The 57,671-nt window shown below is 42.8% G+C and carries 27 protein-coding genes (2 of these 27 running past the window's edge); 23 read left to right on the forward strand and 4 right to left on the reverse strand.

The features are described 5' to 3' along the window. The 3 genes in view from DW036_RS09780 to DW036_RS09790 are tightly spaced (at most 33 nt apart) and all read left to right on the forward strand, a layout consistent with a single transcriptional unit that may run on beyond the window. Nucleotides 1-2,794 carry the 3' portion of a TonB-dependent receptor gene (locus DW036_RS09780; protein ID WP_118463693.1) on the forward strand. 470 nt of this gene lie to the left of the window's left edge, so only the last 2,794 of its 3,264 coding nucleotides appear in the window; its start codon lies off the left edge, out of view; the stop codon is at nt 2,792-2,794. A gap of 14 nt (nt 2,795-2,808) precedes the next feature. Continuing rightward, nucleotides 2,809-4,587 carry a RagB/SusD family nutrient uptake outer membrane protein gene (locus DW036_RS09785; protein ID WP_118464282.1) on the forward strand — a complete coding sequence of 593 codons (1,779 nt, stop codon included), beginning with the start codon at nt 2,809-2,811 and terminating at the stop codon, nt 4,585-4,587. 33 nt (nt 4,588-4,620) lie between these two features. Further along, nucleotides 4,621-5,712, forward strand: a complete 1,092-nt coding sequence (locus tag DW036_RS09790) for an Sb-PDE family phosphodiesterase (protein ID WP_118463696.1) — start codon at nt 4,621-4,623, stop codon at nt 5,710-5,712. Between the two features lie 67 nt (nt 5,713-5,779). Here the strand turns inward: DW036_RS09790 and hemW are convergent, their stop codons facing one another. Further along, the gene (gene hemW, locus DW036_RS09795) at nt 5,780-6,910 is read right to left on the reverse strand and encodes a radical SAM family heme chaperone HemW (protein ID WP_118463699.1); all 1,131 of its coding nucleotides are present in this window, start codon (nt 6,908-6,910) and stop codon (nt 5,780-5,782) included. A gap of 78 nt (nt 6,911-6,988) precedes the next feature. After that, nucleotides 6,989-9,007, reverse strand: a complete 2,019-nt coding sequence (locus DW036_RS09800) for a DUF2264 domain-containing protein (RefSeq protein ID WP_118463702.1) — start codon at nt 9,005-9,007, stop codon at nt 6,989-6,991. 353 nt (nt 9,008-9,360) lie between these two features. Here DW036_RS09800 and DW036_RS09805 point away from each other — a divergent pair, with 353 nt between their 5' ends. From DW036_RS09805 to DW036_RS09895, 19 genes are all read left to right on the forward strand, one after another. Continuing rightward, nucleotides 9,361-13,560 carry a two-component regulator propeller domain-containing protein gene (locus DW036_RS09805; RefSeq protein WP_118463705.1) on the forward strand — a complete coding sequence of 1,400 codons (4,200 nt, stop codon included), beginning with the start codon at nt 9,361-9,363 and terminating at the stop codon, nt 13,558-13,560. Between the two features lie 223 nt (nt 13,561-13,783). Continuing rightward, on the forward strand, nt 13,784-17,101 hold the full coding sequence (locus DW036_RS09810; protein WP_118463708.1) for a TonB-dependent receptor: 3,318 nt from the start codon (nt 13,784-13,786) through the stop codon (nt 17,099-17,101). Between the two features lie 15 nt (nt 17,102-17,116). Next, on the forward strand, nt 17,117-19,135 hold the full coding sequence (locus tag DW036_RS09815; protein WP_118463711.1) for a RagB/SusD family nutrient uptake outer membrane protein: 2,019 nt from the start codon (nt 17,117-17,119) through the stop codon (nt 19,133-19,135). 69 nt (nt 19,136-19,204) lie between these two features. Next, on the forward strand, nt 19,205-20,797 hold the full coding sequence (locus DW036_RS09820; protein ID WP_147401465.1) for a hypothetical protein: 1,593 nt from the start codon (nt 19,205-19,207) through the stop codon (nt 20,795-20,797). A gap of 182 nt (nt 20,798-20,979) precedes the next feature. Then, complete coding sequence (locus tag DW036_RS09825; RefSeq protein WP_118463717.1) at nt 20,980-22,104, forward strand: glycoside hydrolase family 43 protein; 1,125 nt, start codon at nt 20,980-20,982, stop codon at nt 22,102-22,104. Nucleotides 22,105-22,166: 62 nt separating this feature from the next. Continuing rightward, nucleotides 22,167-23,018, forward strand: coding sequence for a family 16 glycosylhydrolase (locus tag DW036_RS09830; protein ID WP_118463720.1), 852 nt, complete (start codon nt 22,167-22,169; stop codon nt 23,016-23,018). Nucleotides 23,019-23,169: 151 nt separating this feature from the next. Next, entirely contained in the window at nt 23,170-24,420 is a 1,251-nt protein-coding gene (locus tag DW036_RS09835) for a DUF2264 domain-containing protein (protein WP_022394113.1), read from the forward strand. A 5-nt stretch (nt 24,421-24,425) separates the two neighbouring features. Then, a complete protein-coding gene (locus DW036_RS09840; RefSeq protein WP_118463723.1) occupies nt 24,426-25,715 on the forward strand; it encodes a BNR repeat-containing protein in 1,290 nt (429 codons plus the stop codon). Nucleotides 25,716-25,964: 249 nt separating this feature from the next. After that, on the forward strand, nt 25,965-27,089 hold the full coding sequence (locus DW036_RS09845; RefSeq protein ID WP_118463726.1) for a glycoside hydrolase family 88 protein: 1,125 nt from the start codon (nt 25,965-25,967) through the stop codon (nt 27,087-27,089). Nucleotides 27,090-27,321: 232 nt separating this feature from the next. Continuing rightward, nucleotides 27,322-29,214, forward strand: a complete 1,893-nt coding sequence (locus tag DW036_RS09850) for a family 43 glycosylhydrolase (protein ID WP_233560387.1) — start codon at nt 27,322-27,324, stop codon at nt 29,212-29,214. A gap of 40 nt (nt 29,215-29,254) precedes the next feature. Beyond that, a complete protein-coding gene (locus DW036_RS09855; RefSeq protein ID WP_118463732.1) occupies nt 29,255-32,182 on the forward strand; it encodes a glycoside hydrolase family 97 protein in 2,928 nt (975 codons plus the stop codon). A gap of 16 nt (nt 32,183-32,198) precedes the next feature. Further along, nucleotides 32,199-34,724 carry an alpha-L-arabinofuranosidase C-terminal domain-containing protein gene (locus tag DW036_RS09860; RefSeq protein ID WP_118463735.1) on the forward strand — a complete coding sequence of 842 codons (2,526 nt, stop codon included), beginning with the start codon at nt 32,199-32,201 and terminating at the stop codon, nt 34,722-34,724. A gap of 9 nt (nt 34,725-34,733) precedes the next feature. After that, a complete protein-coding gene (locus DW036_RS09865; RefSeq protein ID WP_118463737.1) occupies nt 34,734-36,665 on the forward strand; it encodes an alpha-L-arabinofuranosidase C-terminal domain-containing protein in 1,932 nt (643 codons plus the stop codon). Between the two features lie 134 nt (nt 36,666-36,799). Beyond that, nucleotides 36,800-39,895 carry a glycoside hydrolase family 2 TIM barrel-domain containing protein gene (locus DW036_RS09870; RefSeq protein WP_118463740.1) on the forward strand — a complete coding sequence of 1,032 codons (3,096 nt, stop codon included), beginning with the start codon at nt 36,800-36,802 and terminating at the stop codon, nt 39,893-39,895. Between the two features lie 120 nt (nt 39,896-40,015). Further along, nucleotides 40,016-41,014, forward strand: coding sequence for a glycoside hydrolase family 43 protein (locus DW036_RS09875; protein WP_118463743.1), 999 nt, complete (start codon nt 40,016-40,018; stop codon nt 41,012-41,014). Between the two features lie 140 nt (nt 41,015-41,154). Beyond that, the gene (locus tag DW036_RS09880) at nt 41,155-43,899 is read left to right on the forward strand and encodes a helix-turn-helix domain-containing protein (protein ID WP_118463746.1); all 2,745 of its coding nucleotides are present in this window, start codon (nt 41,155-41,157) and stop codon (nt 43,897-43,899) included. Between the two features lie 253 nt (nt 43,900-44,152). Beyond that, nucleotides 44,153-47,119, forward strand: a complete 2,967-nt coding sequence (locus DW036_RS09885) for a TonB-dependent receptor (protein ID WP_233560373.1) — start codon at nt 44,153-44,155, stop codon at nt 47,117-47,119. A gap of 12 nt (nt 47,120-47,131) precedes the next feature. Then, nucleotides 47,132-48,889, forward strand: a complete 1,758-nt coding sequence (locus DW036_RS09890; RefSeq protein WP_229114823.1) for a RagB/SusD family nutrient uptake outer membrane protein — start codon at nt 47,132-47,134, stop codon at nt 48,887-48,889. Nucleotides 48,890-48,908: 19 nt separating this feature from the next. Continuing rightward, the gene (locus DW036_RS09895) at nt 48,909-50,525 is read left to right on the forward strand and encodes a TIM-barrel domain-containing protein (RefSeq protein WP_158585956.1); all 1,617 of its coding nucleotides are present in this window, start codon (nt 48,909-48,911) and stop codon (nt 50,523-50,525) included. Between the two features lie 313 nt (nt 50,526-50,838). Here the strand turns inward: DW036_RS09895 and DW036_RS09900 are convergent, their stop codons facing one another. Then, a complete protein-coding gene (locus DW036_RS09900) occupies nt 50,839-54,888 on the reverse strand; it encodes a two-component regulator propeller domain-containing protein (RefSeq protein WP_118463755.1) in 4,050 nt (1,349 codons plus the stop codon). A gap of 111 nt (nt 54,889-54,999) precedes the next feature. Next, nucleotides 55,000-55,623 carry an HU family DNA-binding protein gene (locus DW036_RS09905; RefSeq protein WP_118463758.1) on the reverse strand — a complete coding sequence of 208 codons (624 nt, stop codon included), beginning with the start codon at nt 55,621-55,623 and terminating at the stop codon, nt 55,000-55,002. A gap of 525 nt (nt 55,624-56,148) precedes the next feature. Here DW036_RS09905 and DW036_RS09910 point away from each other — a divergent pair. Beyond that, nucleotides 56,149-57,671, forward strand: the 5' end (the start) of a protein-coding gene (locus tag DW036_RS09910) for a TonB-dependent receptor (RefSeq protein ID WP_118463761.1). It continues 1,810 nt past the right edge of the window; the window shows 1,523 of its 3,333 coding nt (coding positions 1-1,523); its start codon is at nt 56,149-56,151; its stop codon lies off the right edge, out of view.

A 57,671-nucleotide genomic window follows, 5' to 3' on the forward strand; every position in this document is an offset into this window, starting at 1 on the left:
GCCGGGGCTGAACATTACATTCAGTGACGGTAAACCTTCGCGTACGCCATCCATTAATCTTCGTGGAACAGGAAGTATTGGTGCGGGTGGTAGTGCCCTTGTATTGATAAACGGGGTGGAGGGTGATCTCAACTCGGTGAATCCCGCGGATGTGGAAAGTGTATCTGTACTGAAGGATGCTTCTTCGGCTGCTATCTATGGTGCGCGTGGTGCTTTCGGAGTGATATTGGTAACTACTAAGAACGCTACTGCCGGAAAGACGAAAATCAATTATAATGGAAGTTTCTCCATGCATCAGCGTACGGTGAAGACAGAAGATGGTATCGTTAGTAATGGTTTGCAGTGGACCGATGGCTGGTATACGGCTTATCTGGAAGGTCAGGAGGCGCCTCCGGGAGGTATCAATAATGTATTTAAGTATTCTACCGACTGGTATAATGAATTGGTAAGACGTGATGCCGATCCTTCTCTGGATAAAGTGCGTGTCAATGATAAGGGGGAATATGAATACTTTGGTAATACCAACTGGCTGGATATCATTTATAAAGATCAGAACTATTCCACTGAACATAATGTCAGCATTAGTGGGGGAAATGAGCGTGCCCGGTATTATGTGTCAGGACGCTACTACAATCAGGATGGCATTTACAATGCCGGAGACGAAAAGTATACGCAGTATAATATCCGTTCAAAAGGAGAAATACAAATCAATAAATCTCTTTTGTTGGAGAATAATACGGATGTCATGATTTTCCGTTCCCACCAGCCCATGGTGATGTACGACCGTCAGAATATAACCCGTCAGGCACAACATCAGGGATATCCGGTGACTATGGAGAAGAACCCTGACGGTACTTGGACCGAGGCAGCTGTATATATCGGATGGGCAGGTTTTGTAGAAGGGACTTCCTGGCAAAAGGACAATAAACTGGATGTACGCAATACGACGACCTTAACGTATACACCTATAAAACAGCAATTAGTCTTCAAAGGTGACTTTACTTATTACAGCAGCAAGTCCACCCGTCTAAGAGCCGAAAACCAGTACAATTATTATACGGGACCGGAAATAATGGGAACCCGTAACACATTCAGTTCTCTGGAAAATATGGATTATAACAAGGAATATCTCTCAAGCAATATTACCGGTAACTATATTCCTGAATTTTCTAATTCCGATCATTACCTGAATGTACTGTTGGGCTGGAATCTTGAGCACCAGGATTATAAAACGATACAAACTTACCGCCGTGGTCTGATTAGTGCCACTAAACCGAGTTTTGCTCTTATGGATGGTGATTATTATACTACGGGACAAGGCGGAAATGAGTGGGCTTATGTAGGTTTCTTATATCGTTTGAACTACAATTATAAGAGTCGTTACTTGGCAGAAGTAAGTGGACGTTATGATGCCTCTTCCAAATTTCCCGAGAATCAGCAGTGGGGTTTCTTCCCTTCCGGATCACTGGGCTGGCGTATTTCTGAAGAGCCTTTTATGAAATCTACCCGCAATTGGCTGGATAACTTGAAAGTCCGTGCTTCCGTCGGTAGCCTGGGCAACGGTAATGTAAGCCCTTACCTCTATCTTTCTACAATTCCCATTAAGAAAACATCCGTTATTCTGGGTGATGCATTGCAGACGTATGCCACTACTCCGAATATCGTTCCCAACAGTCTGACTTGGGAAAAATCGATAACTTATGATATTGGCCTGGATGTCGATATGCTATCTAACCGTTTGTCGATGGTGTTCGACTACTATCAACGTTATACAACGGATATGTATACAGTAGGCCCTACTTTACCTGCCGTACTGGGAGCCGCTACGCCTAAAGGTAACAATGCAGAGATGAAAACCAAGGGCTGGGAACTTTCGGTCATGTGGCGTGACAACTTTACACTGGCTAATAAGCCATTTAATTACAGTGTAAAAGCTATGTTGTGGGATAGCCGTACCTGGGTTACTAAATTCAATAATCCTACGAAACTACTCTCCACTTATTATGAAGGACAGGAGATCGGTACTATCTGGGGATATCATATCGAAGGATTATTTAAAGATCAGGCTGAAATAGATGCTCATGCAGACCAGTCCAAACTAAAAGTATCCGCTACGAATATTCTGAAACCGGGTGATTTGAAATTTGCCGATCTCGATAAAAGCGGTACGGTGGATAATGGTCAGAATACATTGGATGATCACGGTGACCTGAAGGTTATCGGAAATACTACGCCTCGCTATCAGTTTGGTCTCAATTTGAGTGCTAATTGGAATGGTATTGGTATCAGTGCTTTCTTTCAAGGTGTAGGCAAGCGAAACTGGTATCCGCATCGCGAGTCAGCTTTCTTCTGGGGGCAATATGACCGCCCTTACAGCTATATGCTGAAGGAACATACCGGAAATAATGTATGGACAGAAGAAAACCAGAACACTGATGCTTATTGGCCCCGTTACCGTGGCTATCTGGCAAATGGCTCTACAAAGGCGTTGGGTATCCAGGCCAATGACCGCTATTTACAGAATATAGCTTATGTCCGTCTGAAGAATCTTCAGATAGATTATACTTTTAATAAGAAGTTTTGCGATAAACTGCACTTGCAGGATTTGAAGATTTACCTTGCCGGTGAGAACCTCCTGACATGGACACCGCTGAACAAGCATACCAAGATGTATGATCCCGAAGGTATCAGTGCCGGTGATGCAGACTTCCGTTCTACTGCCAATACTGACGGAGACGGATATGGCTATCCTATTTTGAGCAGCTATACGATAGGTATTAATGTAACCTTTTAACACAGAAGATGAGTATGAAAAAATATTGGTTGATAGGTCTGTATGCTTTGGCTCTGACCTCTTGTGATAGTTTTCTGAATTGTGAGCCTGAGAACAGTTTTTCTTCCGAAGGCTTTCTGGAGTCGGAATCGGACTTACGGCTTTATACAAATGGTTTTCTGCAAAGTTTCCTGCCTGGCGAAGAAACAATAGCCTGGGGTGGCGACCAGTATGCAGACTTTTGTGCAACCCGTTCGTCCACTACTTTTCTGATCGGTGACACGTGGGATGATACCCAACAAGGCGGTTGGGGAACCGGTGACTGGGGAGATCTGCGACAAATTAATTATTTTCTCGATAATCTGCCTAATGCTAAAGGCAAAGTAACGGATGCCATTTATTTACATAATGAAGGTGTGGGACGTTTTTGGCGTGCTTATTTCTATTATGGTATGGTCAGAACGTTCGGTGATGTACCCTGGTATGAAACGACATTGGATGTGGATAATAGAGATGAATTATACAAACCACGTGATAAGCGTGAGGTTGTTATGGATAAGATATTGGAAGATCTTGATTTTGCCTGTACCAATTGTTCCACGGATAAGACCTTGACAGAAAGTAGCACATTGATAACGAAATGGGTGGCATTAGCACTCAAGTCCCGTATCTGTCTGTTCGAAGGTACCTACCGTAAATATCATGCGAAGTTAGGACTGCAAAACTCGGCTGAAAAATTCCTGCGTGCCTCTATTGCCGCATCCGAAGAACTGATGACGAAAGGCCCTTATAAATTACTGAATACGGGAGATGTGGAGACACAGTATCGTTCTCTGTTTACATCGGAAGAACTGAACAAAACGGAGGTAATCTGGGGTATTGCCTTCAAAAAAGATTTGCGTATGCACTCCATTACCTGGAAACTATTTTCAGCCTCATTTGGGGCAAACTGGTCATTGGTGCGGTCTTTTGTGAATATGTATCTGATGCGCGATGGTAACCGTTTCACCGACCGTACGGATTATGCTACCATGCAGTATATGGATGAGTTTCAGAATCGCGATTGTCGTCTGATGCAAACAGTTATTTCACCGTCTTACCAGCGGAAAATCAGTGGTACGGTGAAGCCGGATGCACCTAATTTCTCTATGACATCCACCGGTTATCAGCTTATCAAATGGGCTATAGATGATGATGTGCATGTAGGGAAGGCTACAGCCAATAATTCTATTCCTATTTTTCGTTATGCGGAAGTATTGCTGAATTATGCAGAAGCGAAAGCGGAATTAGGAGAATGTGATGAAACGGTGTGGAATGCTACGGTCAAACCATTACGCGAACGTGCCGGGGTAGAAGGGAAGATCCCTGCAACCTATGACCCGTATGTAGCCGCTTACTTTAAAAGTCAAACAACGGATAAATGGATTCTGGAAATACGTCGTGAACGTGGTGTAGAGTTGGCTTTTGAAGGAGTTCGCTATGATGACATCATGCGCTGGAAACAGGGAGACCTGATTGAAAATGTATGGCAAGGTATTTACATTCCCCGGAAAGGTGAAGCGTATGACTTGAACGGAGATGGTGTAAAAGATGTAGCTGTGGTGGATAAAGAACCGCCAGCCGGTGAGAAGATTAAGGGCGTGCAATATGTGGTAATTGGTAAAACCAATCGTTTGTCCGAAGGTGACCACGGATATATTGAATTTGGCTTTAGCCAGGGACGTAAATGGGATGATAAGAAATACTTGCGTCCGATACCGTTGACGGCTACTCAGATAAATCCGGCTTTATTGCCTCAAAACCTAGGTTGGTAATAGTAACTTTAATGATAAAAATAAATAGATAACATGAAAGTAAAGAAAGTATTAGTAAGTGCGTTCCTTTTGGCAACCTGCCTGATGAATGTACAGGCGCAACGCCGGAATGAAATTCAGGTTCCCGATTTAGATGGATACACTACTTTGAAGTGCGATTTCCATATGCACACTGTCTTCTCTGATGGTCTGGTTTGGCCTACGGTACGTGTAGATGAGGCTTACCGTGAAGGACTGGATGCAATTTCTCTGACAGAACACATCGAATATCGTCCTCATAAAAAAGATGTTGTGGCAGATCATAACCGTTCGTTCGATCTTTGTCAGAAACAGGCTGAAAAGCTTGAGATACTTTTAATCAGAGGTAGTGAGATTACTCGTCCGATGGCTCCCGGACACTTTAATGCCATTTTTCTGGCTGACTCCAATCCATTGGAACAAAAAGAGTATAAAGACGCTTTCAATGAAGCCAAAAAGCAAGGAGCCTTTATCTTCTGGAATCATCCGGGATGGGCTGCCCAACAACCGGATACTACTAAGTGGTGGCCCGAGCACACAGAACTCTATAATGAAGGTTGTATGCATGGCATTGAAGTAGCAAATGGTCCTCTGTATATGCCCGAAGCCATTCAATGGTGTTTGGATAAGAATCTGACAATGATTGGCACTTCCGATATCCATCAACCCATTCAGACTGATTATGATTTCTCTAAAGATGAGCATCGTACCATGACATTCGTCTTTGCGAAAGAACGTTCCTTGAAAGGCATCCGTGAAGCATTGGATAATCGTCGCACTGCTGCTTATTATCGAGAGTTGGTGATTGGACGTGAAGACTTGCTCCGTCCATTCTTTGAAAAATGCGTGAAAATAGAAGAAATCAGCCGTAATGAGAAAGGAGTGACGCTTTCTATAACCAATACTACGGATTTAATCCTGCAACTGAAAAAGACGACACATGATACTTCTCTGGTCTATTTTCGGGATATGACGCTGAAGCCGCATACACGTTATAGTGTCCGTATCGGATTTGATAATGGTATCAAAGGAGGAGATATGAATTTTGAAGTGACGAATTTTATAGTGGTTCCTGATAAAGGATTGGAGTATACTATTTCTCTGTAAAAAGGGTTTGTTTTGTTAAGTTGCCCGGTCTTGAAATATATCAGGACCGGGCATATTGTATATGTAATTATTCTATTTCCAAGAGGTCGCTCATGATACCGTCTGAGATGAAAATACCCTCTCTGGTTAGCTTTAACCGATCGTTATGCAACTCTAATTTCCCATTTTCCAGATAAGATCTGGCTTGTTCCAAACAATATTTCGAGAGCCGGTCGCCGAACTTCTTTTTCAGCTCTTCAGTGGATATTCCCCACATTGTGCGCAGACCTGTGATGATGTATTCATTGTAGCGGGTTCGTGTGTCCAGTTGTTCTGTTTCATGTTGGCGTTGCCCTTGTTCTACAGATGAAAGATACTGATTTAGCGAAGCTACATTCCATTCGCGCGAGCCTCCATCAAAGGAATGTGCGGATGGACCACATCCCAGATAAGGGATACCTTGCCAATAAGAAGTATTGTGTCGGGAGTACATTCCCGGTTTGCAGAAATTGGATATTTCGTAGTGTTCGTATCCTGCGGCCGAAAGGGTATCTATTAATGTGGAGAAGAAGTTCAGGCTACTGTCTTCATCCACTTGAGATACAGAGTGTTGTTGCAGCATTTTGTACAGAGGTGTATCTTCTTCGTAAATCAGATGATAAGCGGAAATATGTTCCACGTTAAGGCTGACTGCTTGCTGTAAATCCTGTGCCCAGCGTTGGTCAGTTTCTCCGGGCAAACCATAAATCAGATCGATGCTGATATTTTGAAAACCTGCTTGCCGACAGCGTTGTACTGCCTCTATTGCTTGTGCGGCGTTGTGCCGCCTGTTCAATAATCGTAGTGTTGCATCATCGAAAGTTTGTATTCCCATACTGATGCGGTTGAACGGTAGAGTGCGTAACATCCCGATATATTCTTCTGTAAGGTCGTCGGGATTTGCTTCAAGAGTTATTTCTGTTGCTTCCCTCGTTCCGTAAACCTGTTCAATCGTTTTGAAAACCTCCTTAAAGTCTTCCTCCGATAACTGTGACGGTGTACCTCCACCGAAATAAATGGTTTCAACAGCTTCCCCTTTCAGATACTCCTTGCGTTCTGTCAACTCCCGGCAAAGAGCACGGATATATTGCGATTTCAATTCCGAACGTGTGGTGGAATAGAAATCGCAATAAATGCAACGTGTCTTGCAGAAGGGGATGTGTATGTAGATGCCTGCCATAATTATATTGTTTCTGTAGAAGAGCTTTCGTAGCTTTTATTTTGGCGGCAAAGATAACTATTCCTTCCGAAACTTATATCAGGAGAGAGAAGCCGTCTTTACCGTCCCGTCAGAGAAATAAATGGTTATAGTGTCTCCGGTCTGTTTGAAGGACTTTACAGGTGTCAGTTCCTTTTTTGTAAATGGCTTGCCACTCTTTTTCCATAATTGCAGTGTGATAAAGACTTTATCACCGGAATGAGTTGTGGCGGCATTGATTACAGAACATTTATTACTTATCGGATGTAGTCCTTCAGTCTGTACAAATTCCACTTCCGACCAACCCTGGAGATTGATAAGCGCTGTTTGATAGATACCATTATCCATGCAGTAGGCAGTGTATCCTCCGGCCTTTTGTTCTTTTGTAACAATGTGACTTTCTAATTCCGGTAATGAATAGTGTCCATAACGTAATTCTGTTGTAAGTGGGAAAGAAACTTTGTCTACACGAAGTATGCCGTTAGGAAGTGGAATATCTGCCAGGCGGAATTTGATTTCCGGGTTTGTTTCAAGTTCTGCATCCCGGTAGTAAATTCCGTCTTCAAACTTTTTGAATGTATAGAGGCGCAACACTTCCCATTCTTGTTTGTCATTCAGTACAGCATAGTTCATGGACACTTTACCATCTGGACTGTCTGCCATCCAGGGAAATGCCGTGTTGTAAGACAGTTTATTATAATTCTCGGTAGAACGGAATTTTTGCCAGTCTTTGGCAACCGTTTCATGGCACCATGCACGTATTTCCGAAGTGCCGCTATTGGGATAGTTAGTCACCAAAGTATTAGAGCCTTCCATGAACTTATTGTACACCTTGCCGGGTTGAAACTCTTTTTCCCAAGCTCCGTTATTCTCGACAGCTGTCCAAAACGGATTATCAGCCGGCAATAATAATCCAAGGAACGCTTTTCCCATCCAGTAAACGCTGCCACGACAACTATAAATCTGTACGGCAGGCTCAAAAGCTCCGTAGAATCCCAGCGTGGGTACCCGGTCTTCCATTAATGCGGGATTTTCAAGGAACTGGAGCAAGGTGGAAGAGGCAATGCGGCGCATCCAGCCATAGTTGATAGACGGATCATTGAGCCACCCCATTAGCGGGAAAGGTACAGCGGCAGCTATACGGTACGTAATACTGCGTCCATACATATTCATTTTACCATCCTCAGCAAACATATAAGGATAGTTAGGAACCAAATCACGGAAGTTGCTAACAAACTGACGTCCGGCTTCAGGATTAAATTTCTCACCGTAATAATGTGCCCAAATCATACCATACATCTGGAAAGCCCACATGCTATAATAGTCATAGGCCGGGCTATCATTATACCATCCGTACCCACGATATTGTGCCAGTGATTTTTGTAGCAATTCATCTATATAACCATCTTTGACTTCATAACCCTGGTTTTTGAAGAAAGACATGACGAATATATTGAAGAAGCGCCAGTTAGAACCGATTGTAGGTCCGTTGCCATAACTAAGCATTAATGCAGCAAGATCGTCTTTCTCCTTTTGAGTCAATGGTTCCCAGATAATTTCGGGCATTACGGTAAGTGACAGGGCAAGTGCTCCGAATTCTACAAGCGTCTGGCTTGGTCCACCTTTGAGATGTTGAATATATCCGGACTTCGACGGATCACTCATATTGCACAACTGTTGCCGGTAATAATCTCCTACCTTGATTCCATTTAATACCAAATCCGGATTTTCTTTTAATAGTGGAATTGCTACAAACATAGTGCGACAAAGTCCTTCCAGATTTTCTGTCTTGTTGAACTTTCCATCCGTTGGATAGCTCTTTCCCGGTTGTTTAGGGAAACGCATCGGATCATCCAATGCATGGATGTAGCTGAATGCTCCGTCCAATAGATAGGTTGCTGCATCCATCCAATGTTGGCGAGTCATGCCCGTCAGTGGACTCAACTGATAATCCGGTTTAACTAAATGAAATATGGAATCATTTTTAGCTTGTGATAAGGATGCGTTTGCGCTTAGAGATACTAAAAAAACAAACAGTAATAATCCCTTGGTCATTTTAGAAAAGGCAATTTTCATCATAGCGTGTGTATTACATGGTAAGAATATTCTTATTTATTTCTCTTTGCAAAGAAAACACTTTCCATGCTATGTAAATGACCATTTTAAGGTCAAAAAGGGCGAATTTTAGACCAAATCCATTCTTTTCGTCCCTATTCGCTCCTTACCTGCACCGTATCCGGACCGTACTTGCTCCGTACATTCTCCACTCAGAAGTACCTCTGGACGGAGCAAGTACGGAGTTGATACGGAGCAAGTATATCTCAGGTATGGCTCATTGTGGAATGATTGAAATAAAAAATTACCAATGGATAAGATACTTTTATATATATTTACGTATATTTGCCTGCAGTTATTAATTATATTGAAATCTAATGCTAACTATGAAAGATAGAATCTGGAGTTTCATTTTTTGCTTTGGAATATTTTTCCCTTTGATGTGTCAGGCAGTGATAATGCCCCAACATAATTCTTTGGCATTTAGGTCTTCATCTATATTGAATACCTTGTCCAGTAAAGATGTGCAATCGGTCTATCAAGACCGGGACGGCTATATCTGGATATCTACCCGTAACGGACTTTTTCAGTATGATGGTTATTCTATCACTACTTATAAATCGAATCTTTATTGCCCGGATCTGTTGTCCAGTAACAACATATTTTGTGTAGCGGAGGATTCTTGCCATAGATTATGGATTGGAACTTATAGTGGGCTGAATGTATTGGATAAACGAACTGGAGAAGTTCGTAAGATAGAAAATGCAGAATTGTCAAGTACAGGTATATCACAAATATTGGTAACGAGTGATCAACGTATTCTGTTTGCCACGGAAGCGGGACTTTTTGAGTATCAGGAAAATGATGATACTTTTTTGGTTTATGATGCAAGTAATACCGGAGGGATTTTTCCAAGGAATACTGTAAAGTCTTTATTTGAGGATGATAGAGGAGATATCTGGATTGGTACCTGGAATGGTGGATTGTATCGTTATGAAAAGAAAACCGGTAAATATTGGAAATATCCGAGGATGAATTCTGGAAACTCCGCCCATGTCGTGTTTCAGGATAGTTACAAGAATATATGGGTCGGTACATGGGGATCGGGTTTGCATTTACTGCATAATGCTTATGATCCGGAGAGAACTACTTGGACTACATTTACCCATAATGAAAAGCAGCCTTATACAATTTCAGATAATCTTATCTATGCTATTTCGGAAGATGTGAATACCCATTCTTTATGGGTAGGAACGCGTAGTGGTTTGAGTATTCTTCCCTTACAGAATGGACCGATCTCTTTTTCCGGGTTTGAGAATTGTTATTCCGGTGAATCGGAAAATACAATAACCAGTAGTGAGGTTGCTTCTTTGTTGCGTGATCGACAAGGCATTATGTGGGTTGGCATGATTGGAGGTGGGGTGAATATGGTGAATACCCGTAAAGCGAAATTTAATCTGGACCGCCTAACTGAAACTAAACGGATGTTGAAAAGTAATTCGGTACGTAGTCTCTTGTTGGATGATGAAGGACAGCTTTGGATGGGGATCAGTACTTACGGTTTTGGGGTGAAGGACCGCCAGACTGGAAAATTTATTCACTATAATCAGATGCCCGATTTTATGTCATATGAGGGAATTTCAACGGTAATGTCTATTATGCAATCTCCTACTACCGGTCATATTTGGATTGGTGTGTACAATGGAGGAGCCTACGAGCTTGATAAACAGGCTTCTGTTGGTAAGCGTGTGAAGGCACATAATTCGGGGAATGCTCCGTGGATGTGTAATTCCTGTATTTATGATATTTATGAAGACTCTAAGCAAAACCTTTGGTTTGCTACGAGGGGAGGAGTGTCGATGCGTGCAGCGGATGGTACCCCGGTACGGATTGATTCTTTGAAAGTAGGAGGAGTTGCCATACAGGATATGGTTGCTATGCAACTAACCGAGGGGGGTAATGGTGAAATGTGGATGGCGTCTAATACGCATGGAGTGGTTCGTATTCAGGGTAGTGGACACTCGTTAAATGGATATACGCTTTCGGCTTATTCTGTAGTTAATGGGAAACTGAACAGTAATTATGCAGATTGCATATATAAGGATATTGAAGGGCGTATCTGGGTTGGAACCGGAGGAAGTGGTTTAAGTTTGTATGATGCCATAGAAGATCGATTCTTACCGGTACATAAGTTGTGGAATCTACCGGGAGATGCAGTAACCAGTATTCAGAGTGATAAGAAAGGGGATCTTTGGTTGGGAACAAATGCAGGATTGTTGAAGCTTACTGTGCCAAAGGATTTGCAGAATGTAACATACCGTCTTTATACCACTTCAGATGGTCTGCAGGATAATCTGTTTAATAGAGGGGCATCATGTGAAGCTCCGGATGGTGAATTATTTTTTGGCGGACATCGGGGATACAATAGCTTTTATCCGGATGAACAGGATGAACAGGTCTTTTCTTCTCCGGTCGTGATTACTAATATTAAAGTGTTTAATCAGTCGTGGACTTCCTTGTCTGATGAAGAGCGTGCGGAAATCTCTGATTTATCGCCCGGGTTTACAGATGAGATTGTTTTGGATTACAAACAAAATAACTTTAGCTTTGAGTTTTCTGCCATGGAGTATGCCAATCCGGAAAGAAACCAGTATGCCTATAAACTGGACGGATTCGATGTGGGATGGCAGTACACGGATGCTTCCAAACGTTTTGCTTATTATAATAACCTGATGCCCGGTACTTACACTTTCCATGTAAAGTCTTCAAATTCCAATGGTATCTGGGACGAGAATGTACAAACGGTGAAAGTTACCATTCTTCCTCCACCTTGGAAAACCTGGTGGGCTTATACCTTATATATATTAGTATTTATTGGTATTTCCTGTTATATTTTCCGGATTGTTCGCAACCGTATCCGTCTGCGTAATGCACTTCATTTGCGTGAGATGGAACAAGCGAAGGCTGAGGAAATTAATCATGCTAAATTGCAGTTCTTTACGAATATTACACATGAACTACTGACTCCGTTAACTATTATTTCTGCTTCTGTTGATGAATTGAAGCAAACAGCTCCGGTTTATAAGGAACAGTATACTGTGATGACGCATAATATAAATCGTTTGATACGCTTGCTGCAGCAAATTCTGGAATTCAGGAAAGCGGAGACAGGTAACCTGAAGTTGAAAGTATCTCAGGGAGATCTGGTACAGTTTGTACGCCGGAGCCTTGACAGTTTCCGACCTTTAATGAAGAAAAAAGACATTCATTTTACGATTCAGAATGATTCGGAACGGTATCTGGCTTTCTTCGATTCGGATAAACTGGATAAGATTCTGTATAATTTGTTTTCTAATGCTTCTAAATACAATAAGCCCGGTGGTAAAGTGGCGATTGAATTGAGTCATGATGGAACGAACGGGTTGGCTTGTCTGGTGGTTAAAGATAATGGGCCCGGCATTCCGGAAGAATCACAGAAAAACTTATTCAAGCGTTTTTATGAAGGAGATTACCGGAAATTCAATACGATAGGGACAGGAATAGGCTTGTCACTGGTACGCGACTTGATTGCTCTCCATCATGGTACGATTACTGTAGAAAGTGAAGAAGGTAAAGGGACAGCTTTCAAAGTAGAGTTTCCTATTCAGCGTTCGGCTTATTCTGAAGAAGAAATAGATGAAACGAGTGTTACTGTTTCAACGTTGGATGAAGTTATATCTACTCAGGAAGAGGCTATAATTTTGGAAACTGCATCAGAAGAAAATGTATCAGGCAAGGATAATATGCCGGAGAAAAAGCATACTTTATTATTAGTAGAAGATAATGAGGATCTATTGGCATTGATGGTGAAATTGCTCGGTGCTGAATATGATATCTGTACCGCAACTGATGGCAAAGAAGCTCTTGAAGTGGTAGAATCTGCTGATATTGACTTGATAGTTTCGGATGTAATGATGCCGGTAATGGACGGCATTGAGTTTTGTAAAGCAGTAAAAGCTAATTTTGATACTTCCCATATACCTTTAATTTTACTCACTGCGAAAAGTAAAGAAGAAGATCGTGTAGAAGCCTATGAATCGGGTGCGGACGCATTTATTGCAAAGCCGTTTAACCTGAGCATACTCCATGCACGTATTGGTAACTTGCTCAAATCTCGTGAGCGTGTGATGAAAGACTTCAAGAAGCAGCTGGTGTTCGAAGCAAAAGAATTGAATTATACCAGCATTGACGAAGATTTCCTGCAACGTGCCATTGACTGTGTGAATCGTCATCTGGATGATCCGAACTTTGATCAGACCCGTTTTTTGGAAGAGATGCATACCACCAAATCCACCTTCTTCCGCAAGTTGAAGTCGCTAACCGGGTTGACTTATGTTTCATTCATCCGTAATATACGTATGAAAGCAGCTTGCCGGATCATGGAAGAAAAGAAACACATCCGCATTTCAGAATTGGCGTATGCAGTGGGATATAATGACCCGCGTTACTTCAGTAGTAGTTTCAAAAAAGAAATCGGTATGCAGCCCTCCGAGTATATGGAACGTTTCACTTCGGGTGGAACTATTGAGGGAGAATAAGAAATATCCTGTTAATGTTTTTTGTATCCTACATAATATGTTGAAGAATGTTTCAACTTATGTAGGATTTTGTTTCATGCACCAAAACTAAACATGAATGGAACATTTGTAAGGGCTTTACTCTGTGAATGTCCATAGATTTGCAATGTGATTCTGGAGCTAAGCATGCAGCTCTATTATCACATAGTGTGTTAAGTTATTTTTTAATCTTAAAATTCATACGATGGAAAAACTAAAGATTTCCTCAGGGGCAAGGTTGAATAAGGTACTCTCTACCTTAATGATCTGTATGGCTCTTATGATGAACGTCTCGTATCTGAGCGCTCAAAATCCTAATGTTACGGTAACTGGTACAGTGGAGGACACAATGGGTCCTGTAATTGGCGCCAGTGTGGTTGAAAAAGGCGTACCTTCCAATGGATGTATTACCGATATTGATGGTAATTTCTCTTTGAAAGTAAAACAGAATGCTACGCTGGTAATAAGTTTTGTGGGCTACAAAACAGTAGAAATTCCTTTGAAGGGACAGAGAACAGTGAAAGTGACGTTGCAAGAGGACACTGAGATGCTGGATGAGGTAGTGGTAGTTGGTTACGGTACGATGCGTAAGAAAGACCTTACAGGATCGGTTGTACAGATTAATCCCGGTAAAATAGCCGACTCGAATCCGACATCTGTACAAGATGTATTGCGTGGAACACCGGGTTTACAGATTGGTTATGATGCTTCTGCAAAAGGTAGCGGTGCTTCTATACAGTTGCGTGGTAAGAACTCGTTGGGTACTGATGCCAGTCCGTTGATCGTATTGGATGGTATGGCTTTCTACGGTGAACTCTCAGAAATCAATCCGGATGATATCGGTCAGATTGACGTATTGAAAGATGCCTCTTCTGCTGCTATCTACGGTGCCAAGGCCGCTGCCGGTGTTATCATTATCACTACTAAAAAAGGTAAACAAGGAAAGCCTGTCATCAATGTGAGCGCTAATCTGGCTGTCAACCAGAAAGCGGCTTATCGCGACTATTACAATGCTTCCGGTTACCTGCGTTATCGTCAGGATTGGTATAAGATGGTGAATACTTATGGACAGGGAGAGAACGGGCTTTATGGTTATTACAATGCGATGGTAGACACTAAAAAAACGGACGAGAACGGCAAACCCATATATGCACTTGCCTATCCGCAAGGTTATTATGACAATCCTACAAATATGACAGCTGCAGAACAAAGTGCTTGGGGTTCTGCTACCGCTTTTAGTGGTCTCGGATTTTCTGAAGGCGAATCCGCGCTTAGCTTGTTTGCACGTCGTCTGACGTTGGATGTTTCTCCGCTGGTATATAATAATTTCTTGGCAGGCAATACCTTTGATTGGTATGATTCCACTTTCCGTACCGGTATCAATCAAGATTACAACGCCAGCATTTCAGGTGCTACTGATAAAGTTAACTACTATTTGTCTGTGGGCTACATGGATAATGAAGGTGCCGTACAAGGTAATGATTATCATGCATTCCGTTCGAACATGAAGATTAACGCCACGATTACCGACTGGCTGGAGGTGGGTGCAAATGTGAACTTCCAGGATCGCTCTGACGGTGATATTCAGGTATCATTGGGCAGTAACTATTGGGATAATAATATGTTGCGTAATTCTCCTTACGCTTCCATGTATAGTGAAAATGGTGGGTATGAGCAATACCCTATGTCGGGTACGCCTACGAATGGTGGTTACAATTACTACTTCGACCGTCAATACTACGATTTGGAGAAAGGATATACCGTATTGAATACCATTTTCAATGCCAAGCTCACGTTGCCTTTAGGATTCTCTTATCAATTCAACGCCGCTCCGCGTTTGCAATGGTTTTACGACCGCTATTTCATGTCGGCCGACCTGCCCAACTCTTCGGCAGCTGACCGTGGTGTGAATCGCGGATGGTCCAAGAACTTTGACTGGAACTTGAATAATACCATTACTTGGGATCGCACTTTTGCTGATACTCATCACTTTACAGTGACATTGGTGCAAGAAGCTGAAGAACATCGTTATTGGAGCGATAATATTCAGGCCCGTAACATTACACCGACTGATGCACTTGGTCTCCACTATACCAATGGTGCCAACAAGGAGCAGAGTTCTTTCTCTACCAACGATACGCACTACACTGCCGCTTCTTATCTGGGACGTTTGTTCTATAGCTACGGCGACCGTTATATGTTTACCGGTACGTTCCGTCGAGACGGCTATGCAGGTTTCGGAGCCAAGAATCCTTGGGGTAACTTTGGTTCTGTAGGTTTAGGTTGGACTGTTTCGAACGAGAAATTCATGGAGAGCACTCAGAATTGGTTGGATATGCTTAAGCTACGTGCGTCTTGGGGTACCAACGGTAACCGTGAATTTGGTGATGTGTACAAAACATTAGCTAACCTGAACTTGGGGGGAACCGGCATGGTTTATGTCAACAACGGCACATCAACAGTGGTTAATCCCTTGTATATGGACCGTTTGGCAGCTCCTAACCTGCAATGGGAAAAGACGAAATCCTGGAATGTTGGAGTAGATTTTTCTGTATTGGATGGCCGCTTGAGCGGTACGGTGGATTACTATTTCAAGAAGACTACCGATATGATTATGTCGCAGCGTCTGCCGAGTTTCTCCGGTTTCGGTAGTATTACTGCCAACTTGGGTGAAGTGCAGAATAAGGGCTTTGAAATAGCTTTGAATTCTACTAATATCGAGACTAGAGACTTTACATGGAATACTTCCGCCGGTTTCTCTATCAATAAAAACCGTATTAACCACATCTATTACGACTATGACGAAAACGGTGTAGAGCGTGACGATACTTCTAACGGTTGGTTCATCGGACAACCTATGGGTACCATTTGGTATTACGAAACTGATGGCGTTTGGCAGAACACACCTGAGGATATTGCTGCTGCTGCTTTGGTAGGCCAGAAACCGGGTGATCCGAGAGTGGTGAATCGCTATACGGAAGACGATAAAATTTTAGAAGATGGCACCCGGGTGCCGGTTTACAACGATAACGATAAAACTTACCTTGGAACCACAGCCCCTCCCATTTATTGGAACTTGCGCAATGAGTTCACCTTGTGGAAAGATCTGACATTCTCATTCTCGCTCTATTCCTATATGGGGCATAAGAGTACAAATGGTTACTGGCTGAATCAGGACAATGGCGGTTCACAGGTACTTAATGGCTTCAATATGCCGGAGAAAGAATATTGGACACCCGACAACCCGACCAATGCCTACTGCCGTCTGAATGCTGCAGGTCCTAATACTGGTTTGGCTTCCGGTGTGGATAAGCTTTACAACCGCAATTTTGTTCGCTTGGACGACATCACCGTTGGCTATACGCTGCCTCAGAGATGGACGAAGAAATATATGATTGACAAGATTCGCGTAACTGCAACCGTCAAGAATGTTTGCACCATCTCCGGTTGGGAATATGGTGACCCCGAAACAGGCGGCTTATCTACCCGTTCCTTTAACTTTGGTTTGAATATAACACTCTAATAACTGAAAGACAATATGAAAAAGATGAATAAATTAGCAAAGGGATGCATGGTTTTAGCTTCGGCAGCTATGCTGGCAAGTTGTTCGGACAGCTTCCTGGAACAAGACCCCTTGTCATTCTATAATCCGGGAAATACGTATACTACAGAATCGGGTTTGCGTTCTGCAATGGCGATGTGCGACCTGGGACTCAAGGAAATGTTAATGGATGGAAACGGAAACGTACTTCCGATGGCTTCGCTCTATTTCATGACTGATATAGGCTTATATGCAAAGACTGATGTAGGCTTTTTTATGGATGACTTCGCCAACAAGATTACGCCGACCGATGGTATGAAAGGGGGAGGAGATGAGAACTCTATGAGCCGTTTTTGGGACCGTGGTTGGGTTAGCATCAAGTTTGCCAATACTGTGCTTTCGTACGTAGATCAGGTACAGGGACTGGATGAAAAGTTGCGTAACGAGTATAAAGGACGTGCTTACTTCCACCGTGCTTATGGATACTATCATCAGGCACTGCTGTTCGGTGACATTCCTTTGGTGACAAAAATTATCGAGGTACCCAAGCAGAACTATAAGTCTACAAGCAAGGAAGCCATCTTCCAGATGTTGGTGCATGATTTGGAGTTTGCAGTTAATAACGTACCGGCCCAAAAGGACATGGCCTATATGGGAACAGTGAATCAGGAAGCTTGTATGCAGCTGCTTATTAAATGTTATCTTGTAACGGGTGAGTATAAGAAAGCCGAAGATATGGCTACTGATTTGATCAATAACCATGGTTTGAAGTTGATGGAAGCTCCATTCGGAACATATGTTGTAGGTAATGACAAAACTTTGCCCGTGCAACGTAATGTGGTTTGGGATCTTCATCGTGGCGAAAATGTGTCTATTCCTGAAAACAAGGAAACCATCATGCCTATTTTGAATTTCCATAGTCAGAGTTGGATAAGTTATCCGCTGATGCGTGCCATGTGTGTGCACTGGTCCAATAGTATTATTACAGATCCTCATAATCTGAGTTCACCTACACTGAATTATGCACGTACTGACGGTAAGTATAATGAAGAGTTAGATTGGGTACGAGCTTTAGGACGTGGTATTGGTTGTTTCCGTACTTCCCACCATTACAATAAGACTATCTGGCGTTATGATGGCGAAGAAGATACGCAAGATTTGCGCCACAACCGCGCTGTAGGTAACTGGGTCGAAATGGAAGATCTCAAGTATAATAATCCGGCATCGGATTTCTATGGTCAAAACCTGATGCTCTATGCGCCGGAAGATTGGGGGGTAAATGATGAAGGCAAACCCATCGTGGCAAAGGGCAAATTGCTTTGTTCCGATACTATTCGCAGTTGGTATCCTACTCCTTTGTATAAGGTTTATATTAAAGATGCCGCGGCAGAAGAAAATATGAATGCCAATCAGTTCAATGGGGCTACAAAAGGCACCTCCTGTTCCAATGGTGATCTCTATTTGTTCCGTCTTGCCGAGACTTATCTGCTTCGTGCGGAAGCTAAATTCTATCAAGGCAATACAACGGGTGCGGCTGATGATGTAAATGCTGTTCGCCGTCGTGCTAATGCTAAGAAAATGTTTACTACGGTTACCATCGGAGACATCACCGACGAACGTGCTCGTGAACTTTATCTGGAAGAATGGCGTCAGCCTGAGTTGACTCGTATCTCCTGGTGTTTGGCTCGTAGCGGTCAGCCCGATGAGTGGGGTGAGACTTACGACTTAGCTACTTGGGATAAACAAAGCGGTACCGATTTGAATGGTGGTAGCTATTGGTTTAAGCGTTGCACGCGTTACAGCATCTTTAATCATGGTCCGGTATACTCTCTTGGTAAAGCGTTTAACTATCAGGTTGATAAGCGTAATATGTTCTGGCCTGTACCTAATTCGGCTATTACAGCTAATATCGGTGCTACACTTCGTCAGAACTATGGTTATGATGGTTACGATGCTTCAGTGCCGATGTTTACTAATTGGGAGGAAGCTGTAGCTGATGAAGAGAAAACAAATTAATTAGATAAACTTATTCGACCAATTCCTTATCACTTGATAGGGAATTGGTCGAAATATACATTCTATATTATGAAAATTATTATATATATTCTTACTATAATGTTTTTGTTTTCTTGTACTCAAAAGGAACTTTCTATTGATAATAGCGAAAATGTAGAAACATTTTATATTGCTGAAGAGGATGGAGTCATTTATCCGTCAACAAAGATAAATGCTATGACCCGTGTCAGCTTTAATGATAATGATGTGAACTGGGTTAATGAATCAAAAGTCACACTGCCTAATGGAGAAAAGGTTGATCTCCCATGGGTAGATGGAGGAAGTTTACCATTCTTCATGCAACAGAAGTTAAGCCCGGATAATGGTTGGGAACTTGTGGCGCATACCATGGCGCCGGATACTCAAAGCGATAGGTCTTATCTCATATTTCACAATTATGTTACGGGAACATTGCGAGTTTTCTGTTATATGAGCACATTTGCAACGAACAATAATGGATATTGGAGAATTTCTTTTTCCGAGCCAACAAGTCTTTTAAATTTTGTGAATGAATATGCATTGCCAAAAGATAAAAAAGGTAGGAATGAAGTTATTGTCTCAAATAGCACAACACAGCATGGTGGAGGTTTTGCTTTAGGGTGGAATGGTTTCCAAATAGAATTAGCTTATGATTCTGAGGCTTCTGGTATAATGAAAATAGAACCAATGAATGTTACAACTGAGAGCATTGTAATGGATGGCAATTTTAAATCAGAAACAGAAGGAACTATTATTGGGAAATCATCATCTTCTACTACTACTTCTAAAGCTATTCAAGGCATTGGTAAACTTGCAGGAAATTCAGCTGAAAAATGGTTGCAATCAATATTACCTAATGTTCAGCAAAATAGTAGGGCGATAGGAACTGCTACATTATTCTCTTTAGCAAAGTCGGGTATTATATCTATCTTTTCTGGATTTTCTGGTTTGTTTAAAAAAGACACACAAGAAATACTGGATGTAAATTTGACTACACATGGAGATATTAGTATGAAAGGTGCAATTGCTACTCCAACTGCAGCCCCAATGGCTCCTGTTAATATACATCTTGAAATGATTGATGGAAAGCTTGGAGGATGGAATCTATTAGAATCTCCTACAATGACTTGGTGGACTACTGTTTTTAATGAAATTGAGCAAAACAATGCTATAACAAATAGAGAGTATATCTATGAGGTACCTCAACCACAGCATATATCATATAGTATTGTTAGTAATCCGAAAGCTCGTATATCTACGTCTGATTTACGCTATGTCTTTGTGCGTTCTTCTGAATTGCCGTCTTATAGAAAAGTAGGTAATGTTGAATATGGAAAAAATGTATTGCCAACAATTTATCCCAAATATCAATATAAAGGAGTTACTATCATTCAACAGCCTCGTATGCGTGTTCATATACGTCTTACTGATTTCCCAAATTCGGATGGGCTTCCTTTTGATATAGATTTGATGGATACGAATGTACAAAACAAAATAGTAGAATTCATAGAAAGAGATTCTAATATGGATCTTTATATTCAATTTGTATGTAATGCGAATATTGTGATAAATGGAGTGGAAAATGAATATGTATCAACAAGAACGGTAGAGTGTACAAATCATTTCTGGGGTGATGCATATTAATATGCTAAAGTTTACGACTCCTAGTTTTGGGGGATACTTTAGGTATTTAATAGTGATAAATGCCCATGCAAAATAACTTTATATTTTCAGGCACGGATTAAGTTCTCTACACAGTTAAATAAATCTGCGTGATTCGTGCCTGAAAATGATATATAGACTAATTATAGTGACATGTAGGATTTATGAGTAACTATTTGAAAGCAATAGGGCCTTTTTTATTTCTATGTATCTTGTTTCAGACACCTTTGTGGGGACAGGTCAATTCAATAGGTAACCAAGATATTGTTTCCGGTGAAGTTTGGAAAGATACGGATGGAAATGTAATTAATGCCCATGGTGGTGGTATTATTTTCTATAAGGGAAAATATTACTGGTATGGAGAACATCGACCTTCCTCTGGTTTTACAACTCAAGTAGGGGTAACATGTTACTCGTCTGCGGATTTACGTAACTGGAAGTATGAAGGCGTGGCTTTAGCTGTATCTGATGAGGTTGGAAGTGATATAGAAAAAGGTTGTATCATTGAGCGACCCAAAGTAATCTATAATCAAAAGACCGGGAAGTTCGTCATGTGGTTTCATCTGGAACTGAAAGGAAAGGGATATGGACCTGCACGTGCAGGAGTTGCCATAAGTAATACCCCGGTAGGGCCTTACACGTTTATCCGTTCCGGACGTATAAATCCGGGCGTTTATCCGATGAACATGACGCTGGAGGAACGGAAGCTTACATGGAACCCGAATGAGTATGAATGGTGGACTCCGGAGTGGCGTGAAGCAATAAACAAAGGAATGTTTGTGAAACGTGATTTGGAAAGTGGACAGATGTCTCGTGATATGACTTTGTTTGTTGATGAGGACGGTAAAGCTTATCATATTTATTCTTCTGAGGAGAATTTAACGCTTCAAATTGCAGAATTGTCCGATGACTATCTTAGCCATACAGGAAAATATATCCGTATATTTCCCGGTGGACACAACGAAGCACCGGCTATATTCAAGAAAGATGAGACTTATTGGATGGTAGCGTCAGGATGTACTGGCTGGAAACCTAACGAAGCCAGACTTATGACTGCTTCTTCCATTTTAGGAGAGTGGTCTCAGTTACCCAATCCTTGTGTAGGGAAAAATGCGAAAATTACTTTTGGTGGACAAAGTACCTATATATTGCCATTAAAAGAGGGTGGATATATGTTTATGGCGGACATGTGGCACCCAAGCAGTCTGAAGGATTCACGTTATATCTGGTTGCCTATCCGATTTGATGAAAAAGGAATTCCGTTTATTGAATGGTTGGATAAGTGGTAAATTTCTTATATTCGTATCTTCTATAAGAATTGGTAGTATAAATCTGTAAAATGTGAACTTGAATGAAAATAGTAATAAGAAGTCTGTTCCTGCTATTTTTGCTTATTCCGGTAGGTCTGTCCGGTCAATCGGAGTGGCAATTAGTGTGGAGTGATGAGTTCAACGCAGACGGTCTTCCGGATACGGCTGTGTGGAGTTATGATAATGGTTTTGCACGTAATGAAGAAGTCCAGTGGTATCAGGAAGGCAACGCTTACTGCAAGGATGGAAAGCTGATTATCGAAGTGCGAAAAGAGAAAGGACGTAGAAATCCATGGTATGAACCCGGAAGTAACGACTGGCGGAAGAAGCGGGAGTTTATCGAGTACACTTCCTCGTGCATCACTACGTCCGGTAAGAAAGAATTTCTTTATGGCAGATTTGAAGTTCGCGCCAAGATTCCTGTAAGTGGAGGGGCATGGCCTGCTATCTGGACATTGGGTAGCGGTATGGAGTGGCCTTCGTGTGGTGAAATTGACATCATGGAATACTATCGTATTAAAGGTGAACCGCATATTTTGGCAAATGCTGCCTGGGGAACTGACCGGCAATGGAGTGCAAAATGGAAAAGTAAAGCAATCCCTTTTACTCATTTTACGGATAAAGATCCCCAATGGGCAGATAAATTTCATGTCTGGCGTATGGATTGGGATGAAACTGCAGTTAAACTCTATCTGGATGATGAATTACTGAATGAAATTCCTTTGAGCGAAACTATAAACGGAACGATTGGGATGGGAACAAATCCTTTCCGCAAGCCTCAATATCTTTTGTTGAACTTGGCTCTTGGTGGCATAAACGGTGGAGAGATTGATGATAAAGGAATCCCCATGCGCTATGAAATAGACTATGTACGGGTATATCAGAAGCAATAGAAAAGATGGAAAAGACCTGATTTTCCTGAAAACTATACATTTTATAACGGAAATGACCGATAAATATCCTCTTTTGCAATATTTGTAGTAGTTCGTTTTCTTATGAAACGGATATATTTGCAACAATGAAAAACAACTTATATAGAATATCATGAAAACAAGAAAATATCTTTGGCTACTATTGACCGTAGCATTGCTGATACCTCTTAATGTATCGGCTAAAAAGAAACCTGAAAAAGTAAAGACTGATCGTGAATTATGGACAGGCATTCTCTATCAGATGGCTGCACCTGTACTGAGCAATATGAGCGAAGGTAAATTGCAGGAAAATATGCTGGTAGAGTTAAGTCCTACATGGGATGGCCGTGATAAACGAGTGACTTATATGGAATGCTTCGGCAGGTTGATGGCCGGACTGGCTCCGTGGTTGTCATTGCCTGATGATGACACGGCAGAAGGTCAGCAGCGCAAACAATTGCGTGAGTGGGCATTGAAGAGTTATGCCCAATCAGTGGACCCGGAAAGTAAAGATTACCTGCTATGGCGCAAGGAAGGACAACCTCTCGTAGATGCTGCTTATATAGCTGAAAGCTTTTTGCGTGGATATGATGCCTTATGGGTTCCATTGGATGATTTGACAAAGCAGCGATATATTGCTGAATTCCAACAATTACGCCGGGTAGATCCCCCATATACGAATTGGTTGTTATTCTCTTCAACTGTTGAATGCTTCCTGAAAAAGGCAGGTGCCCAAACCGATTACTATCGTATAACTTCTGCTTTACGTAAAGTAGACGAGTGGTATGTGGGCGATGGTTGGTACAGTGACGGAGAAGATTTTGCATTTGACTATTATAACAGTTTTGTGCTTCACCCCATGTATGTGGAATGCCTTGACGTGATGACGGATGGAGGAAAAAGAAACATCTGGAATGTGAAAGGCGGAAACTTCCCGAAAGCTTTGAAGCGTATGCAGCGTTTCGGTATGATATTGGAACGCTTTGTTTCTCCCGAAGGTGCTTTCCCCGTATTTGGTCGTTCAATTACTTATCGTACCGGTGTACTACAGCCGCTTGCCTTGTTGTCATTACGTGGCTGGCTACCGAAAGAATTGCCTGCCGGACAGGTGCGTGCGGCAATGACGGCTGTTATTCAACGCATGTTCGGTGATAACCGCAATTTCAATGCGGAAGGTTATCTGACATTAGGCTTTAATGGTTCTCAACCCAATATTTCAGACTGGTATACCAATAATGGTAGTCTTTATCTGGCTTCGCTTGCTTTCTTGCCATTAGGTTTGGCTGCTGATGATCCCTTTTGGACAGATGCACCACAGCCCTGGACATCAAAGAAAGCATGGGGAGGAGAAGATTTCCCGAAAGATCACGCATATTACGAATAATAATTATGAATAAACGCATTCTTTTTTTCTTTCTGATTCTCCTGATATTTTCCACTCTCCGGGCACAACAGTCCCAGCTTGTGGAAGTGGGGAACGGATATAGCCAAACGTCGGTCAATACGACTGTATTCAGAAATAACTCGCTTGTGACACAAGGAGATGAACAGTATATAAGTTATTATGATGGGGACGGTTATCTGGTTCTCGGCAAACGGAAGTTGAACTCTGATCAATGGACGTTACAGCGGACACAATACAAGGGAAATGTAAAGGATGCCCATAATATAATCAGCATGATGCTGGACGGAGATGGTTATTTACATCTGTCATTTGATCATCACGGACATAAACTGAATTATTGTCGCAGCACTGCTCCATATACTCTGGAGCTGGGTGGTAAAGAGCCTATGACCGGAGTGGATGAGGGAAATGTGACTTATCCGGAGTTTTATCTGTTGAATGGAGGCGATCTGTTGTTTGTTTATCGTTCCGGTTCTTCCGGCAGGGGAAATCTGGTGATGAACCGCTATTCTGTGAAAGAGAAAAAGTGGTATCGCGTACAAGATGTCCTGATAGATGGTGAAGACCAGCGGAATGCCTACTGGCAACTCTATGTAGATGAGCAGGGAACCATACATCTGTCGTGGGTATGGCGTGAAACATGGCATGTGGAGACTAATCATGATCTTTGTTATGCCCGTTCCTATGATAACGGTGTAACGTGGTATAAGGCGAATGGCAAGAAATATGATTTGCCTATTCGTTACAATAATGCAGAGTATGCCTGCCGCATTCCACAAAACTCAGAACTCATCAACCAGACTAGTATGAGTGCGGATGCAAGTGGTAATCCTTACATTGCCACGTATTGGCGCGATCCTGATAGTGATGTTCCGCAATACCGTATTGTGTGGTACGATGGACAAATGTGGCAGAACCGCCAGGTTTCCGATCGTCATACTCCTTTTTCTCTGAAAGGTGGTGGCACCAAGATGATTCCAATTGCCCGTCCGCGTATTGTAGTGGAAGGTGGTGAGATATTCTACATCTTCCGTGATGAAGAACGGGGAAGTAGAGTGTCGATGGCACATGCTCAGGCTGTGGGAACTGGCAAATGGACCTTTACGGACCTGACAGACTTTGCGGTAGACGCCTGGGAACCCTCACATGACACGGAACTATGGAAGCAGAAACGCCGGCTCCATCTTTTTGTGCAGCATACTAAACAAGGTGATGGTGAACGTATGGTTGAATTTGCTCCTCAACCGGTATATGTGCTGGAAGTGAATAATTGATTTTGTGTACGTATAATTTACTATAGTGACAAACTCCCTTTAATCCTTACTCAGAATACCTTCTGGGAGGGGGGATAATGAGTATACGACTGAATAGGGTTAAGTATAGGACTGAATGGCATTCAGTATACGACTGAATAGGGTTCGCTCCGGGACACAATTTCAAGGAGGTACTCAGTAGATATGAATTTGTCTTCCTTTATGAATAATAACGAATGGTATAGTAATTAAGTAAAAAAAGAAAAATATATGAAAACGTTTTTGGGAAATGTGATACTTTTAGCTTTCTGTTTGAGTGGACTGTCTGCTTGTGCCGCTCCGAAAGATGAAGCTAAAGAAGTTGTGGATATCATTTATAAAGTGAATAACTATTGGCAGGAACAGAATCCGAAGCATGGACGTTCATTCTGGGACAATGCCGCCTATCATACAGGTAATATGGAGGCATTCTTCCTTACCGGTGATTCGAAGTTCATGGACTATTCCAAAGCATGGGCCGAACATAATGAATGGAAAGGAGCCAAATCGGACAATAAGGCTGAGTGGAAGTATAGTTACGGTGAAAGTGATGATTACGTACTTTTTGGTGACTATCAGATTTGCTTTCAGACCTATGCCGACTTATATAACCTGAAGCCGGATTCGCAGAAAATAGCCCGTGCACGCGAAGTGATGGAATATCAGATGAGTACGGATAAGAACGATTATTGGTGGTGGGCCGATGGACTCTATATGGTGATGCCCGTTATGACTAAACTATATAAGATAACCGGTAATCCGCTTTATCTGGAAAAGCTGCATGAATATTGGGTATTTGCCGATAGCTTGATGTATGATCCCGAAGATGCTTTATATTACCGTGACGGGAAATATATCTATCCCAAGCATAAGAGTGCGAACGGCAAGAAAGACTTTTGGGCACGTGGAGACGGCTGGGTGCTTGCAGCACTGGCTAAAGTGTTGAAGGATTTACCTGAAACAGATAAATACCGCCAGGAATATATAGATCGTTTCCAGACAATGGCAAAAGCTGTGGCTGCCTGCCAGCAACCGGAAGGATACTGGACACGCAGCCTGCTTGATCCGGAACATGCACCCGGACCGGAAACCAGCGGCACTACTTTCTTTACCTATGGCCTGCTATGGGGTATGAATAACGGCTTTTTGGATAAGGCTACTTATCAGCCTGTAGTAGAAAAAGCCTGGAAGTATCTGACGACTGTTGCTTTGCAGCCGGATGGACGTATCGGTTATGTGCAACCTATCGGAGAAAAGGCAATTCCGGGTCAGGTCGTAGATGCCAATTCGACAGCCAATTTTGGAGTGGGAGCATTCTTATTGGCTGCTTGTGAAATGGTACGTTTCATGGATTGAACATTCGTTTTTAATTGAAATACGAAATGGAGTTTGTTTTGCCGGCAAACTCCATTTTTGTTATAGATAAGTGGGTAAATCTTTGTTTTTTAATGAAATGACACAAAAATATTCCCTTTTTGCATGATTCGTGGTAGTATATTCCCTTTTTTATGTGTATTTTTGACACCCAATAACTAACGTGAATTTTATGAGGAATACTATGAAACAATTTGCAATTGCAATTAGCTTGATGTTGGCAATAACATTGCCTTCATTCTCTCAGCAACAACATCCTATCGTTGAAAAAGATTATGTGGCTTATTTGTTTACCTACTTTACAGGTAACCACATCAGTGAAGAAGCTGTATGTTATGCCGTAAGTATGGACGGATATACATATTGGGCACTGAATGACGGCAAGCCCATTCTTGATTCAAAAGTAATCAGTTCGACCGGTGGTGTGCGCGACCCGCACATCCTGAGAAGCCAGGACGGTCATACCTTTTATATGGTGGTGACAGATATGGTATCTGACAATGGTTGGGATTCGAACCGTGCAATGGTGCTGCTGAAGTCCAATGACCTTGTAAACTGGACGCATTCCATCATTAACATGCAGAAGCGTTATAAAGGACAGGAAAAGCTGAAACGTGTTTGGGCACCGCAGACGGTTTTTGATCCTGAAGCCGGAAAATATATGGTGTACTGGTCTATGCAGTATGCCGGTGGAGCTGATATCATCTACTATGCATATGCCAATGATGACTTTACAGATCTGATTGGCGAACCGAAGCCACTCTTCATTCCGGAGAATAAGAAATCATGTATCGACGGGGATATTGTCTATAAAGACGGTGTTTTCCACCTGTTCTATAAGACAGAGGGACATGGAAACGGTATTAAAGTGGCAACCACCCGTTCACTGACTTCCGGCCAATGGGAAGAAGCACCGGACTACAAACAGCAAACAAAAGAGGCTGTAGAAGGCGCCGGCACATTTAAACTGATAAACCAGGATAAGTATATATTAATGTATGATGTATACATGAAAGGCAAATATCAGTTTACGGAAACTACCGATCTGAAGAACTTCAAAGTGATAGACAGTGAAGTGAAGATGAATTTCCATCCCCGCCACGGAACGATTATTCCTATCACGCGTGATGAATTGATCCGCATCACAGATAAATGGGGCAAGCCTGCCGAATTGGGTGCAATACCGAACAATCCTGTATTGCCCGGATTCCATGCCGACCCTGAAATCTTATACTCAAACAAGACAAAGAAATATTATATCTATTCCACAACAGACGGACAACCCGGCTGGGGCGGATGGTACTTCACAGTTTTCTCTTCAACCGACCTGAAGAACTGGAACTATGAAGGCGTTATGCTGGATTTGAAATCCGAACAGGTACCTTGGGCGAATGGAAATGCCTGGGCACCGTGTATTGAAGAAAAACTTATCAAGGGAGAATACAAGTACTTCTTTTATTATAGCGGCAATCCTGCCAAAGGCGGAGGAAAGCAAATCGGCGTAGCAATGGCCGACTCACCTACCGGACCGTTTACCGATCTGGGACAGCCCATCATTACAGACTCCCCTGTAGGGCACGGACAGCAGATAGACGTGGATGTCTTTACCGATCCCGTATCCGGTAAACCCTATCTGTATTGGGGTAATGGTTACATGGCCGGTGCCGAACTGAATAAAGATATGATTTCCATCAAGAAGAAAACACTTACGGTAATGACTCCCGAAGGAGGAACCTTGCAGGATTATGCATTCCGCGAAGCTCCTTATGTATTTTACCGTAACGGACTTTATTATTTTATGTGGTCGGTAGATGACACCGGTTCACCCAACTATCATGTGGCTTACGGTACATCTAAATCGCCGCTGGGACCTATCGAGGTAGCTAAAGATCCGATTGTGCTGATTCAGAATCCGGAGAAACAAATCTACGGTCCTGCACACAATGCAGTGCTCCAAATTCCGGGTACGGATGAGTGGTATATCGTTTACCATCGTATTAATAAGAACTTCCTGAAAGATGGTCCGGGCGTGCACCGCGAGGTGTGCATTGATCGCATGGAATTCAATGCGGACGGAACCATTAAGCCGGTAGTGCCAACCCTTTAATTATATGACTATTAAAATACCAGAGAAACATTATTTGATCATGAGAAACAGACTGAAGGGATTAGCTTTTTTATGTATGGCGGTAGCCTTGCCGCTGACAGCACAGAATGTAACCGTCAGCGGACCTGACGGTAAATTACAACTAACAGTTTCGTGCCCGGAAGGGAAGGAAGCAGCGTATTCTCTCACCTATAACGGAAAACAGATGTTGGAATCATCTCCGTTGGGTCTGGAGACCAATGTGGGAGACTTTGCGAAAGCAATGAAACTAACCGGGCATAAAGAAAGGAAAATTGATACTGTTTACACGCAATCTCGTATCAAAGCTTCCAAGATACACTATCAGGCCAATGAATTGGTATGTGCTTTTGCCAATGCAAAAGGGCAGAAGATGGACGTAATCTTCCGTGTGAGCAATAATGACGTTGCTTTCCGCTATACGTTGCCCCGCCAGGGCGAACGGGGAAGCCTTGTTGTGAACAGCGAAGCAACCGGCTTCCGTTTTCCTGAACAGACTACTACCTTCATGTGTCCGCAAAGTGACGCCATGATAGGCTGGAAGCGGACAAAACCGAGTTATGAAGAAGAATATAAGGCAGATGCTCCGATGGATGTCTGTTCACAATATGGACACGGATATACTTTCCCCTGCCTGTTCCGCGTAGGAGATAATGGCTGGGTGCTTGTCAGTGAGACGGGAGTAGACAGCCGTTATTGCGGTTCGCGCCTGAGCGATGTAACAGAAGGAAATCTGTATACGGTAGCTTTCCCGATGGCTGAAGAGAATAATGGTAACGGAACAGTTGCCCCCGCCTTCGCTTTACCGGGTTCTACCCCTTGGCGTACGATTACGGTAGGTGAAACATTGAAACCTATTGTAGAAACCACTGTTATCTGGGATGTTGTGGAACCGTTGTATGAGACGGAACATGATTATCAGATGGGACGTGGAACCTGGAGCTGGATACTCTGGCAGGATGGCAGTATCAATTATGATGACCAAGTGCGTTATGTTGATCTGGCTGCTGCAATGGGCTATGAATATGTATTGATTGATAATTGGTGGGATACGAAGATCGGCCGTAAGCGTATGGAATCCCTCATTGACTATGCACAAGGTAAAGGAGTGGATGTATTCTTGTGGTACAGTTCAAGCGGTTACTGGAATGATATCGAGCAAGGTCCCGTCAATAAGATGGATGATCCGATTATCCGCAAGCGTGAAATGAAATGGCTTCAGGAGCAGGGTGTGAAAGGTATCAAAGTCGATTTCTTCGGTGGAGATAAACAGGAAACCATGCGTTTGTACGAAGGTATTCTGAGTGATGCTGACGATCATGGTCTGATGGTAATCTTCCACGGTTGTACAGTACCTCGCGGATGGGAGCGGATGTATCCCAACTATGTAGGTAGCGAAGCGGTACTGGCTTCCGAGAATCTGATTTTCAACCAGCACTACTGTGACGAAGAGGCTTTCAATGCCTGTCTGCATCCTTTTATCCGTAATTCGGTAGGCTGTATGGAATTTGGTGGTACTTTCCTGAACAAGCGTTTGAACCGGGGGAACAATGGTGGAACTACCCGTCGCACGACGGATGTATTCCAGTTGTCAACGGCTGTGTTGTTCCAGAATCCTATTCAGAATTATGCTTTGGCACCCAACAACCTGACAGATGCCCCGCAGGTTTGTTTGGACTTTATGAAACAAGTGCCTACTACGTGGGATGAAACACGTTTTATTGATGGTTATCCCGGAAAATATGCAGTCATTGCACGTCGTCATGGCAAGCAATGGTATGTGGCTGCCATTAACGGTACAAAAGAAGTACTGAAGTTGAAACTCGAATTACCTATGCTGGCAGGAGAGACTCTCTCATGCTATAATGATGATAAAGAATTGCAACCCCAGTTGCAAACTCTGAAGCTGAAAGCTGATGGCAAACTTCAACTGACCCTCCAACCGCAAGGTGGCGCCGTATTGGTTCAGGACTGGAAAACGAATGAGAAGGAAATGGGAGCTTATCTGTTTACCTATTTCAAAGACGATACACATAGTTTGTATTTCGCAGTCAGCGATGACGGATATACATTTACGGATGTGAATAACGGTCAGCCCATTATCGCGGGTGATACGATTGCCGAACAGAAAGGTATCCGTGACCCGCATATCTATCGTGCACCGGACGGCACTTTCTACATTGCCATGACCGACCTGCACATCTTTGCCCAACAAAAAGGTCTGCGCAATACCGAGTGGGAGCGTGACGGAGCTAAATACGGCTGGGGCAACAACCGTGGTTTTGTCCTGATGAAATCAAAAGACCTTGTAAACTGGACACACCATGTGGTTCGTATTGACAAGACTTTCCCCGGATATGATGAGATCGGTTGTGCCTGGGCACCTGAACTGGTCTACGATGAGCATGCAGGCAGAATAATGATCTACTTCACCATGCGTATGGGCAATGCACGGAATATGCTGTACTATGCTTATGTAAACGAAGACTTCGACGGTCTGGAAACAGAACCCCGCTTATTGTTCCAATATCCTGATGCTACCAAATCAGCTATCGATGCCGATATCACGAAAGTAGGTGATAAGTATCACATGTTCTACGTAGCTCACGACGGAACACCGGGTATCAAACAAGCTATATCGAAATATATCAACCGTGGATATACTTATCTGCCGGAATGGGTAGACCCGGAACCGAAAGCCTGCGAAGCTCCTAACATGTGGAAGCGCATTGGCGAAGACAAATGGGTGGTAATGTATGACATCTATGGTATCAATCCTCATAATTTCGGTTTCAGTGAAACCACTGACTTTGTGAACTTCAAAGATCTGGGACACTTCAACGAGGGCGTGATGAAGGCGACTAACTTTTCTTCACCGAAACATGGAGCAGTAATCCACATCACTAAGAAAGAGGCTGAGAAGCTGAGAAAGTACTGGAAAAACAAATAACCCGATAAATAATACCATGAACAGATTGATTAGATTTTTAAGTGTATGTTTACTTCTGTCTTTTGTCTTCCCTGTGCAGGCAAAGGTGGAGGGCGTGACGAATGAACCGAATCAGGTGTACCTCTTTTCCTATTCGAACCGTGACGGACGCAGCGGCCTGAAGTTTGCCTGGAGTCCCGACGGAGAGAAGTGGTTTAGCGTGGCCGATGGATTTGCCTATGTGAATTCCGACTTCGGTCCGTGGGGACGGGCAAAGACTATGTTCAAGCCCCATTTGATGCAAACCCGTGCCGATGGCAAATGGCATTGTATCTGGGAAGCTACGAATACCGGTAAGGCACTTGCCTATGTATCCTCTCCCGACTTGCATAAGTGGGAAGCACAGAGTTATTTCTCTCCCGAAGAACGTAGCAAGTATGAACCCAAAGATGTGTACCCCACTACTCAGAAGAAGGTGTTGGTGAATGGTTCCGAAGAAGAAGGCTGGGTGCAGGAAGTTCCCTATACTACCGTGCAGCAGATCATCCGCTATGCCGAACATAAGAAATACCGCCAGTCACTGAATGCCGAACGTACCGAGCAAGACCCTGTACGTTTTGCCAACCTCAAGCCTGTAGAGGCTACTATTCAGGTAAATGCAGGTCAGGCGAAAGAAATCAGCAAGCATCTGATTGGTATTTTCTTTGAGGATATCAACTATGGAGCTGACGGCGGCTTGTATGCCGAACTGATTCAGAACCGCGACTTTGAATATACCCCGACCGACCGTGGTAACGATCAGAACTGGAATAGTACTCATTCCTGGAGTGTTCAGGGCAGTGATGCTACATTGAGCATTGCAACGGAGAATCCTATTCATCCTAATAACTCCCATTATGCTGTTTTCGATGTGAATGCAGCTGAACAAACTGCATTGGTGAATGCAGGTTTCGATGGCATAGCCTTGAAGAAAGGCGAGAAATATGACTTCTCACTCTTTGGTAAAGTACTTGAGGGTAAAGGAGGTAAGGTACTTGTGAACTTGGTTGATAAAGATGGAACTATTATAGGACAAACTGCCGTAAATGTAACATCTAAAGATTGGAAACAACAGAAAGCAGTCCTGACAGCCACAAGCGATGCGGCGGCTGCATCTCTGTCCATTGTTCCCCAAGCTGTCAGCAAGTATGCGCTGGATATGATTTCCCTCTTCCCGCAAAAGACCTTCAAAGGTCGTAAGAATGGACTTCGTGCTGATCTGGCACAAACGCTTGCTGACCTGCATCCCCGTTTCGTACGTTTCCCCGGTGGTTGTGTGGCTCATGGCGATGGAATAGATAATATTTATGATTGGAAAGGCTCTATCGGTCCGTTGGAAGCCCGCAAGACGCTCCGTAACCTTTGGGGATACCATCAGACACGCGGTCTGGGATACCACGAATACTTCTTGTTCTGTGAAGATATGGGTGCGGAACCCGTACCTGTGCTTGCAGCCGGTGTACCTTGTCAGAACTCTGGTACCTGCGCTCACCATTCCAAGGATGAACTGACTTGCATGGGACAGCAGGGTGGTATTCCGATGGAAGAAATGGATCAATACATCCAAGATGTTCTCGACCTGATAGAATATGCCAACGGAGATGCCCGCAAAACCGTGTGGGGCAAGAAGCGCGCGGAAGCCGGACATCCGAAACCGTTCAATCTGAAGTTCATCGGTATCGGTAATGAGGACATGATTACACCTGTTTTTGTGGAACGCTTTAAGATGATATTCGATGCCGTAAAAGCAAAACATCCTGAGGTTACCGTGATTGGTACTACCGGCCCCTTCTACGAAGGTACGGATTATGAAGTAGGTTGGGACCTTGCTACCGAACTGGGTGTACCGATGGTAGACGAGCACTACTATGTAGAACCGGGTTGGATGATCCACAACCAGGAATATTACGATCATTACGACCGTAGCAAAGCGAAAGTTTACTTGGGCGAATACGCCGCCCACTTGCCGGGACGCCCCAACAATGTAGAAACTGCGCTTGCCGAAGCTCTCTATCTGACGGCCGTAGAACGTAACGGTGATGTGGTAGAAATGACTTCCTATGCTCCATTGTTGGCTAAAGATGGTCATACACAATGGAATCCGGACTTGATCTATTTCAATAATACAGAAGTGAGACCCACGGTAGGCTACTATACTCAACAGATGTATGGTCAGAACGCTGGTACCGAATACCTGTCTTCTACGGTAAAACTGAATAATGGTTGGGATGCCGTGAAGAAGCGTGTCGGAGTATCAGTCGTGAAAGACGCTAATACCGGAGATTATATCGTGAAGTTAGTGAATATGCTTCCGGTGGAAGTTTCTTCCCGGGTGAAGTTGGACGGAGCTACTTTGGTAAATCCTTCGGCTACAAAAACGATATTGACAGGTGATCCGAAAGACAGAGGAGCTAAACCCGCTTCTTCTGATTTCAAGGTAGAAGGAAATGACTTTTCTTACTCAATGCCGGCTTATTCGTTTACTGTGATACGTATCCATCAGAATATTGAAAAGAAAAAATAAGATATAATAATGAGAAAGTTAACTGCCCTTTTTGCTTTGTCTCTTGCTTTGAGCATGCAGGCACAACAACATGTAATGACCGTCGACGTTTCTAAACCGACGGCAAAGATACAACCTGAAATGTATGGCATCTTTTTCGAAGATATCAACTTCGGCGCCGATGGCGGTCTGTATGCCGAACTGGTAAAGAACCGTTCGTTTGAATTTCCACAACCTTTCGTGGGTTGGGTACCTTTCGGTAATGTAACCGTTCAGGATGCAAATCCTTGTTTTGACCGCAATCCTCACTATGTACGCATAGTGAACGACGGCCGCCTGCTGCGTGCCGGACTGGATAATGAAGGTTATCGCGGTATTGGTGTGAAGCAAGGCGAAGAATACCGTTTCTCCGTTTATGCCCGCACACCGGATGCGAAGCCGATGAAGCTCTCCATCGAGCTCGTCAACTCCAATGCGCAGAATCTGTTGAAGAAAGAAATCGAAGTCAGCGGCAATAACTGGCAAAAACTGACGGCGGTGCTGAAATCTCCGTTCACAGACGCTCATGCCCGCCTGCGTATCGTCCTCGAAACGCGTGGTACGGTGGATATGGATCATATCTCTCTGTTCCCTGTGAATACTTGGAAAGGACGTGAGAATGGTCTGCGTGCCGACCTTGCACAAGCCCTTTATGACCTTAACCCGGGAGTATTCCGTTTCCCCGGTGGTTGTATCATCGAGGGTAACAGTCTTGAAACCCGCTACCAGTGGAAGAATTCCGTAGGCCCTGTTGAAAACCGCCCTTTGAATGAAAACCGCTGGAACTACACCTTCAAACATAAAGCCTTCCCTGACTATTTCCAGACTTTGGGACTTGGTTACTTCGAATACTTCCTGTTGAGCGAAGACCTCGGTGCAGAACCTCTTCCGGTAATCAGCTGCGGACTCTCCTGCCAGTACGAAAGCAACGAAGTGGTCCCGATGGATGAACTAGACCCGTATATACAGGATGCACTCGACCTGATTGAATTTGCCAACGGCCCTGTTACTTCCAAGTGGGGAAAGGTGCGTGCCGATATGGGACATCCCGAACCCTTCAATCTGAAGATGATCGGAATCGGCAATGAACAGTGGGACAAGGTTTATGTGGAACGCCTCGAAGCTTTCACAAAAGCCATCCGTGCGAAATACCCTAATGTGAAGGTTGTAGGTAGCTCCGGCCCGAGTGCTAGCGGTGATAAATTCGATTATCTCTGGCCCGAAATGAAGCGTATCGGTGTAGACCTGGTGGACGAACACTACTACATGAATCCTGATTGGTTCTTTGGTAATGCGTCACGCTATGACAATTACGACCGCAAAGGTCCGAAGGTTTTCGCCGGAGAATATGCTTCACACGATCATTCCACGAAGAAGGATAACAACTTCCTCGCCGCCCTTTCCGAAGCTGCCTTTATGACGGGATTGGAACGGAATGCGGATGTTGTCCATCTGGCTACTTATGCGCCGTTGTTTGCTCACGTAGACGCTTGGCAGTGGAATCCGGACTTGATCTGGTTCGATAACTTGCGCATGATGCGCACACCGAACTATTACGTTCAGCAGATGTACGGCATGAATGCCGGTACCGATGTGCTCAGCCTGAAGATGGATGGCAAAGCAGTAGCAGGGCAGGACAGCCTCTATGCAACAGCTGCACTGAATGCACCTACCGGAGAAATCATTCTGAAACTGGTGAATGCAAGCAGTAAGCCTGCCGATGTTCAGATCGATTTCAATGGTTTGAAGAAACGTCAGTTGGTTGCCGGTTCCTGCACTTACTTACAGAATGACAATTGGCGCACAGTAAATACGCTGGACCAGGAAGCGATTGTTCCTCGTGTACGTCCGGTGCAGGTAGAAGGGCAATCTCTGAAACTGAAACTTGAACCACGTTCGTTTGGAGTGTATAGATTACAGTAGCTTGTAGCTCTTTGAACTCTATTCCCCCTTTTTTGAACTATTATTCACCCTAAAAAAAGTTCATTCATCCTATCTTTGTAGCGGTATGCAGAAAATATTCTTCGTACCGCTACAAACATAATAATTTTATATCCATGAAGAAACATCTTATTACCGGACTCTTTGCAGCCCTGGCTCTGACTGCAAATGCACAGTCCTTTAAAGAGTGGCTTGATCCGGAAATCAATGCCGTGAACCGTGCTCCCATGCACACTAATTACTTTGCCTATGAATCGGCAGATGCCGCCATGCAAGGCAAGAAAGCCCAATCTACTAATTACATGACTTTGAACGGTACCTGGAAATTCTTTTGGGTACGCAATGCCGACCAGCGTCCTACCGACTTCTGGAAAGTAGGTTTCAATGACCGTGGTTGGAATAATCTGCAAGTTCCCGCAGTGTGGGAATTGAACGGTTACGGCGACCCCATTTATGTAAACACCGGTTATGCCTGGCGTAATCAGTTCCAGAACAACCCTCCTGAAGTTCCTACAGAGAACAATCATGTAGGTTCTTATCGTCGTGAAATCATTGTTCCCGCCGACTGGAAAGGGAAAGACATTATCGCTCATTTCGGTTCTGTAACCTCCAATATGTATCTCTGGGTAAACGGCCGTTATGTAGGCTATAGCGAAGATAGCAAGCTCGAAGCTGAATTCGACCTGACTCCTTATTTGAAGCCCGGACAAACGAATCTCATCGTTTTCCAGGTATTCCGCTGGTGTGATGGAACCTACTTGGAAGACCAGGACTTCTTCCGTTACAGTGGTGTGGGACGTGATTGTTACCTCTATGCCCGCAACAAGAAACGTATCCAGGATATCCGTATCACTCCGGATCTGGACGAAGCATACAAAAATGGTTCCCTGCGTGTGACGCTCGACCTGAAAGGCAGCGGTAATGTGAACCTGGAATTACTTGATGCTGCCGGCAAAGCAGTAGCTACGGAAACAGCCAAAGGTAGCGGTACCATTTTGATGAATGTGGAAAATCCGCATAAATGGACAGCCGAAACTCCTTACCTCTATACACTGCGTGCCACTTTACAAGGCAGCAACGAAGTAATCCCCGTAAAGGTAGGCTTCCGTAAGATCGAATTGAAAGGTGACCAGATATTAGTAAACGGCCAGGCCGTTCTCTTCAAAGGTGCCGACCGTCATGAAATTGATCCGGATGGTGGTTATGTCGTATCTCCCGAACGCATGATCCAGGATATCCAAGTCATGAAGAAATTCAATATCAACGCTGTGCGTACCTGTCACTATCCTGATGATAACCTGTGGTACGACCTTTGCGACCAATATGGTCTGTATGTAGTGGCTGAGGCTAATATCGAATCACACGGTATGGGTTATCGTGAAAAGACACTGGCTAAACGCACCGACTATGCCAAGGCTCACATGGAACGTAACCAACGCAATGTACAACGCGGCTTCAACCATCCCAGTATCATTTTCTGGTCATTGGGTAACGAAGCCGGTTTCGGACCTAACTTTGAAGCTTGCTACCGTTGGATCAAGAACGAAGATTCCAGCCGTGCCGTACAATACGAACAGGCACACGGAAATGAATTTACCGACATCGACTGCCCCATGTATGCTGATTACAAGCACATGGAAAAATATGGCCAACGTACAGATGCCAAGAAGCCGCTTATCCAGTGTGAATATGCTCACGCTATGGGTAACTCACAGGGTGGTTTCAAAGAATATTGGGATCTGATCCGTAAATACCCCAACCTGCAAGGTGGTTTTATCTGGGACTTCGTAGACCAGTCCGTTCGTTGGAAAGGTAAAGACGGTGTAACTATCTACGCTTATGGCGGTGACTTCAACCGTTACGACGGTTCCGACAAGAACTTCTGTGATAATGGTCTGATCAGTCCCGACCGTGTTCCCAATCCGCACATGTACGAAGTGGGTTACTATTACCAGAACATCTGGACAACTCCCGCTGACCTGAAGAACGGCGAAGTGAACGTGTACAACGAAAACTTCTTCCGTGACCTTTCCGCTTACTATCTGGATTGGCAATTGCTTGCTAACGGTAAAGTAATTCGTACTGGTCGTGTAGAAGACCTCAACGTAGCTCCGCAGCAGACTGCCAAAGTGAAATTGAACATCGGCAAAACCTGCGAATGCAAAGAATGGTTACTGAATGTAACTTATCGCCTGAAGAACCGCGAAGGCTTGCTCCCTGCCGGATATGCCGTAGCCAAAGATCAACTTGTACTGAACCCCTACAAGGCTCCTGCCATGGACCTGAAGAATGTGGAAGTTGTGAATACCCCCACCGTTGCTCCTCAAATCCAGGAAAACGACTGGCGTTATCTGATTATTAACGGCGATAACTTCCGTCTGGAATTCAACAAACATACCGGTTACCTGAATCGCTACAACGTAGCAGGTACGGAATTGATGAACGAAGATGCCGAACTGGCACCTAACTTCTGGCGTGCACCTACGGACAATGATTTTGGTGCAGGTTTGCAACAGAAATTCGCTGCTTGGAAGAACCCGGGTCTGAAGCTGACTTCCTTCAAATGGGAAACAGTAGACAATCAGACTGTGGTACGTGCAGAATATGAAATGAAGAATGTTTCTGCCAAACTGGATCTTACTTATGTAATCAATAACAAGGGTGCTGTAAAGGTGACTCAGAAGATGATTGCCGATCCGGAGGCTAAAGTTTCCCATATGTTCCGTTTCGGTATGCAGATGCAGATGCCCAAGACTTTTGAAACTGTAGAATACTATGGCCGTGGCCCGGTAGAGAACTACAGTGACCGCAATCATTGTACAGATCTGGGATTGTATCGCCAGAGTGTAGATGAACAATTCTATTCTTATATCCGTCCGCAGGAAACAGGTACGAAGACCGATATCCGCTGGTGGAAGCAACTGAATGATGCCGGACGCGGTTTGCAGATTGTAGCTGATGCTCCGTTCTCTGCATCAGCCCTGCACTATACTATCGAGTCTTTGGACGATGGTTGGGATAAAGCCCAAAACCACTCTCCCGAAGTGAAAGAAGCTAACCTGACAAATCTCTGCATCGACAAGGCTCAGATGGGCTTAGGATGTGTGAACAGTTGGGGTGCATGGCCGTTGCCACAATATCAGTTGCCTTATGGTGACTATGAATTTACGTTCATTCTTACTCCGGTACAACACGGTATAGAAGTTGAATAAGTTATAGATACGCGGACGACGCGGATGAAGCGGATCAACGCGGAATAATCATAAATCCGCGTTTGTCCGCCTTATCTGCGTCGTCTGCGTATCTATCCTCATTATATTAAAAGAACTAATATGAGAAAAGAATTATTGGTGTTTATATTTACCTTGTGTTCTGTCCTTGTATCTGCCCAGCAAAAAGTCCCAAACCGTTTCCGTACCAACATCCCTCTTGATTCCATCCACCTGAGTGACCCTTGCATACTGGCCGATAAGAAAACCTCCACTTATTACATGACCGGTACCGGCGGCCTCCTCTGGAAAAGCAAAGACCTTGCCCGTTGGGAAGGCCCTTATCGTGTAGCAGAAACTGATCCTGACTCCTGGATGGGCCCTAAACCCGAAATTTGGGCAGCCGAACTGCACGAATACAATGGAAAATATTACTATTTCGCCACTTTTACGAATAACGCCATCAAGATTGATACCGTAAAAGGAAACGTTATCCCCCGTCGTGCCAGCCACATCCTGGTCAGTGATAAACCGGATGGCCCTTATAAACCTATGAAAGACCCCACTTACCTGCCTGAGAATATGCCTACCCTTGATGGAACATTCTGGGTGGACAGTGACGGCAAACCTTATATGATCTATTGCCATGAATGGCTGCAAAACTGGAACGGTACAATGGAAAAGATTGAATTAAAGCCCGATTTAAGCGGTTCCATCGGCAAAGGAAAGATTCTTTTCCGTGCCAGTGACTCTCCTTGGAGCCGTGAGAAGATGGGGGACAAAGTTTTGCCCAACCGTGTAACCGACGGACCATGGCTTTTCCGCACAGGTACGGGCCGATTAGGTATGATATGGACAAGCTGGGTATTCCAGGACTATACACAAGGCGTTGCCTATTCCGAAAGCGGAACTCTGGATGGCCCCTGGATACAAGAGAAAGAACCGATCACTCCGCCTAACTTCGGACATGGAATGTTGTTCCGTACTTTGGATGGTGAGTGGATGATGTCGGTTCATAGTCATAAAGATGTGAACGGGCGATATATTCGTATTCCGCACCTGTTTAAAGTCGATTTGTCGGGGGATAAATTAGTTGTAGAGAGATTACATGTTCCTATTTGAGAGGATAATCCTCAGATAAAATATGGTCAGGTACAATCATAGCACAATCATGAGTAGTGTTATGAAAAGAATTTCGGAAATCATGGAAATAGCAGATTTATTCTTAATTTTGCCATGAAGAATCTAAGTGACCTGAAAATATGAAGACACATAAAAGAAAAGAACTGAAATCCGCAGAAATTCTGGTTTTTGTGATACTTTTGGTATGTCACGTTTTTCCTTTGCAAGCAAATCTAACAGCCGTACGGAATTTAGATAATGGAAGTGGTCTGCAAGATCCGAAAGTAAGTTGCATCATGAAAGACTCAAAAGGATTTGTTTGGTTTGGTACTTTAAATACGATCCAACGTTTTGATGGCGTACAATTTAAGTGTTTTTATTTTCCAGAACAGGTAGAGAAAGTTTTTGTAATTAAAGAGATAGAGAATTCTGATTTTTTAATAGGAACCAATAAAGGACTATGGAAATATGAAGCCAAATCCGAAATCCTTCTTCGTATATTTCCCGAGATAAATTTTCCGGTTCGTTCTTTGTGTTATATAAATGGCAAGGTATATGTGGGAACTTCTAATGGCATATATATTATTGACAAAGAGCAAAAACTGGAACATCTTCGGATTACCGATGAAATTTCTGCATACAATCAGATTATAGGTGCATATGCTACAGCTAAAGATATTTGGTTCCTCTCTCCTGAGGGGATTATTGCTTACACATTATCAACTGGAGGTATCCGTATTTATGGTAAGGATGTTAAGTTCACATCTAAATTATCATGTGTAGTTGGTAACGACAAATTGCTTTATATCGGTACCGTTACTCATGGAGTAGTGATATTTGATATGCTTTCGGGAGAGTATTCATCTTTTCTTCCGTCGGTAGGTAATAATCATGTTTCAGCCCTTTCTTTGCGTGACGGAATATTATGTTGTGGGACTTTAGGGAGTGGCGTCTTTTTTATTTCTCTGCCTGAACAACAAATTATTCATTCTATATCTGCAATCCCCAATGATAATGATGAATATCTGACTTCAGATATGATATCTTGTCTGTTGCTGGATAATATGAATGTGTTGTGGATAGGGAGTACCAGTTATATGGGAGTAGATTATCTGCAATTCCGTAATAAACCTTTTTACCCTTATAGATTTGGAAATCAAGAACTACGCAACAAGGTGTTTAATAGTTTGTACTTTGTTGATGGTATAAAACTTTTAGGAACTCCGAATGGATTTTATTATATTTGTGCATCAAAGTCGCAGATTGAATATTTCCCTTCTTCTCTGGAAAAAAACAGTTTCGGATATACTTCCGCTTTCATCAAATATAATGATGATATTTTAATTGGAACAAGGGGGGGAGGGGCTTATAAGTTGGACAGGCACACTTTGCAGTTATCTAAGTTTACTGAGACTAACCTGGATGTGAATTCCTTTGCAATTGACAATCAAGGATATTTATGGATTACAACATTGAATGGGCTCTATTGCTATAATAAGGATTTAAAGATAGAGAAAGTATATACAAACTTAAATTCTACGTTGGTCGATGATAAAGTGAATTACTTGTATATAGATACTAAGGAAAGGTGCTGGGTAGCTACAGATAAAGGATTACAATTCTTGAATACTAAAGAGGGTATTTTCTCAGACGAAAGTTTGCCAGCCGAATTACATGAGTTACCGCCGGTAACTTATATGACAGAAGATCGTCAGGGGAACTTTTTGTTTTGTTTTAATAAAAACCGGGTGTTTATTTGTGATAGCACTTTTAATCATTTACGCTATGTGTGTACTCCCGAAGATGCTGGTTATCTGGGGTATTCTATACGCGAGGTTTTACAAGATAAAGCTAATAACTATTGGCTTGTCGGATCACGTGGGGTTGTAAAAGGAGATAGTGCCCTCAATCATTTCACCTTATTTTCTTCTACTGAAGGATTGCCGGAACCTTATTCAAATGATGGACAATTATGCGGTGATACTATCTGGCTGGCTACTGCAAAAGGTATTGTTTTTGCTGATATTCATTCTGTACCTCAGTCTGCCCCTACTGTTATCTCTGATTTTCTGGTAAATGGTGTATCTGTGTTGGCTGAATATGGAGAACTGATAGAAAAGAGAGGGGTTATTGCTTTACCTGAAGACCAGAATACTCTGGATATTACTTTTGCCACGCTTACTTATGATGTTCCAGACTTGATGATATATGAATATCAATTAGAGGGATATGATAAAGAGTGGAAAATATTGAGAGGTATAAACTCGATCAAGTTTTCTAACTTGTCCCCCGGAGAGTATACCTTTAAAGTGCGTAAGCAAATGGATGAGAATAGTATGCAGAGTTTCCAAATTAGAATCCGCTCTTCTTTATCTGCATGGCTGTGGTTAGGATTTGCCTTGGGTGGAGTTTTAATAGCTGGTGTTATTTATACTATTGAAAAGAAACGGCGGGGAAAAAAGACTGTTCAGGTGAAGCCACTTCATAATGAAGAAGAGAAGTACCGCTTTAATAAAAAGATAAGTGACGAAGAAGCGCAGGTCTTAATTAGTAAACTGAAAAATTATATGGAAAAGGAACGGGCTTTTTTGAACCCGGAACTTAAATTAGCCCATGTAGCGGACGCCGTAGGTACTTCTACTCAAACACTTTCTCAAATTTTTAATGTAAACCTTAAAACACGCTATTATGATTTTGTCAATGAGTATCGTATTGATGAATTTAAGCGTCTGGTCAGTTCTAATGAAAAGGATCGTTATACTTTGAAAGCATTGGCTGGATTATGTGGTTTTAGTTCATATACTACTTTTTTCCGTGCTTTTAAAGAAACTACCGGTATTACTCCCAATGAATATATGCAGCAAGTAGAACCAACGGGCAGATAATGGTAATACACTTCCTTTTTCCCTTTTTCAGTGGTTACTTTTATTGCATACGATTGTTTGCAATCGTGTTGTGTAATTTGCAAAGTTCTGAAAATTAATGATTTAATTTGAATGATGTTTCATACGAATGAACGGAATATAATAGCCTGTATTTCGTATGCTTTTGTGTCTTTTCATGCTTAATTTTGTTGTCGGTAACTGATATAAGCCGGCATATCAGTACTTCTTTTAGGTACAATTTAAATTAATATTTATGAAACGACACAGTCAAATGTTATGTTTATTCAGGAGGCTTTGGATAGCTTGTCTGATGCTATGTATTACCACTTTTTGTGTGCATGCGCAGAATACAATAACGGGTACGGTAAAGGATGTAGCTGGTGAACCGATTATCGGTGCAAATATATTGGTAAAAGGCACCACTAATAATGGTACGATTACTGATATCGATGGTAATTTCTCTTTGGGAGTACCGGTTGGAGGAGTCTTGGAAGTTTCTTTCATCGGTTATGTAAAGCAAGAGGTTTCAGTCGGTGGAAATAAGTATATAAATATTGTATTGATAGAAGATGCTACAACACTTGATGATGTGGTAGTAATAGGTTATGGTACGACCAAAAAAAGTGATCTGACAGCTTCCGTGGCTTCTGTGAAAGGAGATGTTATTGCAGCTTCGGCATCTACCAGCATTACCGATGCTTTGCAAGGGAAGGTGCCGGGTATGGATATCCAGGCATCGCGTTATGAAGGTGATGACCGTGGTATTCGCATACGTGGTTCACGTTCACTGAATGCCAGTAACACTCCGTTGGTAATTGTGGATGGAGTACCTGCTTCACTGGATGTGGTGAACATGAATGAAGTGGCATCTATCGAGGTCTTAAAAGATGCATCCAGTGCGGCTATTTATGGTTCCCGTGGTGCTAACGGTGTAATTATTATTACGACCAAGCGTGGAAAGACGGGTAAGACAACTGTCAGCTATGATGCTTTCTATGGAATCAGCAAGCCACATTTTATGGATATGATGCAAGGAGAGAAATTCGTGCAAATGCGTAGGGACTCATATAAAATTGCCAATAACTTATGGGGACAGGAAGTGAGTGACGAAAAAATCTTCTCGAACGAAGAACTTCAGATGATTCGTGATGGAGAATACTATGATTGGCAGGATTTGGTATTTCGCGATGGTGCTACACAAAAGCATAACCTGTCTGTATCTTCAGGCAACGAAAAAACAAAATTCAGTCTGAGTTTTGCTTACGAGAAGGATAAAGGCTACAATCAGAACAGTGAAGCAAAGAAGTTTTATTTCACCTCTACCATTGACCATAAACTTACTTCATGGCTCGATCTGGGTGCAACGATGCGGTTGCGTAAGCGCAATAGTAGTGGCTTCGCTACTTATGGACAGGCATTATTTTATGGAACGCCTTTATCAAAACCTTATGACGAGAATGGAGATCTGATCATGTATCCTAATCCGCAGGAATCCAGTGTAAGTATTCTTGCAGATTATGTGGACGGACAGTATGCCAATGATACGGAGAATACAAGCGTGAATATGGTTTTCTCTGCAAATGTCCATCCGTTACGCAATCTGTCCTTGCATAGTAATTTCGGATATACATATAGTGATACGAAAAAAGGATTCTTTTATGGGAGTGAATCTTTTCAGGCAAATGGTGGGTTGAACCGCTCAGGTAAAAGCGGTCAGAATTCATATACGATGACTTGGAATAATACGCTAACCTATGATAATACCTTTAATGAGCATCATATCACTTTGGATGCCATAACTGAAATACAGAATTATCAATATGATGAAATGTCGGCTGAGGGCAGGAATCTGGATGTGGAGCAGTTGCTTTATCACAATTTGGGTACTAATACTGAAAATCAGAAGATAGGCAGCGGTTACAGTAATTGGGCATTAGCTTCATTTATGGGACGTGTGCGTTACGATTATCAGGGAAAGTATTTGGCTAATATCTCAGTTCGTTCTGATGGATCGTCTCGTTTGGCTAAAGGCAACCAATGGGCTACATTCTTCTCAGGAGGTCTGGCGTGGAGAATTTCAGAAGAACCGTTTATGAAAAATATCGGATGGATTTCTAACCTGAAGTTACGTTATGCCTATGGAACAGTAGGTAATCAGGCAATTGATCCTTATTCTACCCTGGCAGGTTTGGGAAGTTATGGTTATCAGTTTGGAGAAGGAGGAAAAGGTCTATATGCTTATCGCCCCGATAAACTGGTAAACAAGAATTTGGGTTGGGAAATTACGCATACCAATAACATCGGTTTAGATTTTGGTTTATTCAATAACAGGATTTCAGGTTATATTGAATTTTATGATACCCGTACCAAAGATCTTCTGATGCAGCGCAGCATTCCTTTGACCACCGGCTTTTCCCGTATTTGGCAAAATATTGGTAAAACCCAGAACAAAGGTATTGAGCTTTCTTTGAATGGCATATTGGTGGACACAAAAGATATCCAGTGGGATATGAACCTGAATATGTCTGTCAATGAGAACAAAATCATAAGTTTGACGAATGATCAGGATGACATCTCAAACAAATGGTTCATCGGTAAGCCCATTAATGTGATTTATGATTATGAAAAAGCAGGTATCTGGCAAACCAATGAGGCAGAAGAAGCAGCTAAATATGGTTGTAAGCCGGGAGACGTGAAAATCAGAGATCTGAAGCAAGATGGACAGATTACAGCTGATGATAAGAAGATCTTGGGCTCTACTGATCCGAAGTATATTGTTTCATTAGGCAGTTCGTTCAAGTGGAAGAATTTAGATTTCTCCTTCAATCTTTCAAGCAGGTGGGATTATGTGTTCTATGATGATGCGTATGGATGGCACGTGATCCTGACTGGTACCAGATGGGTGCCCGATGTAAACTACTGGACGCCGGATAATCCTTCAAACGACTATCCGAGAGCCGATGCAACCTGGGCCGATCACCGCGAGTTGTGTGGTTATATGAAAGGTGACTATATTAAAATGCAGGATATGACATTGGGGTATGATTTTCATTCATTGCTAAAGCGATATATCCCGGTGAGCAAAGCACGTTTTTATGTACAGTTGCGTAATGCTTTTTATCTGTACAGAGCAGCTAAGGAAGATGTGATTCCTGAATCTCCCTCTATAGAACTGACAGTACCGAAGAGTATTAATTTTGGTGTGAATCTAACTTTTTAAAATCAGAACGATATGAAACTCAATTATAAATTATATTCAGTTTGTCTGTCCTTATTAATGACATTCTGTGGATGTGACAACTTTCTGGAAGAAACCCCGAAAGGATCTATTAATGATACGTATGCACAGACGGAAAAAGGTGCTGAGGCTGAGTTACTTTCATTGTACCAGATTAATACTGAACTTCTGGAACAGTGGTTCATGGTAGGAGAACTGGGAAATGACCTGATGGCTTATGGGGGTAATGTACGTGACTATTGGAAAGGGCTGATTACTTATACCGATACATACATGATTGATAATGGCAGTAATGAAGGTCTTTGGAAATGGTTGTATGTGGCACTTTCCACTATCAATACGAGTATTAATTCAATTAATGCTGCAGACTTTCATTCAGAAAGCAGACGAAGTGAACTTCTTTCAGAAGCCCATGCCCTGCGTGCTTTCTATTTGCATCAGATAGTTGAAATCTATGGACCCGCAGCATATTATGCCGAGACACCTATTACCAGTCCGGAAGAGATAGAAGGGACTCAGCCGGGGATTGCTACTTTTTATAAGCGTATTTTTGCTGATTTGGAGATTGCAGATCAGAGTTTGAAATCTCCTTCTGAAGTGCGGTCGTCAAGCTTCGGACGAATGGATCAGGGCATTGCCAAGGCTATTCGTATGCGTGCTTTGATGTCTTTGGCGGCTTATGACGAGGCATTGATCGGTGAAGTTGGAATGCAAAGCAAAAGGCACTGTTATGAAGAAGCGGTGAGCGTGGCTACAGAATTAAAGAATAACTACGGGTATAAATTAGAAAATGATTTCAGCCGTATCTTTTCACCGGATAATACTGAAAATGGTGAGATAATCTGGTCCATACAATATGGTAACACAACATTTGATGCTCAGAACAATTTTATCCACCGTTATTGGGTCTCACAGGTAAATCGTTCGGTACGGTCTTATTCTAAAACAATCAATGGCTTGCAGGCGCATAGCGTATTCTACGGACGTGAATATCGTGCAGTGATGCCTACCTATTATTTTATCAATGTATTCAATAAATATGATAAACGTCGGGATGCGACTTTCATATCAGGCTATTGCCGTACAGACGATTGGAACGAACTACCCGATTTCTCAGACACTTTATTGATCCGTGCACTCGATGTTCTTCCTCAGGAAGTTAAGGCGGCTTATGAGAGTAGGGGAATTATCTGTGATGATATAGCCGATATCTATGATACTCAGACGGGAGCAGTCTTGAGTAATTCCAATGTACGCAGTTGTGCCAATAATGTGATAAAATGGTTGGATACCAGTCGCTCAACTGCAAAACAGGAATATGCTTATAAGGATGCCATACTGATTCGGTTGGGAGAAGTTTATATTACGCTGGCGGAAGCTTATATTCGTTTGGGCAGAGAGGATGAAGCTGCACAAGTAATAACGGAGCTTCGCCAACGGGCTTTGATACCTGGTCACGAAGAGGCATTGACTGTGAATCCGGAAGATATCAATATACCATTTATTCTGGATGAAGGTGCCCGTGAACTGGGAGGAGAACTTTTTAGATGGCAGATGCTGAAGCGTGCATTGGATAAAGATGCCTTTTGCCAATGGATTAAGGAAAAGAATCCCGACACGAATCCGGATAATGGCGTAAACGGTATAGGAATTAAACCCTATCACATTAATCGTCCGGTGCCTTTGTCTACCATTAATAGTTATAAAGTTCTGAATATAGAGTTCAGGCAAAATGAAGGTTATGCACAATAATATAGAAAAACAAAATAATATGAAGAAAATTTTATTACTTGCAATTTCGATTCTAATAGGTGTGTCTATCAAAGCTCAAAATCCGCCGATTACTCCGGCGTGGGCCTTTGAACATATAGCATGGGAAGATAGCATTAATACAACAGAAGGCGCTAAAGCTTTGGTTGAGGGGTATTTGCAACGTGAAATTCCGGTAGGGGCCGTTATAATTGATAGCCCTTGGAGTACGACTTATAATGATTTTAATTGGGACACGCAACGCTATTCAGACCCGAAGGAGATGATTAATTATTTTAAAAGTAAAGATGTGAAGGTACTTCTCTGGCTTACGGGAGCAGTTAATATAAAGTGTAAGGATACCCGTTTTCAGAAAAGCGATACGTACGACGAAGTCGTTTCCAAGGGATATGGCATAAATAAGAGTGAGCCACATACCTGGTGGAAAGGAGAAGGTGTACATATTGATTTTACCAATAAGGAGGCGGTGGACTGGTGGTATAAGCAGCTGGATAAAGTTTTTATCGACGGAGTTTACGGTTGGAAAGTTGACCAGGGAGAATTTTGGTTTGGCGATATTCTCGACACTTCTATCGGGCAGATGAGTAATGAACAGTTCCGTCCTTATTATTATGATGCGATGTATGATTATACGGTGAAGAAAAATCCGCAAGGCATCATCATCGCTCGTCCTTATTCTCATCAGGGAGGTTATGCAGCGAGTGTAGAAAAGATGAATATGGGTTGGTGTGGAGACTTCTCCGGTGACTGGAAAGGTTTGAAACTGCAAATTCAGAATATTTATCAGTCTGCAAAACGTGGTTATGGTTCACCGGGGTGTGAGGTTGCAGGCTTTTTCATGAAGCGTTCCAATAAAGAGCAGTTTGTGAGGTATGCACAATTTGGTTGTATGACTGCTTGTATGATTAATGGTGGTGAAAATGGTGCTTTCAGCAATCATCTGCCTTGGTGGCATGGAAAAGATGTGGAAGATATCTATCGTTATTGTGTCGTATTACACAATGAGCTGATTCCTTATCTTTTCTCAACTGTTGTGGATGCACATTTGTATGGTGGTTCTTTGATAAAGAATGCTTCTTATGAAGAAGAAAGTCATCAGGTAGGAGATTATTTGTTTACCAAGGCTATTACGTCAGATGATAACCATGCATCGTTTCATCTTCCTTCCGAAGGAGAATGGATTAATTTCTATGATGGGAAGAAATATGCTCCGGGCAGTCTGATTGAGGAAGCATATCCGTTAGAGCGCTTTCCTTTGTTTGTAAAAGCAGGAGCTATTCTACCACTGAATGTAACCAATGGACTAACCGGACTGGGAGATGCTTCAATGGCAGGGCGTAGAACTGTTATGATTTATCCGAATGGGGTCACTACTCGTTTGTTACATCTACCATGCGGAGATGGCATTGAGTATGAAGATTGTTTGGTGACTTACGATGAACAGAAAGGCAAACTGCAAGTCAACAGTATCACATCACAGAAATATACTCTTGTTTTAAAGAATATGCCATCTGTGAAGAAGGTGAAGAATTCTGTTTCATGGAAGTATGATGCTGCAAAACAAGAACTGCGTATTGACGCAGAGGGAAAGAAACTAAATATAGAAGTTTTCTTGTAACTAGTGGGTATAGACTACTTTGATGCATGGAAAAAGTGTATTTTGACTGATTTATCACCTTTTATGAAACAATTGTGCTACTACAGAATAGAAATTTCACCCTATCTTTGCAACATCGACAATAGGTTATAGATTAACATAAGATTGGTATTAATAAACAAAGGGTAGTTTTTTTAGTCACAGTTTTCAGTAGGTAGTATTTATAGAGAGCGGACATTCTTTCAAGTAGAGAGGATGTCCGTTTCATTTTTCTTCTCCATAGTAAATTTATCATTCCCGGTTGATTGAAAATGCAGCATATCAAGAAGACAATTTACTCTTTCGTACGTATCGATTGTTTGATATATTCCGATGGTGCCATTCCATATTCCTCCCTGAAGCAAGAGCGGAAATATCCAAGGTCATTGAAGCCGCTTGCATAGGCTGCTTCTGAAATATTATGCCCTTCTTCCATCAGTAACCGCAAACTGTTTTTCAGTCTGATTTTCCGGATGAGTTCATTGCCTGACATTCCGGTCAGGCTCTTGATCTTCCGGTAGAGTGTGGAATGGCTCATGTTCATTTTCTCCATCATGAAGGACATGTCCATCTTTTCCATGTCTATATTCTCCTCTACGATGGTGGTGAATTTGGTTAGGAATTCTTCATCCAGCTTATTTAGTTTGATGGTTTCTTCCTGTTGTTCCGGTTTCAACTCTTTGGTGCGGTTGGCTACTATAAGTGCCAGCTTTTTGCGGGATTCCAGCAGGTTGTGCACACGGCTGTTCAACAGCTTGGCACTAAAGGGTTTGGTCAGATAGGAGTCTGCACCACTTTCGTATCCTTCTTCTTTATCTTGGATGGAATCTTTGGCTGTGAGCAGGATGACGGGGATATGGCTGGTGCGTATATCTTCCTTCACTTGTTTGCATAGCTCTATTCCATCCATTATCGGCATCATGATGTCACTGATGATGATGTCCGGAATTTGGTTTAGAGCTTGTTCCAAACCTTCTTTGCCATTGATGGCGGTAATAATCCGGTAGTTGCTACTGAAAGAAGAGGCTATGTACTCGCGAATATCATCGTTATCTTCTACTACAAGTATCATCGGGCGGATGTCCGTATCTTCTTTTTCTTCTTCGGGCTTTTCTATTTCCTCTTGAATGACAGTTTCCTTTTCTTCCTTATGCAATGCATCCGGATAGGTATTCTCTGCCAGTATGCGGAAGGTAAAAGTTGTGCCTTTGCCTATTTCACTTTCCACATATAGCGTACCTTCATGCAAATCTGCCAATGACTTGACTAAGGCCAGACCGATACCTGTACCGGATGCCTGATGCTTGCCTTTGACCTGATAGTAGCGGTCAAAAATATGCGGGAGTGCGTCAGCATCTATTCCATATCCGGTATCATTGACCACTATCTCCATATATCGGTTGTCTTTATCGTCTATCTGATGCATTATCAGGTTGATTTCCCCTTCGGGTGTATATTTTATGGCGTTCGACAACAGGTTGTTCAATATTGTAGAGATAATGTCAGCGTCAAAGTAGAGCTTGGCTTCTTTGGGCTGTACCTGAATATGGAATTTGACCTTTTCGTTTCGGTTCAGTTCCTTGTAACGCAAACCTATTTCTGTGACTAAATTGCCTAAATCAGCTTTAGCAACCGTCAGCTTCCGGTTTTGGGTTTCCGTTTTGCGGAATTCCAGTATCTGGTTGATAAGGTTCAACAGCCGGATGGCACTGCTGTGAATCACTTTGACCTTGTTGCTGTAGTAAGTTGATAGGTTTGAGTCATTTATCAAGTCTTCCAGCGGACCAAGGATTAAGGTCAGCGGGGTGCGCAGTTCGTGTGTGATGTTGGTATAAAAACGCAGGCGCTCATTATTGAGTTCCTGTTCATTCAGACTTTTCTTGCGTTCCAGCTCAAGAGAATTTTCAAGCATTAGTTTACGCTTATAGAAGCGGAACCAGACATATATTCCTGTAACAATCAGTAAGATATATAATGCTTTGGCATACCATGCCAACCAAAAAGGAGGATGAATATGCACTTTCATGGTAGCAATGCGATTGTCGTCCCAGTCATGGTTGCGCAGGCGTGCTTTTACTTTGAAAGTATATTTCCCGGGAGACAGATTTCGGAAGGTTACCTGATTCTCTCCCTGTGTATTGGTCCATGTGTTTCCTAATTCCTCAATCATATATGCATATTCCACCACCTGACTTTGCGAATAGTCTGGAATCATAAAAGTGATACTGAATGAGTTCCGGTCATAAGGTAGCTCTATCGTTCCATTGTCCGACAAGATAAGTGTCTCGTCACTGCTGCCTTCCATGCGGCTGCTGATGCCTTTGCACTCTACTATCTGTACGGAAGCAACCTGATTTTCTTTTGATATATCCTGCGGATTGAAGTAACAGACACCGTTCAGTGAGCCGAAATAGAGTGTACCGTCTTGTGCGGCATAAGCGGAGCCGTCTGTAAAGCTGCCTAAAGGTATTCCATTCCGATAATCATAGTTATCGAATTTATTTTGTTCCCTATTCCAACAAGAGATACCTTTGTCTGTACTGAACCATATATTCCCGTCTTTATCTTCTTGCAAGGCATGAACGTAGGTGTCCTCCAGGCCATCCCCATATTTGTATCCGATGAAATTTTCAGGGTGGTTGGTGTCTTTAATATATCCGATTCCGTTCCGGGTTGCCGCCCATATTCCCCCTTTGGTATCTATATAAAGTTGATTGATAGTATTGGAACAAAAAACATTCTTGCTTCTAAGTCGGGCTATACATTTATTATCTTTGTCGAAAACGAAGATGCCTGAACCGTAACTGCCTACCCATAACTTGCCTTGCCGATCATGCAAAACACTGTAGACGGACAGGTTTGATATCTGGTCATTTATTTCTTTTTCTCTGCGTAGAATCCCTTTTTCATAGCTTGCGAGCCCATATTCCGTACCTATCCATAGCTTTCCGTTTTCATCTTCGTACAGTGTGTTGACGTCTACGTAATCTTGTCCCAGATCGATGCGGGTTATACAGTTCGTTCGGGTATCGAACTTCAACAGTCCGTCATCATACAGTCCCAGAAAAAGATTTTCGTTACAGCTGTGTATGGTAAAGATTTGAGCATACGTTCTGGAAAGGTGAGCAGTGATGTCGAACTTCTTTTTCAGATTGCCATCTTTGAACATAGCAATTTCGTTTTCGCTACCCAGCCATATTTGTTGCTTTTCATCGACATGAACACCCCATACCGATTTATATTTGATAATCTGCTTTTTCTCTATCGTGTACGGAAGTGTGTGAAAAATGGGTTGCATGTGGCTGATAAAGTCCACCCCATTGCTATAGTTCCCTATCCAGATGTTTCCGAATGAGTCTTGAAAAAGGCTTCGGATATTTCCCGAAGAAAGTCCATGTTTGTCGTACGTATTGGTGATGTTCTGGAACTTGAGGTCTTTCGGGTTCATAAAGGTGATGTTGCGCAGGTCGAGTATGCTTATTCCGCCGATGTCGGTGGCAATCCAAAGCCGGTTGTCCTGCATTTCTTTTATTTCATATACGTGGTCGGATATGAGAGAAGCGGGATTGCCGGCTTCGTATCTGAATATCTGAAACTCTTCTGTCACAGGATTATAAAGTGCTAATCCTTGGTTGGTACCTATCCAGATATTTTCGAGATGGTCTATGCAGATGCTGTAAACGCTGCTTCCCGGCAAACTTTTAGGATTGTGGGGATCATTCTGATAATGTTTCAGAGTTCCGCTTTTCAGGTCGATGATACTCATACCTTCACCAGAGTGTCCTACATATAATTGCCCCTTGCCATTATCGAAGACAGACCAATGTGAATGAGGTAATCCTTGGATGTTTTCTCTCGAAAGGGTGGTTACTTTTCCGCTTGTCTTGTTGTAGTGTACTATTTTCCCGTAATGGTTGGCAACCCATATGCCTCCATCGGCAGCCGGTGAGATAGAGACTATGTTGTTGTTCATGTCTATACTATCAAAAGGAGTGGACTGCTCAAATTCTTGTGTTCTGCAATCCAGCAGGCTTATTCCTGTTTTGGCTCCTATCCACAGTTTGTTTTCTTCCGGATCGTACAGTAATCTGGTTAGCGCATCGCCCGCAATATTGGAGTTGTGGGTATTGTAAACAGTGAAGTCTTTTCCGTTGAAACGGTTCAGTCCGGCTTCCGTTGCTATCCAGATGCATCCTTGGCTGTCTTGTACGATGTTGGTTACGTAATTGTTCGATAATCCGTCCTCTATGCCCAGGTGACGCAGGGTATAAGGTTGTGCCATACTTTTGCTTGCCAGTAGCAGCAGACAGGTGAAGAAAGACAAGAGGTACGTATATGTGCGCATGATTGTTTATGGGTTTTAAATGTTTGTCTCTGTAACAAAGATATGATAAATCTCTATTGCATATACTCTTAATCGCGGTTTTGCCTGATTTGTCCCTGTTGTTTGACGAATTTACCTGCGGACGTAAACCTTGTGTGTGCTCCGTCCCGAAGTGCCGATGTTGCTTTCCGGTTGTTCCGCCCATTTTCTCAATTCCAGTGAGGCGGTAGTGTGGCGCAGTCCGTTCAGGTTGGCATAGTCACTTACCGTCATAAAGGGATGCTGGGTAAGATACTGTTGTGCCCTTTCCAACCGTTGTTCGGGGCTGTACTTTTGCGATGACCGATGGAATTTTTGTTGCGAGCGTTCCAGTTCGCAATTGTAGTTGGTATTGCGTAGAAGTTCTTTTTCTGCACGGAAGTTGATGCTTCCTACTATGATGCTCCGTGCATTTCGGCGGGTGCTGTCTTCTTCGCCTGTTTCCCGTTCCTTGTCTGCGCGTAAAGCCAGTGAAGGAACGAAAGTGCCTATTCCGTCCAATTTTACCGATTTCCCTTGTCCCATCTGATAAGCCAGTTCTTCACCCAGTTCTTGTAGTAAACCTATGACATCTCCTTTGCTGAAAGCGCTTTTTTGTGCCAGTGTCTTGGCAATGTAATCCGTGTCTGCCTGACCTCGTTGCACAAGGCGGGGGTAGAGTACTCGTTTTCCTTCTTTATTGGGCAGGTTCAGTTCCTGCATTTCGTATTCGGCCATTATAGTGTGTATTTAGTTATTATAGGTCTCCTGTCTGTTACATACAAGGAGGAAACTTACTTTAGGTCTGTTATAAATATCCTTTTCTTTAATAGAAAACTTTTTCAAATCGAATAAAAATATTTATTTGTAGATTGCGAATATAAATTTGTGCGTTGAATTTATATATTTGCAATTTACAAATATATAATTGCAGTTGCAATATACACTAATTTGTTCGATGTAGAAAACTTTTTTCTTCATTTATGATAACTTTTTGATTAAAGCGAAGATACTTTTTGGCTAGTGTGGGACGGAATGGGGTCTGCTGAACCAGAAGAAGGCGGCATTTTGGTGTCTGATACAGGGACTGATTCGTCAAAGTCCGTGGTAAAATGTTCATGACCGATTTACCTTTTCCTGAAGGCGAATTTGTCCCCTACTTTTTTTAAAGGGGGATGTTATCTTTGCGCATCCCTTTTTTGGGGGACGAAGTTTTGAGATTCTATTAACCTTATTATTATCTAATTAGTTAAAAGGAAAACAATGAAATCAGATTCTTTTAAGAACAACCGTAAGACGCTTGCAGCTTTATTGCTCTGTACAGGTTTTATTGCTGCACACCCTCTTGCAATGAGGGCTGAAAGTAGTGGTCCCAGTGTACAGAGAGTGCAACAACAACGAATCAAAGTTACAGGTACGGTGAATGATGACATGGGCCCCGTTATCGGTGCCAGTATTGTAGAAAAAGGCAATCCGTCCAATGGTACGATTACCGATATTGATGGTAACTTTTCTCTTTCGGTGAAACCGGGTGCAACGCTTTTTATTTCCTATATAGGATATAAGTCGCAAGAAGTGCAAGCAATTTCCGGAAAGTCTGTCAACATCACTCTGAAGGAAGACACGGAGATGCTGGACGAAGTGGTGGTGGTAGGTTTTGGTACGCAGAAAAAAGTAAACCTTACCGGTGCTGTCGGTACGTTGTCAAGTGATGAGTTAAAGGAACGCCCCGTTGCAAATGCTACACAGGCGCTTCAGGGATTGGTTCCCGGTTTGAATATCGACGTTACCAACGGTAGTCTCGAAAGTCGCCCCGGTATCAATATACGTGGAACGGCAACGATTGGTGAAGGTACCAGCGGAGCACCGTTGATTCTGATTGACGGTATGGAGGGTGAGTTGCATAGCATAAACCCGCAGGATATTGCCAATATCTCTGTTCTGAAAGATGCCGCCGCTTCTTCTATTTATGGTTCGCGCGCCCCTTTCGGGGTAGTTCTTATCACTACAAAAAGCGGAACTAAAGATGGAAAAACCTCTATCAACTACAACAACAGTTTCCGTTTCGGTAGCCCTATAAACAAGAAGGAGATGATGAATTCCGTGCAGTTTGCCTCGTGGATAAACGATGCGCTGACCAACAACGGGGGAAGTCCGCGCTTCAATGAAGCATATATGGACAGATTAATAACCTGGCAGAATGCAAAGCCCTATGCACCGGGACAGCGTATGACAGCTGACGGAACTATCGTTTATCCCATCGAAGCACAGGCCAGCGGACAATGGTATGGAGGGTTTTCTACCGGAGCCGACGACGTGAACTACTATGATGTGGTTTACAAAGACCATACTTTCTCGCAGGAACATAATGTGAGTGCCAGCGGAGGAAGTAAAAAGTTTAATTATTATGCTTCGGGCAGCTACTTCGATCAGGATGGATTGTTGAATATCGGTGAAGAAAGCCTGCAACGCTTCACAGCCACTGCCAAGATCAACTCCGAGATTACCGATTGGTTGAAGTTTAACATGAACATGCGTTTCACCCGCGAAGACTATGTACGTCCTTCGGCGTTGACCGATTATTTTTACGAAGCGCTGGCATTTAAAGCATGGCCTATCCTGCCGCTCTACGATCGCAACGGATACTATTATTATAGTGATGATACTTCGGTAGCTGCGCTGGCGGAAGGAGGTTCGGACAAAAAGCAAACCGATCATTTCTACTTTCAGACCGGCTTGGAAATAGAGCCCGTGAAGAATTGGGTGACAAGTGTGGACTTTAACTA

The organism is Bacteroides sp. AF39-11AC, assembly GCF_003474285.1.
Classification (GTDB): Bacteria; Bacteroidota; Bacteroidia; order Bacteroidales; family Bacteroidaceae; genus Bacteroides.

Bases quoted from the DNA above. Each gene is read 5' to 3' on its own strand.
- DW036_RS09790 (WP_118463696.1), top strand. From the start codon at position 4,621: ATGAAAGTAAAGAAAGTATTAGTAAGTGCGTTCCTTTTGGCAACCTGC.
- DW036_RS09840 (WP_118463723.1), top strand. From the start codon at position 24,426: ATGAATAAACGCATTCTTTTTTTCTTTCTGATTCTCCTGATATTTTCC.
- DW036_RS09810 (WP_118463708.1), top strand. From the start codon at position 13,784: ATGGAAAAACTAAAGATTTCCTCAGGGGCAAGGTTGAATAAGGTACTC.
- DW036_RS09895 (WP_158585956.1), top strand. From the start codon at position 48,909: ATGAAGAAAATTTTATTACTTGCAATTTCGATTCTAATAGGTGTGTCT.
- hemW (WP_118463699.1), bottom strand. From the start codon at position 6,910: ATGGCAGGCATCTACATACACATCCCCTTCTGCAAGACACGTTGCATT.
- DW036_RS09870 (WP_118463740.1), top strand. From the start codon at position 36,800: ATGAAGAAACATCTTATTACCGGACTCTTTGCAGCCCTGGCTCTGACT.
- DW036_RS09800 (WP_118463702.1), bottom strand. From the start codon at position 9,007: ATGATGAAAATTGCCTTTTCTAAAATGACCAAGGGATTATTACTGTTT.
- DW036_RS09805 (WP_118463705.1), top strand. From the start codon at position 9,361: ATGCTAACTATGAAAGATAGAATCTGGAGTTTCATTTTTTGCTTTGGA.
- DW036_RS09835 (WP_022394113.1), top strand. From the start codon at position 23,170: ATGAAAACAAGAAAATATCTTTGGCTACTATTGACCGTAGCATTGCTG.
- DW036_RS09855 (WP_118463732.1), top strand. From the start codon at position 29,255: ATGAGAAACAGACTGAAGGGATTAGCTTTTTTATGTATGGCGGTAGCC.
- DW036_RS09820 (WP_147401465.1), top strand. From the start codon at position 19,205: ATGAAAATTATTATATATATTCTTACTATAATGTTTTTGTTTTCTTGT.
- DW036_RS09815 (WP_118463711.1), top strand. From the start codon at position 17,117: ATGAAAAAGATGAATAAATTAGCAAAGGGATGCATGGTTTTAGCTTCG.
- DW036_RS09905 (WP_118463758.1), bottom strand. From the start codon at position 55,623: ATGGCCGAATACGAAATGCAGGAACTGAACCTGCCCAATAAAGAAGGA.
- DW036_RS09900 (WP_118463755.1), bottom strand. From the start codon at position 54,888: ATGCGCACATATACGTACCTCTTGTCTTTCTTCACCTGTCTGCTGCTA.
- DW036_RS09785 (WP_118464282.1), top strand. From the start codon at position 2,809: ATGAAAAAATATTGGTTGATAGGTCTGTATGCTTTGGCTCTGACCTCT.
- DW036_RS09845 (WP_118463726.1), top strand. From the start codon at position 25,965: ATGAAAACGTTTTTGGGAAATGTGATACTTTTAGCTTTCTGTTTGAGT.
- DW036_RS09865 (WP_118463737.1), top strand. From the start codon at position 34,734: ATGAGAAAGTTAACTGCCCTTTTTGCTTTGTCTCTTGCTTTGAGCATG.
- DW036_RS09880 (WP_118463746.1), top strand. From the start codon at position 41,155: ATGAAGACACATAAAAGAAAAGAACTGAAATCCGCAGAAATTCTGGTT.
- DW036_RS09875 (WP_118463743.1), top strand. From the start codon at position 40,016: ATGAGAAAAGAATTATTGGTGTTTATATTTACCTTGTGTTCTGTCCTT.
- DW036_RS09830 (WP_118463720.1), top strand. From the start codon at position 22,167: ATGAAAATAGTAATAAGAAGTCTGTTCCTGCTATTTTTGCTTATTCCG.
- DW036_RS09850 (WP_233560387.1), top strand. From the start codon at position 27,322: ATGTTGGCAATAACATTGCCTTCATTCTCTCAGCAACAACATCCTATC.
- DW036_RS09825 (WP_118463717.1), top strand. From the start codon at position 20,980: ATGAGTAACTATTTGAAAGCAATAGGGCCTTTTTTATTTCTATGTATC.
- DW036_RS09885 (WP_233560373.1), top strand. From the start codon at position 44,153: ATGAAACGACACAGTCAAATGTTATGTTTATTCAGGAGGCTTTGGATA.
- DW036_RS09860 (WP_118463735.1), top strand. From the start codon at position 32,199: ATGAACAGATTGATTAGATTTTTAAGTGTATGTTTACTTCTGTCTTTT.
- DW036_RS09890 (WP_229114823.1), top strand. From the start codon at position 47,132: ATGAAACTCAATTATAAATTATATTCAGTTTGTCTGTCCTTATTAATG.